Source organism: Paenibacillus sp. FSL R5-0908, assembly GCF_038006245.1.
Lineage (GTDB): Bacteria > Bacillota > Bacilli > Paenibacillales > Paenibacillaceae > Paenibacillus_AQ > Paenibacillus_AQ odorifer.
Genome location: NZ_JBBOUV010000001.1, coordinates 1,960,324 through 2,017,994, shown reverse-complemented (window position 1 = coordinate 2,017,994; position 57,671 = coordinate 1,960,324). Strand labels below are relative to the sequence as shown.

Below are 57,671 nucleotides of genomic sequence, written 5' to 3'. Positions count from 1 at the left end.
ATAGCAGGATCTTTTTGTGCCCAAACGTAATATCTAACTCCTTTATGCTCAAAAGTTGTTGCATCCAAGGCAAAAGATTCCCATTTTGTTTTTATTTGACCCTTTTCCACCCATTCACCCTCTAAAGGATTTACGGATGGGTTTTCTAATGCAAACATGCGATGATCAAATAAACCATCTTTCGTATCAGAGGTATGTGCAGCTGCATAATACACGTACCATTTTCCATCAATATAATGAATCTCTGGCGCCCAAATATTAGCACTCATCAAACCTGTTTCATGCTTAACCCAAATGGTCTTTCCTACAGCCTCAGCCAATCCTTGAATGGATTCAGAACGGCGAAGCTCAATTCTATCGAACTCTGGAACTGAAGCTATGAAATAGTAGTACCCGTCAGTATGTTTATAGATCCAAGGATCTGCTCGTTGCTCAACTAGTGGATTTTTTACATTAAATTCTCTCACAATGACAACTCCTATATTTATCTCTTTTTTTATATTTGCAGGTCACCAAAACACACCCTTCCTTATAAGAAGTCAAGGTGTATTTAAGTTTAAGTTCATTCGATCTAACCTTTGATACCCGAATTCAGGTTGATGGATTGAACGAAGTATTTTTGTGCAAAAACGAATAGCAGCAATGTTGGAATAATCGCCATGATTGCCGAGCCCATTAATTGTCCGATCATACGATAGTTTCCGTAGATGTCTTGCAATAAGAGCAAACCAGCGGTAATTGGCATTTTGTCTACATCTGTGTACACGATAACCGGCCAGAGGAAGTCATTCCACGATCCAGTAAAGGAGAACAGTCCGCAAACAATCAATATTGGTTTAACTAACGGCAATATAATTTGTGCGAAAATTCTAAAGTCACTTGCACCATCAACTTTAGCTGATTCATCTAATTCTTTTGGGATACCGTTCATAAACTGTCTGACCAAGAAGATATTACCCATACCCGCAAGACCAGGGATAATCATAGCCCAGGAAGTGTTCACCCAACCAAAGGAGTCAATGATTTTATACGAAGGAATCAAGTTAACAACGCCCGGGAAGAAGGAGATCCCCAGCAAAGTAAAGAACAATGTGTCTCTTCCTTTAAACTTAATACGGGTGTATCCAAAACCTGTAATCGAAATAACAATAACAACCAGAATGGTGTGAGATGTAGCAATAAACAATGAGTTACCTAACCAACGTAGAATTGGAGCTGTAGAGGTATTGTTTAGGATTGTAACGTAGTTCTCAAAGACCCACTCTTTAGGAAATAGTCTAAAGCCCGAGGATACTACTTCCGTTTGTGATCTAAATGAGGTGGAAATCCCGAATATAACAGGAATGATCCAAATCACACATAGGATACCTAGAAATATATAGGAAATATATTTTGAAATACTTACACTGGAGGAGCCTTTTATTTTGCCTGTTGTATTTACAACTGGATTTACTGCCTGGTTTGACATTTTAGTACACCTACCTTTTCCATTTCCTTGTTAGTCAATTAGTTTCTGCGAACCTATGAAGCATTTCGGTTCATTACAAAATATTGCAGCGCTGAGATCACCAAAATAACTAATCCCAGTAAAACTGCCATAGCTGATGCCATCCCGGCGATGGACTCACCGTTACCGAAAGCTAATTGACGAATATACATCATTAGAACGTGTGTACTTTGTCGAGGTCCGCCATCGGTCATCATTAACGGTTGGCCGAATACATTAAAGGCACCCGCAGTTGTCATAACAAAGGTATAAATTAATGGAAAACGAATAGATGGCAAGGTAATACTAGTGAATTTTTTAATAGAACCCGCACCATCGAGCTCAGCCGATTCATATAACTCTTGAGACACGCCACTTAAGGAAGCACGATAGATAATCATGTTGCCCCCAATACCACCCCATAAAGTAATTACAATGATAATAATCCACGCATAGGGTTGATTTGCAGGCCAAGCAATTTGTGATCCAAATAGATTACCAGTGATCCCAAGTTGCTTATTAAAGATCAAAAGCCAAATTAGTGCGGCTGCAGAAATTGAAATCAAGCCAGGAATATAAAGAATAGATTGAATTAAGCTCTTCATTTTAACTTTTTTATGTTCCAACGCCACCGCGACCATTAATGGAATAATAATCAGCAACGGAACAGACATAGCAACGAAAATCAATGTGTTTTTTAGGCCTCTGAAAAATTGAGTATGAAAGGTTGAACTGTTGTCAAAAAGAATAGCTTTATAGTTATCAAAGCCTACCCATACCGGATCACTCATTAAATTCCATTTTGTAAATGAAGCATAAATCCCATAAATCGTTGGCAATAAAATGAAGACAGCAAACAAAATAACATGCGGACCTACAAAGAAAGCAGGTGCCCAATTGATTTTCTTTTTCATAGGAATTCATTTCTCCTTTTGCACAAAGTAATGCACCATAACATGGCACATTACTTCGTACAATCTATTCTATTTTGCTTTATTTTGCTGCACTGCTGCTTTCCGCAATTTTATCTTCAACAAATTTTTGCATCGTTGCCAAAGTCTCATCAATATCAACGTTGCCACGCACGATATCCGCACAGTAAGTATCTACAGCTTCCGCAATGTATGGGTAGTATTCATAGGTGTAAATGTATAGGGATTCGATTTCTTTTTCATCAGATGTAAAGAAGGATTGCATAAAGTCTTTGTACTCAGGGCTTTGGTTAACTACGTTACTTGCTACGTTTTGTCCAGCTTTTGCCCATTCCATCGAATTCGTACGAACATATTCCAAGAAGTTAGCAATACCCACTTCTTTTTCATCTGTTCTCTTATCATTTTTCAACATAGCGAACAAGTGAGAAGAAGATCTGTTGGTGAATTTATCAGGAGTAGGAGAATAAACATTGGTCACGCCAAAGTTCAAGCCTTCAACCCCAGCATGTGCTGTAGAACTCCAAGTTCCGTCTGTCGAGAAAAGTACATTTTGAGATTGGAACATCAAGTAACCGTCTTCACCAAATGGAGTCATCAGGCCAGCATCGGCAATTTTCTTAACATTTTCAAACGCTTGTTTAAATACAGGGGTGTTAACAGCCGGTTTTCCATCGACTTGGATATCCCCGCCCAAATCTTGAATTTGAGCCAAGATAACCCAGCCCAGCAAGGCATCATTAACTACGTAATCGCCTTCATCCAATTTACCTTTTAAGGAAAGCATTTCATCAATAGTAACAACGTTATCATCCAAGAAGGATTCAGCGTTATATTTTTTCAGCAAATCTTTATTGTAATACATTACGTTACTATGAATATCAAGAGGAACTGTGTATTGAGTTCCATCGATATTACCAGTGTTCCAAGCTTGTGGTAAGTAATTTTCAGCTTTCAGTTCAGGTTGTGCTGGCAATACGGTATCTTGCATGGATTCCAGTACACCTTGTTTAACAAACCCAGGAACACGGTCAGCGTGGATAATTGCTAAATCAGGAACACCTTTGCTAGATGCCAAAACTGTAGAAATTTTTGTGTACATATCAGCCGTAATAACATGTTTTACTTTAATTTCGGGATTCGTTGCATTGTAGTTTTTAACAATTTGATCCATATAAGCACCGTCATCACCGGTCAGCGGTGTCCAGAACGTAATCGTCTTACTATCATCTTTACCACCGCATCCTGCCAAAACTGTCGATAATGTTAGAACCGTTGCTAATAAAACTCCAAATTTCTTTTTCATTACTCTCTCCCCCTGCAGCTGTAATGTTAAGATAACCATTCATGTTCACTTTCTTTGAAAACGATTAACTTGAGATTAGTATACATTCATTGTGAAAGCGTAGTCAATAACATTTAAATAAACTTAACAGAATTTTTTTTCGTTTAATTAACCTTTTGATTCATCTCTCGGAGATGAAAGCGATATTATATTTACTTCGGTTACCTTTCATGTTACTTTATATATAGATTAATAAACTTTACAGTATATGAAATAACTTTGAAAGAAGTGGGTAAAATGCAGTTGGAAATCGACAAATCCTCTCTTGTTGTTTACGAAGCTTTAGCGAGTGAAGTACGCATCAAAATTATTCAGTTGCTCTCCAAAAATAAGATGAACATCAAAGATTTGGCAGAAGAACTTAAAATAAGCAGTCCTATCGTTACCAAACACATTAAAAAACTAGAAGATGCAGGGCTCATAAAAACTGAAAAGGTGCCTGGTAAATCCGGAATGCAAAAAATCTCAATCCTTAGGGTGGATCATATTGAGATTAACTTCCCGAAAAAAATCTTTCACTCCTTTGCCTCCTACGAGACATCAGTGCCGATTGGTCATTATACCGATTATGATCTGAAACCTACTTGCGGACTTGCTACAGATAAGGAGTTTATCGGCAGAGTAGACGAACCTAAGTATTTCATGGATTCTAAAAGAGTGGACGCAGAGATTCTCTGGTTCACGCAAGGTTATGTGCAATATAATATCGCTAATTTCCTAAAAAAAGAGGAAACCCTACAGCAATTTGAGATTAGCTTAGAGCTTTCTTCCGAATTCCCCTTTGCTAATGACGTATGGCCTTCAGACATCACCTTTTCTTTGAATGGCTTGGAATTAGGGACTTGGACGAGCCCCGGAGATTTCGCTGATGCTAGAGGTAAATTCACACCGGAATGGTGGCCACACAATATCAATCAATACGGATTGCTAAAAACGATTAGAATTACAAACCACAATGGAACTTACATTGACGGTGACCCGCTGTCTCAGGTTTCGATAGAGGATTTAGATACGAATTGTGATCGTTGGACCTTTCGGATCGAAGTGAAGGAAGATGCAAAACACGTAGGAGGAGCAACGATTTTCGGAAAAAAATTCGGAAACCATGATCAAGATATCATTTTCAAATTGTACTATCTGTAAATTTTTCATTTATGATCTAAGCAAAACTGGTTTTTTTGCGGGGGTGAACAACTAATTAGCTATTCTTCCTTAGCTCCCCCCCACCTGTTATGCCCTATCCCCTCTCTTTATCTTGCTGATATATCCCGCCTAGTCATCCATTCACCACATTTCACTCTTACCCATTTCAGCAGTAATCACCAGTAGTTAAATCATGTGCCTCTATTTTGAATTTATAATTTATATAAATATAAAAAGATTCATAGATCATTAAATTTCTGTTTGACTATTTGCTGATATCATGCTTAAAATGAGAGCATTATAAAACGTTTTCCGTGTTATGGTTTAGTAATAGATAAATTAAAACCATTTTCATATTCGAAAGCGTTTTTTTAGTAGCTAATTATGTAAGCGTTTTACATTTTTTTCAGTAAAGAAGGGAGGAATTGGAAAAATACGCGTGTACAAGCTCTACATCACTAAAATCGGAGGATCATACATTTGAGAAAAACTACTGGTAAACTAACCGCTTCCCTGCTTGCACTCACTCTATTAGTGCCTGCTCCATTAATTTCTGCAGCTTCTGCAAGCGATTCCAAATCATTCGCATTATCCACTCAGCAACAAACCGCCGATTATTCCGGCCACTGGGCACAAAAAGATTTTCAAACCTGGGTAGAGAAGGGCTTGATTCAGGGTTACGGAAACGGAATATATAAGCCAAATCAAGAAATCAACCGTGCAGAGTGGGTTACTCTGGTTAATCGGGTCTTTAATTTGCAGGAAAAAGCCGAAATAGGCTTCACGGATGTTTCCACGACAGGTGGTTACTACAGCGATATCCAAAAAGCAACCGCTGCAGGATATGTAACAGGTTACAGCGATGGCACCTTCCGACCTGCACAGCAAGTAAGTCGGCAAGAAGCTGCAGTAATGTTATACAGACTGTTCCAACTCAACTCATCTGTTGGCACTTCTGCACCAAAGGATGCTGCTGATTTGCCAGAATGGAGCCAAGAAGCAGTATTGTCTTTACTTGGTGAAGGTTATCTGCAAGGCTACACTGACGGCAGCTTTAAAGGAACTCAGGCTGTAACAAGAGCGGAAGCACTGCGCATGATTGAGAAGCTTGGCGGAGAAATCACGCCTAAGAGCGGAAGCTATTCAGGGATTAACACTCGGAATATGGTTATCAGCAGCCCAGGCGTAGAGTTGAAAAACTCCACAATTTCAGGGAATCTCTACCTTACCGAAGGTATTGCTGAGGGCGATGTCACGCTGAATAATGTCACTGTTAAGGGAAAAGTATTCGTTTCTGGTGGCGGTGAGAACAGTGTCGTACTAAGCGACTCCAATGCTGCTGAAATGGTAGTAGATAAGCATAACGGCAAGCTGCGCGTCGTTACTAGAGGCACAAGTGCCGTACCAAACGTACGCGTACATTCCAGTGCAATACTAGAGGAAGATGCATTAACAGGGGCAGGTTTCAGCCGGGTTATTGTTGAGAATACGCTGCCTAAGGATTCCATCCTCAAGCTGAAAGGAAGCTTTGATTCCGTTGAGCTTCAAGCGTTGGGAGAGCCTACACTCCATCTGACAGCAGGCAGTATTGCTGAAGTTACACTGAAGCAAAAAGCCAAGCTGCGTGTAGAGGCAGGTACAGAAATCAAGAATTTAATCCTTGGTTTCAACGATATCCTAACCATTCAAGGCACGGGTAAGGTTATCTTTGATAGCAAGTACAGTCAGCTAATCCATTTTGAAACACCAACTCCAACGGCTACGGCAACCACTGGTACCGGTGGATCTAACGGCAGTTCTGTTGCTACTTCGGCTCCGGAAGTTACAGCTACTCCGGCTCCAACGGCTACACCAGATCCGACAGCTACACCAGATCCGACAGCTACACCAAATCCGACGGCTACACCTAGTCCGACGGCTACACCTAGTCCGACGGCTACACCTAGTCCGACGGCTACACCTAGTCCGACGGCTACACCTAGTCCGACGGCTACACCTAGTCCTGGAGCAACTGCACCAGCACTCACCAATGTCTCGGTACATGATCCATCTGTGGTTGTGGATAAAGGAACTTATTATGTATTCGGCTCCCATATCGATGCGGCCAAATCAGATGATCTGATGAACTGGACACAGTTCACTAATGGTTATACAACACCGGGCAACGTGATTTTTGGTGATCTGTCCAAGAATCTGGCAGAATCCTTCAAATGGGCTGGCGAGAACGATTCGGACAGTAAAGGCGGATTTTCCATCTGGGCACCGGACGTATTCTGGAATAACGATTATAAGAACGCTGATGGAACAACTGGCGCTTATATGATGTATTACAGCGCTTCTTCTACTTATATCCGTTCGGCGATTGGCTACGCCACTTCGCAAAATATCGAAGGGCCTTATACTTATGGAAATACCGTAATTTATTCCGGTTTCACCAAGGAAGAGGCTTATGACAGTGACAGTAAAGTAAATAAGAAATGGGACAATACAAATATCAAGGACCTTATCGACAATGGATCGCTGGAAGGTGTCAATCCAGATTGGTTTAATGCAGGTGGTTTGTATCAAAACAAAACCTATACAAATGCAATTGACCCAACTATTTTCTACGACAAAGACAACAAGCTTTGGATGACTTATGGTTCATGGTCAGGTGGTATATTCATTCTGGAGATTGACCCAGCGACAGGAGAACCTAAATATCCTGGCAAAGATGGAAAGACCGCTGATGGACGTCTTATCGACCGCTATTTCGGAACCCATATTTCTGGCGGAATGACCAAATCGGGTGAAGGTCCGTATATCGTTTACGACAAGGATACTGGTTACTACTTCTTGTATGTAACTTACGGTGGACTGGACTCCAAAGGCGGTTACAGCATGCGGCAGTTCCGTTCAACAAATCCGGACGGCCCTTATACGGATGCAGCAGGACAGAATGCTGTTCTAACTACCGATGGTGACAACACACCATATGGTAATAAGCTATTAGGAAACTTCATGTTTACAAATCAAAATGCAGACCCGAATTTCCAAACGTATGGTTATGTGTCCTCAGGACATAACTCGGTACAATATGATGATGAAACGGGTAAAATATTTAACTTCTTCCACACTCGTTTCCCACTCCGTGGTGAAACACATGAACTTCGTGTGCATCAAATGTTCACTAACGAAGATGGCTGGCCAGTAACTGCCGTACATCGTTACACGGGTGAAACTATTGGGGCTGTAGCACGGGATCATGTTGTCGGCTCTTATCAGTTCGTTAACCACGGCAAGGATGTTTCAGGCATTATCAAACCTACAGTAGATATCGAGCTAAAAAGTGACGGAACGATCGCTGGATCGTTAACCGGAACTTGGGAATTGAAGGATGAGTACTTCGCTCATTTGCTCATTAACGAAACGGAAAATGGAAACACCGTACAACATCTCTACAAAGGTGTATTTGTGAAGCAATGGGATTCCTCACGCCAACAGCATGTTATGACGTTCACCGCAATGTCAGATCAAGGGATCACTATCTGGGGCAGCCAGATGGAATCGATGAGCGCTGAGCAGATTTTGAACAATATTGCTGCAGGCTTGAGTATTGGTGACACAAGAAAAATATACGATGATATCACCCTTCCTACGGAAGGCTTGCGCGGAGCAGAAATTTCATGGTCCTCTTCCAATGAGGCTGTAATTGCTAACAATGGTAAGGTTACTCGTCCTGAACTTGGACTTGGAAACGCTACAGTTGAACTGACTGCTACAATTAAGCTAGGCGAAGTCGCAGTAACTAAAACCTTCACCGCCATTGTTATGGAAAAAAAGAGCACGCAACTGGAAGACGGCTTAGTAGCTGCCTTTGACTTTGATGGCGACCTTGCAGAAAATGGTGATCGCACAGCTGACGGCATAGTCACCGGAAATCTGATCAACAAGACGGATGGGAACATCACTTTTGAAGCAGGTAAAGACGGTCAGGCAGCCAAGTTTGATGGCAAATCCGGTGTTCGTCTACCTGACGGATTAATTCAAAGTAGCGCATACTCGGTAGGGATGTGGCTGAACCCATCCGAATTAAAAGCTTTTACTCCTGTATTCTTCGGTGCTAAAACCGAAACGAACTGGTTCAGTCTGCTGCCATATGGAAACGGTGGAGCAACCACCAGACTCTGGTTCGGTAGCGAGACTTGGCTAGATGCTGATACAGGCTTACAAATTCCAGTTAACCAGTGGACGCATGTCGCCTTCACTTACAATGCTGGAACAGTCAATATGTACGTAAATGGTCTATTGAAATCCTCTGGAAAAGGATTCACAGATATTTTTGATACAGAAAACGGTGTATTTGCTCTTGGTGTGAACTACTGGGATGCACCATACAAAGGTTTGGTTGATAAATTCCGCGTGTATGATAGAGCATTGTCTGCGGAAGCTGTTGGCTGGCTTGTAAATGGTGAGCCTGATACGAACATTAAAGTAAGTAATATTTCATTCAGTGAAGCTGTTAAATCAGTAGCTGTAGGAAATACTTTCACCCCTCAAGTAAGTGTGCTTCCGACCAATGCCGGAAATAAGGCGCTAACTTGGAGCTCTAGCGATTCCAGCGTAGTAGCTGTTGACGCAGCGAGCGGAATAGTAACAGCACTAACTGTCGGTGGCCAAGCTGTAATTACTGCAACAGCGACTGATGGAAGCGAAGTTTCAGCCAGCTACACAGTAAATGTAACTGATGGAAAAGTAGCTCATTATGCTTTTGATGGCGACCTGGATGACTCCTTCCAATTGAACGGAAAAGGCGAAGTTACAGGAGCAAAAGTAGATAGCCCAACAGTAGGCAATATCACATACGGTAACGGTGTCCTCGGTCAAGCTGCAATATTCAACGGTACCTCCGGTATCCGTTTGCCTGATGGATTAATTGACAGCAATACCTATACCGTATCTATGTGGCTAAACCCTGAACAACTTACAGATGCAACAACTACTTTCTTCGGCGCTGCCACTAAAAATAGCTGGATTAGCTTCGTTCCTCAGAACGGTGGCGGTAAAACGTTGTTATGGTCCGGAGAAGCTTGGTATGATGCTATTTCTGCCATGAAGATTCCAGTAAATACATGGACACATGTTGCGTTTACGGTCAGCAATGGTACCGTAAAAGTTTACCTCAACGGAGTAGAACAGTTCTCTGGTGAGGGCTTCCCGAATGTCTTTAAGAACAAAAACGGCGTTTTCGCTCTAGGCGTCAACTATTGGGATGCACCATTTAAGGGTATGATTGATGAACTGAAGATTTACAGCAGAGCACTCAAGTCAGATGAAGTACAGGCAGAGTATAGCTCGAACGTAGATTAAGCAAGATTTGATTTGAAAAGAGAGCGGAGCCACAGGCTCCGTTCTTTTTTTAAAGTCCCATATTGTAAAAAAAGTCTTTAACTAATATAATCATTAACTATACATCCGAAATAAACGTCGATTTTTATATTGTTATTAATAAATTTCTTAATCATTGGCGATTAGCCCATAAATTTTAATTGGAGGCCATTTATGAAACTTGACCTGTCGGAAGAATCCCTTCCCGTCTATGAAGCTTTAGCCAGCTCAGTACGCCTGCACATGTTGCGTTTGCTTGCCGAAAATCCTATGAATGTTAAGGAATTGGCCGCAGCAGTAAATTTGAGCAGCGCCATTATGACTATGCATGTGCGTAAGCTGGAAGCTGCCGGACTGATCCAGACGCATATGGCACCTGGTCGAAGTGGTCTGCAAAAGATCTGTACTCTAGCTGCTGAAGGAGCAGAAATCACCTTCCCAGGCAGACAAATCAATGAGCGCAAAAGTTATCGCAAGGAAATTCCGGTTGGACATTACTCCGACTTCCTAATCGAGCCAACCTGTGGTCTTGCAACTACTGAGAAAGTGATCGGCAGTTTTGATGATCCCCGCTATTTCTGGGATCTTGAGCGTATGAATGCGGGGATTCTTTGGTTCGGCAAAGGATTTATCGAATATAAAATCCCTAATTTCCTACTCTCCAGCCAGCATCCTGAGGAACTGATTATAACCATGGAAATTGCTTCCGAAGCACCTTCCATTAATAATAATTGGCCTTCGGATATCACATTCACTCTGAACGGAGTGAAGCTTGGATTCTGGACAAGTCCCGGTGACTACGGGGATAGCCGTGGTAAATATACACCAGCCTGGTGGCCAGCACTCACGAACCAATACGGCTTGCTCAAGCAGCTGCGCATTACAGCAAAAGGTACATTTATGGATGGTTTGAAGCTCTCAGAAGTTACCCTTGATCAAGTGAATATCCGTGACAAACAGTGGTCTTTCAAGCTTTCCGTAGATGAAGATGCCGAGCATATTGGCGGGATTACTCTTTTTGGCAAAGGTTTTGGAAATTATAATGAAGATCTAATCGTTGAGTTGTTCTATACGGATAACCAAGAATAAAGCCGCATTCCCCTCCCATTGGAGAGTCGAATGCGGCTCTTATTTTAGCTTAATTCTTTTCGATAAAGGGACCCCACAAGCCACCCCCGGGCAATGGACAACTACGTTCCTTAAGCTTGGCTACTACGGGGATGATGCAGCCGCAAGCGACGCAAGTTACCCCTTCGTGCAGCTTAGGGCAAGTCCCACAAAGGGCAACCCGTTCAGCATAAACTTCATCTGGAACACAAAACTCTGGCTTAAACATGGAAGAAGACAAGATACGATTAATCTGCGTTGGCGTAACTTTATAATCCTCTCTGCATCCCTTGCATGTTGATGTTGTTGACATGGTAACACCACCTTAAGCCTTCGGCGTAATCTCCAGCACAGTTACTGACATTGGAGGCAGTTCAACATTAAGAAGATCGCCCTCCAGAGTAAAGGCAGTGAAGGCTTGCGGCACTAGCGCCTCCGGTTGGCTGAAGGTATTGTGAGCATCAATTTTATCACCGGCAAGTGTTGTGCCTGTCACTTCAACCTTCTTCCCGGAAAGACCACGAAGCTCAAGTGGAACAGCAGCAGAAGCAGCATGGTTCAAGTTGCAAAGGCTGACATGGATGATTCCAGAAGCAGTTACGGAAGCCGAAGCAGATACTTCAGGAATCTCACGGCCTTCAAAGCTGTAAGTGCCACTTTCCAGTGCCAAATCCAGCAGCTCCGCATCCTGATGAACTTTAAACATATTGAACACATGATACGTAGGAGTCAGCACCATCTTTTCCCCTTCGGTCAATATAACTGCCTGAAGTACGTTAATCGTCTGCGCAATATTTGCCATCCGTACCCGGTCACTATGTTTATGGAAAATATTCAAGGTCACGCCTGCTACAAGAGCATCCCGAATAGAATTTTGTTGATACAGGAACCCTGGATTCGTTCCCGGCTCTACATCATACCAAGTTCCCCACTCATCTACGATAAGACCTACTCTTTTATCCGGATCATATTTATCCATAATAACGCCATGTCTGGTGATCAGCTCATCCATGCGAAGGGCTTTCTCTAATGTACTAAACCATTCACTCGTTTCAAAGCCTGTAGCTGCACCTTTATTCTCCCATGCTGGACCAGGAATTGTATAATAATGCAGAGTAATCGAGTCCATAAAGCGTGTTGCCTCACGCATCAGAACCTCCATCCAGTGATAATCATCCACGTTAGGACCACAAGCAATCCGGTGAATACGATTGTCCCCGTAATTACGTACATACGTCTGATATTGGCGATAAAGATCTGCATAATATTCTGGACGCATATTCCCGCCGCAGCCCCAGTTCTCATTCCCCACGCCAAAATAAGTCACAGCCCAAGGCTCTTGATGGCCATTCTGCTGGCGAAGCTCGGACATTGGAGATACGCCTCCAAAGGTTAAATACTCCACCCATTCGGACATCTCTTGAACGGTACCACTGCCCACATTACCGTTAATGTAAGGCTCACATTCCAGCATCTCACATAATTCCATGAATTCATGTGTACCAAAATGGTTGTTCTCAACCGTTCCGCCCCAGTGAGTGTTGATCATACGTTTACGACCTTCACGGGCTCCGATACCATCTTTCCAGTGATATTCATCCGCGAAACAGCCGCCTGGCCAGCGAAGTACAGGAATTTTAATTTCCTTAAGCGCTTTCACGACATCATTACGAATACCGTTGGTGTTAGGAATAGTTGAATCTTCTCCAACCCAAATCCCTTCATAAATACAACGGCCAAGATGCTCAGAAAAATGTCCGTAAATATTTCTGTTAATCGTCCCTTTGCGAATGTCAGTATTAAGGATCGCACGTTCTGCCATGGTTAAATACCGCCTCTCAACGTTTATATTTTTATTAACTAATTAATAATTATATAAACATTATAAGACGCTGCTTAGGTATCCGTCAATCTCCAATATGAACAAAAGCTATTCTTTATCAATAGGTTTTTTTATCCCGTCTTCATAATAGTCAAAAATGAGCTGCTGCTGCGTTCCTCTTACCCCGTAAAACACATCAGAAATTTGTTTTCCCTTACGTCTTAACTCGTTCTCCAGCCATTCTTGGGTTAGGCCATTATCCTTAAGATTATCTGCGAGCATTATTCCATCCATAATCAATTCAACGGGAAAGCTCTGAGGAACGGACAACAGCTTTAGATCTTTTCGGGTAACATATTGGTACTCTTGTTTCTTTAATACAGATACCATTCCGTTATCTTCCAGTACAGCGTATTCTACTACCTCTAGATTAAAAATTTCCTTTTCTCTCAAGGCTTGATCCAAAGAGTCCAACGAATACCTTACCTTTTTCATATTTTGCTCAAGAATTTTCCCATCCTCAATAAGTACAGTGGGTGAACCTGAAATCCAGCTTCTCATTTTACGACTTTTTAAAGCGATGATAGATAGTAAAAAAGAGGTAACGGTAACGACTATAAGCGCCAGGATCATGTAGGAAGAATGCAGCTGTTTATTAAACGCCAAGTTCGCGGCTATTGAGCCCAATATAATACCCGTCACGAAATCGTGGAAGGTCAAGTTAGATAACGTTTGTTTTCCCAATATTTTGGCGATCAGCAAAAGCATGATCATAGCAACAAAGGCCCGAAGCACAATGTCCATATACACCTGCATCTCTAATGCTCCCTTCCTATTCAATCCGCCATTATTCACAAACCGAGTAGAAATGAAACCTCAACGAAAGCTCTGCCCATCCAAACCTGCCGATTTCTCTAAACGTCAAAAGGGCTCTGGAATGGTTCTACTGAACCTTCCCAAAGCCCTGGCTTCAAATTCTTACTTTTCAGTCTTAATTGCTAAAAGATTGTATAGAACCATTGCACTCTCAGCTCGAGTTGCTGAGCCTCCCGGAGCGAATTGCTGGTCACTTCGACCCTGGATAAGTCCAAGGGCTTGGGCAGCAATGATCGATTCACGGGCCCATGAGGCAGCCGCATGCAAGTCACCGAATTGGATTACAGGCTTTGGTTCCACCTTTTTCCCGCTGACATATTCGTAGGCTCGCATCACCATGACCGCCATCTCTTGGCGGGATATAGGGGCTTCTGGAGCGAAGAGAGTCTCACTCACCCCATGGACTATCCCCGCTTCTACAGCCTGCGCTACTTCCTCCGCATACCACTCATCCGCAGATACATCCGCAAATGCTGTAGATGATTTCCCTTCAAGTCCCAGCAAGCGGATCAGCATAGCTGTAAATTCTGCACGGGTCACTGACCGGTTCGGCTCGAAATTCCGAAGTCCGACTCCTTGAATCAGATGTTTGGCCGATAGCTCTTGTACAACCGCCGCCGCCCAATGTCCAGAAGGAACATCGTCATACGATTTGTTGTATTCCAGCACGGCATATGTGCCTAAGTATTCGGTGCGTAAAGCCACCTTGCCCTTCAGCCAGGAACCGCCCGCATACTCTAAATTTCCGGAATCCGGAAAATAATAGCCGCCGAGCAAATTCCTTTTGGCCTCAGGGTAGGCATTAAGCTCTAATGTAACGGGCTCAACAAATTGGTGAAGTATGCTTCTTGTACCGTCACCAGCAACAATATACAGGTTAAAGAAAAGGAACTCTCCTGCCTGGTTTAGCACTGCACCAGATTTTTTCTCTGCGCTAGCTAGTATTCTCTGCGCCGCTTCCCCATTCACCTCAGAAGCCTCCAGAAAGATCTGGCTACCGGCCAATTGCTCCGCAGGAATCAAACCCCGTAATTGTTGAAGCACCGCTGCCGGAAGGGTCATATTAAAGTTAGAAGCCTCTACCCGAAGCGGCTTCTGTTTGAGCATGTCTGCTGCCATCCCCGGCAATACTAGCATTCTCAATTTACCCTCGTAGACAATGGCTGCCGAAAGATCGTTCAACGAAGCTGCGTTTAGTTGCAGCCGCCCCGCCGTTACCTCCGGTACGGAAGGCACTTGTGGTTGCGGACTCGGAACAGTTGAAGTATTGTCTTCCGCTTGTAGAATCTGAAGCGTCAGACTGCTCTGCCGTCCTCCGTAACTTGCAGTAATCACAGTCATGCCCGGATCAAGTGCTTGCAGCTGCCCCGTTGCCGTTACTGTGGCTACCTTCCTGTTACTGCTCTCGTAGATTACACCCACGGTTACCGTAAGGTGGCTATCATCACTATATACCGCCGTTGTGACCACCTTACCGCTCTGCCCTATTTCCAAGGATGTCGGACCGCTTAACGAAATAGAGACGAGCTCCGGCAGTTGTTCATACACCTTTAATAAATAGGAAGCGGTCATGTTGTCATATACGGATGATATAACCGAAACGCCCGGGCCTTTAGCTTCAATATAGCCATCTTTGCCTATACTTGCGACGTTAGGATCGCTGCTCTCATAGACTATACCTTCGGTTACTATATAACGGCTGCCATCGCTGTACACTACCGAAGTAACCGCCGTTCCGGTCTCCCCGACACCCAGGCCTTCCGGGCCGCTAATTGCCGTTGAGACTCTTTCTGTAGGCTCCATGACCGTCACCTGAAGCTGTCGGAACGGCTCTACATTGCCAGCCTTATCCACCGAACGATAATCGATCCCGAAGGTTCCGGGGTTCTCGATATATACGCTCTGAGTAACCGTATTCCATGCACCACCGTTGAGCCGGTATTCTGTCCGCTTGACTCCCCAGCCGACAGCTCCCCCATTGGATTGGTCGGTGACATCAAATATGATATTGACTTTGCCCTTATATGCGCCACCTTCTCCAGTTTCTCCAAGAATGGTAGCCTTCGTGACTGGAGGTGTTGTATCTTTCGGCAAAATTTCCAGATACGCGGCATATTTGCCATTCTCACTCTTACGGCTTCTTATGTCTGTGGCGAGATTATAGCCTACCTGCCTAAGAGCCAGACTTATCACCGGATCGGAAGGGAACTCCGTGCCAACCCATGAGGTGATATCGAACTGCCGCCACTGCTCCGGTCCGGAAAAAGTCTGCAGCGCAGCTTGAGTACCGATTTTTGGAGCATTATTGTAATTTAGCGTTGCCTCCGTCCAATCATCATCTTGCACTCCAAATACACCGATATCGGACAAAGTGCCTGCCCCGTCATTTGTCTTTCCGAACACATTCAGCTTCACAGAACCGACTTCGCCGACAAACGGACTCAGATCGAATTTTAGATAAACCCTTCTGTCTGTGTCCCCGCTGCCATTTCTGATTTGCAAGTAATTGACCGAACTATAATTGACTGCAGCTTTCGATCCTCCATTGACATACGCATCTTCAGAAACATACAGCTTCGTTATTGCCGCTTCGTCTGGTTCCGAATCGGAAGGCTCAGAAGGTTCGGCATTCGGATCAATTCTGAACTTGACAACATGGCTTTTTCCTTTGGACCCGCTTGTATGAATTGCGAGTTCAATCCTCGGCGAGGTCTGCATTACCGTTACGGTTGGATCTTTCATCAGTTCTTCCAGCGCGGTTCTGCCGACATCCACATTCACCACAGATTGAGACTGTGTCGGATCCGAAATGGCTATCGTCAGTTCATCTCCAGACTCCTTGATAATAATGGAGGCTGGATGATTGGCGCGCACGGATTCGATCATTCCCGGTACCCAGAAGTTCATAGCCGTAAGTCCCAGCTTCTGTTCCTTGACGGCTTGCACACTATCCGTGTTGGCTATAATTTCGATGTCAGGACTACTGCTATAGCGCGCTGTCGCCGTTTCATCCTGATTCGGCAGAAGCACATACGAATACGATTGATTCACCGGATTCGTTCCCTGAGCAATCGACAGGCTGGCATAATTTCTCGTAATCGGCTCCGTTGATCCCCCTTGATTAATATCCTTCCATGCGCCAGTCCGAGACTCACGCAGACCGTCAATCGTTGGGGCATCAGGGAAATAATAACCGATTCCCGAGCCGGGAACATTGCCTTCCAGATGTGCCCAATGCACCTGATTCATTGACTCAGACCAACCCAGCGCGGATGGCTTGGCCTCTCCGTTGACCGTAAGTACATTGTCTCCGCTCGCCTTGAGCTTACGGTTATCTACGATGGTCTCCACCTTGCGGTTATCTGTGCTTGTAATGCCTGCCCCAAGCGCTACGATTTCATCATCGAACATGAACCAGGACTTTTTACCGGACAATGTGCTGTTATCCGGATCCAGATCCATGCCGGCCGCTCCATAAAGGCCGTCTATGGATGATCCTCCCACCCATGTTTTAGATGTAGTCTTGGCTGCACCGCGACTTGCCCCATCCGATGTAACCCCAGGCAGACGATAAGCGTTCACAGTCGGCCAGAATGCATCTGCATATTGATCCAGATCCTGATTATACAGATAGGTCATGCCTTCGCCTGTATACCAGCCCTTCAGGTTCTCCGTCCCGGCTTCATAGTTGGCGATTCGGGCCGAAGACATGCTGAGCCCAAAGGCATATCCAGGCCGGTGATGGACAATCCGATCCATAGCTGCAAATTGCTTGTGCACAGTAAGGTCTCCCGATGGCTGCACCTCTGGATCATTCATAAGCGTCTGGAGCAGAACAATATCGGCTACTCTTAGACCGTCGTAATAACTTTCTACTACCGTATCGGCTTCGAACCAATACTTCACCATCGATTTAAATCGGGCCGCTTGCTCCGGTGGAGCGGAAGAAGCCAGCCGCAAAATATGCGACCAAGGCACGAGCTGCCGGTTTCCCCGGGCTATCGATCTACCGAACACCATATCCATCATTAATTTTCTGTAGACAAGAGGTTCATAAGAATCCGTTACCCAGTTATATACATTCTTCAAATTGGTATCAGTCAGCGGCCAAGAAGACCCTGTCAGCAAGGTCATCATCTTCATCATATCGCCAAGCAGTACAGCCCCGTAGCTGCCGGTATAAGCAATATTATTATGCTGGATAAAGGAGCCGTCCTCATAGAATCCATCTCCGCGGGTTACATAGGGTAATACCTGGCTAACGGCGTCCCGTCCCTGTTTGATCTTCCCGCTGTCACGATTGTGAATACCCCTCAGGACTACTGCCAGTGCTTTATCCAACCGATTCGCACCGGTTTCCATCAACGAGGGTTGATTGGTCCGTTTGGTTGGGTCCGGGCAGAATTTATCAATGGCTTTGGTATATTTGGTAATCTGATCGGCTGACAAATACTCGAACATTAAGGCCATCGTATCTCCCAATGCAAGCGGAATGCCGATCTCCCATTCGAACCAATTGCCTTTCTCTAGTTTGGTTTCGTTATACCAATTCGCGTATAGGAAATCTAAACCGTCCAGAATATCTGATTTCAACTGCATATTCTCGTACAATGGTGAGCCGGATGTCGAAAAGGCAATAGCCATATCCTTCAACCGGTTATAAGAGGCTGCCGTATCAAAAGCATCCGCTGTGCTGCCCGGCTTATCGCTCCATAAATAAGTACGGTTCATTTGCTTGTTCATCGTATCCCAGAATCCAGTTCGCTCCTGATTACTGATCTTATCGGATAAAGTCTTTATAGACTTGGCAATGTCCGGGTTATTCGGGTCGAAGGATTGCCCTCCGGTCAAATACTCCACCCATCTTCCACGAAGCTCGTCATATTCGTCTTTTGGAGTCTCACCTTCAGTAATATTAAATTTCAATACATGCGTTGCCCCTATAGAATTCTTCACATCCACCGTTATAACTGTATTTCCCGAAGCTTGCACTACATCCGTCTTGCTATCTTTGCTGAGCAGTGTCAACCCCGGTATATCCAGTTCCAGGGACAATAGGCTTTGCGACTGAGTAGGATCAGACACCGAAACGACAAGCTCCTGATCGATCTGCCGAATCATCACGGAAGCTGGATTGAGTGCCTTGATGGAATCTACCGTTCCTGGATTCCAGAAATTAGCGGCGGTTATGCCCAGCTTCTTCTCTCTGACCGCATGCACATCCTTGCTGTTGCTCAGCACTTCGATATCCGGGTTGCCACTATAGTCTTCAGTACCGGCAATGTCACGATTAGGCAACAGAACATAGGAGTATGAGCCATTCGTAGGCGTATCACCATGCTCAACTGCCAGGCTTAAATAGTTGCGCGTAATGGGAACATCGGATTGAGTGGTATTAATCTCTTTCCAACTGCCGGTTCTGGCTTCACGTTGCGCCAGTATACTTGGAGCTTCAGGAAAATAGTAGCCCACGTCGGAACCTGGCACATTACCCTCCAGATGGGCCCATTGAACGTTCTTTAACGTCGCTGACCATCCGGACTGTGACGGTTCTACAGCTCCGTTGATTAGAAGTTTGTTGTTTCCCACTTCGTTTAGCATCCGGTTATCGATAATCGTCTCAACAGACTGCGGGCCGGCAGTTGATTTGGAAATTCCCGAACCAAGTGCCACAATCTCATCATCGAACATAAACCAGGATTTCTTGCCTTGCAAATCGCTACCGGTCACTTGGGAGAGTGAGAAATCCATACCTGCTGCACCGTATAGGCCTTCCAGCGACGATCCACCCACCCAGGTTTTCGGATTCATGTAACTTTTCCATTCCACAGGCACCATTCCCTGCCCCGATCCATCCGTTGTCGTGCCAGACAAGCGGTAGGAATTGACGGTAGGCCAGAAGTCATTGCGGTATTGGGTCAGATCCTGATTGTATAAATAGGTCATCCCAATCCCCGTATACCATCCTTTCAGGTTCTCGTTGTTCCCTTTCTCAAACGCCGAGATGCGATTCGAGAACAGACTCAAGCTGAAGCCGTAACCTTCGCGTAGATGAACCACCCGGTCCATGCCGGCAAATACCTGATTCTTAATGAGAGCTCCTCTTGGATTGATCTTCCCGTCATTCATCAGCTTTTTCACAATCGTTATATCGGCAAGCGACAACCCTTCATAATAATTGCCGGATGTCATATTCGCTGAGATCCATTCTTTCGCCGCTTGCTTAATGGATACTGCAATATTCTCCGGAGCAGTTTCAGCCATCCGCAGCAAGGTGACAATTAACCCTCTTGCGCTGCCGCTTCCTTTTCTAGATATACCCCTGCCATTTACCGAATCCATAAATTGACCGTTGTAGATCACCGGCTCGTAAGTCTGAGCCACCCATTCGTAAATGTTCAGAACATTCGGGTCCGTTATTGGCCATGGAGAATCGGTCAGCAGATAAGACATATCCGCCGTCCCTTTGAGCCAGACCGAACCATATCCTCCCGTATAGGCAATATTATTATGCTGAACGAGGGAACCATCCTTATACACACCGTCACCATGGGTCGTGTACACATACTCGGAGCCAATGGAATCACGGCCCTGAATGATCTTTGCACTGTTGTTGCCAATCACGCCTCTTACCGTGACCACAAGCGCTTTATCTAGTAGATTTGCTCCCGTCATCTTCGTGCCCTTAACGCCAAGCACCGACCCTACTTTGGGGTCTGGACAGAAGGCATCAATAGCCGCAAGATACTGATTGATTTGCTGCGGCGTTAGATGGTCGTACATGAGCACCATAAGATCATTCACAATCTGCGGTGTGCCAATCTCCCAGTCCCACCAGTTTCCATAAGCGCTTTTGCTCGGATTATAGCGGTTTGTATACATCCAATTGATTGCGCTTACAATATCATTCGCCAAAGCGCTGTTGCCGTAAAGCTCCGATCCCTCCACAGAATAGGCCAATGCCATAGTCTTCAAGCGATTGTAAGTGCTTGTAATAAACTGCGAATCTGTAGTGCTCGCGGTATCACTCCACAAGGAGATGCGGCCGGAGGATTTATCCATACTCTCCCAAAGTGCAGCAGCCGATGCAGCCTGAGCGCTAATACTAGCAGCTATATCAGGATCACTCCCATCGTATTGACCACCACTTAATCGGTCGTACCATTTCAGCCTCAGTTTATTGTAGGCCTGTATCGTGTCGGGAGCTTCGACAGTAACCAGACATTCGGCAGCAAGGCTACCATCCGGTGTAGCGATCTTGATAATCGAAGAGCCGATCCCCGTACCCATTACATTACCAAGTGCGTCCACAGTCGCAGCTTCTGGATTGCTCGAAGTCCACACTACCGTTTTATCCACCGCCGTTATAGGGGATAACGTCGGTAGAAGTGCAACCGTGTCCCCTTTTACCATAGAAAAGGCCGTACGGTCTAGCGCAATTCCTGTAAGACCCGCATATTCCTCCAATGCGATATCATCTATCCATAGCTTTCCTTTTCCAGTCTCCAAAAAAGGCTCGATGACTAGCTTCGTCGCGTTAGCCGGCATAGTTAGAAGTACTTGCTGCATACTCCAGTCCTGTGTGCCTGTTATTTTGGGAGAGGAAGGTCCATCTCCCACTTTTGCAGTATTGTAATACTGTGTTCTAAAGTAGGCTCCCTGTCCAGTGACGTTGTCCGTCTTTAGCCAGACTTTAAGTCTGTAAGATTTACCGGGGATAACCGAAGTTACCCCCTGATTGATGGAAATCCTACTTGTGGCAAAGGCATCGAACAGCATGGACTGGGTTCCTTCATGCGCAGTGCCAGTGTCTATCTTAATATTCGCTGTTTTATTCGTGCCTTTCCCGCTACCTGTAGGGACCCATAAGCTCCAGCCCACCGGAGCAGCGTCTGTAACCCCTGTCCAGGTTGAGTCAAGGGCTGTCGTTGTATTCTCAAAGCTTCCGTTAAGCATAAGATTTGATGCAGCCGCAGATGCCCTGCTATGCGAGGGATAAAGAACTCCCCCACAGGAAGAAAAAAGATCAACAATGAGAACTAATACTAAAAATAGACTTGGTTTACGCATTTGTTCACCCCAATCTTAGAATTGGTTAAAGCTAAAGGCATCTACAAGTTATCATCCTGCACAAAATTCAACACGGCGTCATCGACGGCCGAAGTTCTTCCCAGATCAGGAAGGTTCACAAGCTCAATCTCGCAAGTCTCCGCACAACCATGCAGCTCCAAAAGAACAAGTTCATTGCTTCCCTTGCGCAGCAATGGGCCCGGGATATATAGGGCGCGTTGCGGCCCTGCGTTCCAGTAGCGGCCCAGATTAAAACCATTGATCCAGGCGACCCCTTTATTCCATCCATCGAATCGTAGAAAGGTATCGCCAATCTCCTCCGCCTCGAAGCTCCCCCGGTAGAATCCGGGCAGACCCGAAAGGGACGCAGCTTGCTGCTTCTCCACCGGGTGCTTCTTGTACGCTAGTGAAGCCAGCTGTTCCTGTTCCAACGGCAAAGTACGAATCGTCCAGTTATATTGCAGCTGGTTATCAATCCGAACCCCGTCCAGAATCCCTTTCGAATCGCGAATGAGCGGCCCGTAATTGATTCGTCCCATGTTCTCGACGAGGATATCCAGCTGTGCTCCCCCAGCGGGGATGGAAAGTTCCAGTGGCAGCGGATTCCAGCGCTCAATTACGCCAAGCACCTGTCCATCCAAGAAGACCTGTGCCCGATCGCGCACGCCCTCGATGTAGAGTTTCTGTTTAGAGCGTGGCCCTTTCACATAAGTGCTGTACAATATAAAACCATAGGATTGTCCGAGCTTCTCCATCGGCTGTACACACACGCTGTTCACCGTTTCTGATAACTTCTCCAGATTGGAAGCCGTGAATAGTTCCGCTCTTTCCGTCAAAGCGACTTTCCCGTAAGAAATCTTCGGAATCGGCTCAGGGAGTGGACAAGCCGGGGCAAATCCATGGTTGCTGAGTACCGACCGGACAGCTTCAAATTTCGCCGTCGTATCTCCCCATTCCGTGAGCGGGGCATCATAGTCATAGCTTGTAGTCGTTGGCTCGTAGGTGACGATATGATTCGCACCATTATAGAAACCAAAATTGGTTCCACCATGGAACATGTACATATTAAATGAGGAGCCCTGTGTCAGAATCTCATCCAGAACACCTGCTACATCCCCGGAATCGCGTACATGATGATCCTCCATCCAGTGATCAAACCAGCCGTTCCAGTATTCCATCACCATAAGCGGCTCTTCAGAGCGGTATTCCCGATATTTGCGGAAGGATTCCTCTGTACTGGAGCCGAAATTGACTGTCGCATGCACATCCTCCAGTGTTCCGCCGAGCAACATCTCATCGGTTGGCCCGTCGGAAGTAAAGAGCAGCACATCGATCCCTCTGCTGACCAGTCCATCACGCATATAGCCCAGGTAGCCACTGTCATTACCATAGCTGCCATATTCATTTTCTACCTGAACGGCCAGAATTGGTCCGCCATGTGTGGAGAGCAGCGGAACCAGCAGAGGAATTAGCTCATCGTAATAACGGTCTACCTTGCTTAAATAAAGAGGGTCACAGCAGCGAAGCTGGAGTTCCCCGTAAGCTAGCAACCAGCCCGGCAGGCCTCCGAACTCCCACTCCGCACAGATGAATGGACTCGGTCTGACAATAACATGAAGCCCAAGCTCCCCAGCCAGTTCGATAAAAGATACCACATCGGCCATGCCATCAAATACGAACTCCCCTTCTTTAGGTTCATGTATATTCCAGGCGATGTAGGTCTCCACGGTATTGAATCCGCAGGCTTTCAATTTCAGCAGCCGGTCTTTCCAATATTCAGGCACAACTCGAAAATAATGAATGGCTCCCGATACGATACGATAAGGCTGTCCGTCCAGCAAATAGTGTCCGTCGTTCCAGGTGAGCAGGCTCATTATCGACAACCTCCTTTATTAATATTTATTCTAACGATTCCCCGCAGTGGTAGACGGCAAGCCGTCTGATCTTGGGGCTTGCGGCAGCTTCTGACACCCGTAAGCGGATTTTCTCTGCGACAACCGGAGGGAAGGCGTCGATTTTCTTATGGCCAATCGCACTGCCACGCTTCAACTCCAGCCACGCTCCGTTGCTGTACGCTTCCAGCATATATCCTTCTACTCTTTCGCCGTAAGCGATATCCTCCATAATCTCAGCATGATCAATCACAGTAGCTGCTGGCAATTCCAGTTCAACAATATCTCCAGTACCTGCGGTTACCGCCAGAACCTTGTCAAATCTGCGTCTTATCTCCTTACCGAATTCCAGCAGCCGCTGCACATCAGCCTCCGGAAACAGCCCGCGGTTGTCAGGGGCTACATTGAGCAGCAAAGTTGCCCCATGTCCAACCGAACGGTAATAAATATCCATTAGCTGCTCCAGAGACAGCAGCAGATGCTCCTCCTCAGGATGCCAGAACCAGCGGTCTTTACGGATGGGCACATCGCATTCCGCAGGCACCCAGCTCGGCGTTCCGGGAAGCCAGTTCAATGAAGCTTCACTGAACATGCTACCCCGCGCAGAATTCGCAGTGTTCCAGCATGGATAAGGAGCAACGCCATCCTCATTGCCAACCCAGCGGATCGTGGGTGCCCCCATATTAAACACCATAGCGCCTGGCTGATGGCGCTTGATCAGATCCATAATCCGCTGCCAATCGTAATTGCGGCCCTCCGACCCTGCGCCGTCGAACCAAATTTCCGTAAGCGGACCATAGCCCGTAAGCAATTCCTGTAATTGCAGGGCATAGAAATCATCGTACGCTTGCGGATCTGCATAACAGGGCTCATGTCTGTCCCACGGAGACAAATAAATGCCGAAGCCAACTCCAAGTTCACGGCAAGCCTCCGCGCATTCCTTAACGACATCGCCGCGACCTTCTTTCCATGGGCTAGAAGCCACAGAATAAGTACTTGTCTCAGTCGGCCACAAGCAGAAGCCATCATGATGTTTAGCTGTCAGTATAAAATAACGGAATCCAGCTTCTTTGGCTGTACTAACCCATTGGTGGGCATCCAAATGAAGCGGATTGAAGACCGCAGGTGAATCATTGCCTTCTCCCCACTCCTGATCGCAAAACGTATTGATGCCAAAATGGCAAAACATCCCCAGCTCCAGGTCCTGCCACTCCAGCTGTTCCCTAGAAGGCAGCGCCAGTTGCTCTTCCGGCTTGTTCTGTGAAAATCTGCTTTCAATCATTTCTACACTCTCCCATATGTTTGTGTAGGCCCAATATATAAATAAGGCTTTGGAAAGCCAGTTGATGACCTTCCAAAGCCCCGTCCACAACTTGTGATACTTGCTTATTCCCTATTTATTTGATAACACCTTTTTCGTTGATAATTTTCGTTGCTTCATCAACCATCCATTGCTGCACCTTATCAATCGATTCATTTCCAAGCATAAATCTGCTGAAGCCGTCATCGATTATTTTGGTCAATTCGGACGTTGCCGTCGTCATCACCTGCGCACCATCAAGGAACTGGATTGCACTGTCAAAGAGTGTATATTTGAGTGATTCCATATCATACATATCCTCTTTGCCAGCTACCAGTTTGGTCAGCAAGGCTTCATTATCCGCTTTTTTATAACCGGAGAATTCCAGTCTGTTATCACTAACAGCCGTTGACATAAATCTCATCAGTTGGAAAGACGCCTCTTTGTTCTTCGAAGTAGCGCCCATCGCCAGCATATTGCCGCTGGTGAAGTATTTGCCCTCGTATTCTTTTGGTTCCGATCCTGCCGGAGGCACCGGCACCGGAGCAAAAGCTGTCTTGAAATCATGCGGATACTGCTCAGTATTGCCCGGATCAGCAATCGTCCAGTTACCAGCCAGAATCATAGCAGCTTCTTCATTAAAGAATTCCGTGCGGTAATTGAGCTTAGCCGCTAAAGCGTCTGCATAAGTTTTCGCAGATTTATCAGCAGACTCCATATCTTTGCGCAGCTGGAAGAAGTATTTATAGGTTGGATCCGCGAAAATGGTCGTCCCGTCACCATACACGAATGGATCTTTCATCATCGTTTGGGCCGGAGCGTTCATATACAACTCCCAGGTGTGGAAGTATGTGCCGTAACGTTTGTCTACGCCTTCACCTTTGGTCAGTTTTTTGGCATAGTCGCGGTAGTCATCCCATGTCCAGCCAAAAGTAGGTACAGGCAGCCCAGCTTCATCCAGTGCATCTTTGTTCAGCATTACATAGTTACTGCTCTTGGTATATTGCATCCCATAATAGTTGTTGTCTACCTTAGCATTCACATAATATTCATCCTCAGGAACGAGGTTATCCTTCTCATAGAATTCATTCAGCGGGGCAAGTGCTCCCCGGGTCGCCCGTTCAAGTACGCCTCCAAGGCTTGGTACCTGAACAACGTCAATCGCTTCGCCGGATGAAATCAGGAAGTCGAGTTTCTTCAGCATCTCCACAGAATCACCGGGAACGAGTGTCACATGCTCTACCTTGATATTTGGGTTCTGATCCATAAATTCCTGCAGCATGGCATCCGTGCCTGCTGATTGGGCTTCATTGTCCCAGTTGTAATATTTGATGGCGACTTGCTTGTCCACCTTGGTGTTCCCGGCATTCGTACTGGCTTCAGCACCGCCATTCTTCTCTGAATTTCCGGAACTTCCACAGGCGCTTAACGTTAAGGAAACCGCCAGCATGGAGCCTAGTACAACGGATAATCTTTTTTTGCCCTTTGTTTTCATTTTACTTCCCCCCGCACTGAAATTTAAGTATAGTGCCTTGTTCATTTCTTATTATAGGCACCCGCTGTACAAGCCAAGTGCACAATTTTGCTGTAGTAGGATCACATTTTTGACTTTTACCCTCTTTTACATACCCACAAGTCAGCCCTTTACGCCCCCCAAGGAGATTCCGTTAATGACTTGCTTTTGCAGGGCAATGAACACGATGACCAATGGGATGATCGCCGAAACGGCTGCCGTCATCATAATCGCATAGTTGTTCGAATAATCGTCCCGGAACAGTGTCATACCGAGTGGGATAGTGTACAGATTCTTGTTTAGCAAGAAGATCAGCGGATTCTGGTAGTCATTCCAGGTCCAGATAAATTTGATGATCGCCACAGTAGCGAGCACCGGCTTGCAGAGCGGAACAATGATAGACCAGAATATCCGCAAATGGCCTGCACCATCAATTCGCGCCGCTTCAATATATTCGTCGCTGATACCAATCATAAATTGCCGCAGCAAGAACGTGAAGTAGATGGAGAACATACTCATTAATACGATAGCAGCATGAGTATCATAGAGGCCGAACCAACGAATCAGCAGAAAACGCGGAATCAGCGTGGCCTGGTCAGGAATAATCATGAACGACAGCAGTGCCAGAAAGACCATATTCCGTCCTTTAAACTTGATTTTGGTCAAGGCGTACGCCGACATAGATGAGATGATCAGTGTGATGCAGGTTGTAATAATCGCAACTTTAAAGGAGTTTAAATAAAAATGGGAGAAAGGTACCCGTCCCATCCAAACCATCTTGAAATTATACGCTACATTGATCTTCTCGGGAATCCATTGGATCGGGAAGCGCATTACATCTTTTTCATATTTGAAGGCTGCGGAAATCATCCAGATCAGCGGAATAAGAAACACAATGGACAAAGCCCCCATGATGCAGGTTGTGATCACTCTGGACATATTTTTTCTAATCAGTTGCATGTTAATCTCCCCCCTTTATTCTTCATTTCTCATTTTCCAAGTGGCTGCGGTAATCAAGCCGATAACAGCGAATAGCAGCCAGGAAATTGCAGAAGCGTAGCCCATGTTGTAGTATTTGAACCCTTCCTCATAGATCCTGAATACAAGCACGGTAGAAGAATTATTCGGGCCACCCTCGGTCAAAAAGGCGATGATGTCGAACACCTTAAACGAGCCAATCAGCATGGTAATAAGCAGGAAAAATGTGGTCGGACGCAGCATCGGAACTGTGATGGCAAAGAATTTTTTCAGCGCGCTGGCGCCATCTATTTCGGCGGCTTCATAGATTTCATCGGAAATATTCGTCAAGCCAGCCATATAGATAATAATGGTGTAGCCAAGACTCGCCCAAGAACTGATAATGGCAATAGATAACAGTGAGGTCTTTGGATCAACTAGCCATTTCGGAGGGCTGGAAATTCCAAACTCCATCAGCAACTGATTGATCGGTCCAAGAGACGGATGGAACAATGCACTCCATACGGCAGCTATCGCAATAATCGAAGAAATATAAGGAATAAAGAAAGCCACTTTAAAATAATTTTTGAGGAACACACTGTTTTGAATCAATGCCGCGAGCACCAGCGCAATCGCAATCGGTATCGGCACGGTCATAATCATATAAAAAGCATTGTTCTTCAAAGCTTGAATGATACTCGGATCATGGAACATTTTGATATAGTTATCCAATCCGATGAACTCGATTCCTTTGACTCCCGACAATAGATCCCATTTCGAGAAGCTCAAATAAAGTGAGAATCCAAGCGCAAATACATTAAGAAAAAGCATCCCGACAATTTCCGGTGCCAAAAATAGCCACCCGGTTAAAGCCTCTTTCCGTTGCGGAGTCCAGAATTTCCGCTTCTCTTGCAGAATTTTTGGCACAGGTTGTTTTGCAGCCTCCACGTTGTATCACCTCGACAATTTGATTTGTCATTATAGTAATACATCCGCCTTCCGCAAGAAGGAGTGATTATGACCCGGAATGTGCAAGATTTTGACCTTTGTCCGCCGACAACAAAAAACCGCCCTAGAGGGGCGGCGGGTCTGTTCATATCGTTAACAATTGTGCTTCTCAGCGTACCGAATGTTTGGATTTATATTCGCTTGGCGTAGTTCCTACATATTTTTTGAACACTTTTGAAAAATAGGTTCTGTCCGAATATCCCAGGCCGACGGCCAACGACTCCAGGTTCTGGCTGGAGATTTTCAGCATTTTGGTAGCGACCTTCATCTTGTGCTGATGTACATAGTCCGTAAAGGTCAGGCCAGTCATGCGCTTGAAATAACGCGAAAAATAGCTTGGATCCAGAAACAGATAACGTGCCATATCAATTGAGGTGATATTATCGCCAAGATGCTGGTCGATATACTGCTGGATAAGCTGCAGCTTGGGCTCCTGCGGAGAAGCTCCTGCCACCTGCTGCTTGCTGCCTGTAATCTGTACAAGCTTTCTTTCCACCAGTTCCATCGTATCTTCAAGTGTGCGGGTCTGCACGAGATAGACGAACAGATCCTCATCGAACATCAGGCTCGTAAACATTAACTCGATGCCGCGGAGCATAAAGGATAAATCCCGGGCGAAATCGCCAGGATGAATAGACATAACTTTTGCAGTCCTAGCGATTTCCTGTAGAGTGCCACGGATGGCTTCAAGGTCTTTTTTAATCACGGCCCGTTCCATCTGCGGGATATAGCTGTCCAGAAATCCTTGGGGTGCAGGCTGGAAACGTGGAGAAGCGATTTGCAGAGTATCCAGAACCGTGTAATCCGCACTTGCATAGAACTCGCATTTGTCCTGAACAATCTGCCGATGGATCTGGCCGATCGCCTGTAGCTCCATTTTCTCTGTGACGGCAATAATGCCCGGTTGAATCTTTAGGAGATGGGAGCATTCGGAACACAGCCGCTGTAAATAATCATGAAAATGAAGACTGGCATTCTGCGCCAGATTCACACGGTAATTATATAAAATCACAATATTCTTTTGCTCCAAGAAAGGCGTAATCCCTTCACACGTTTCGGACAGTTCCAAGGCTATATTGTAAATAGCATATAAAATAAGTGGATACTCACTCTGCTTGTATCGCTTGTCGAAGCTGGAAAAATGAATACTAACCGTGCCCAGCATAAACCACGGATACGTCCAGGATATGCCGATTTGCGCCGCATAAGCCAGTGTGGTTTCAGGCGGAGCACCGCCAATCACCCTTTGCAGCAGGTTCTGCCGGAAGAGCTGGCTGTTGTAGCCTGTCTCCCCATGGCTGATCAACCCGATCTTCGACTTAAGCAAGTGTACGGACTTGGCAAGACTTTTCTCCAGTTGCTCTTCTGTAAGCTGGTCCTTGATTAAATAATCATCTACTTTCAGCTTTACCGCCTGCTGAGCATAATGGAAATCCTCATGACAGGTCAGGAAAATAATTCTGACCTCCGGCTTCATGCGGGTGAAACAATCGGCTAGCTCAATCCCGTTCTTTTGCGGCAAACCAATATCCGTGATCACAATGTCAGGCTGCACTTCCTCAAACATTAATAACGCCTTGGCACTGGAATAGGTGCTGCCGACAATCTGCAAGCTATGTGCCTCCCAGTCAATCATCTGCTGAAGCACTTTGAGCATAGGAACATCATCGTCTATGAGCATCACTTTATACATCATATCCCTCTCTCTCTGACAGATTAACCTGATGATTGCCTTGCGGCAAATACAGAGAAACGGACACCCCACCCTGCGGCAGATTATGCAGCGACAAGCGGGTATCCTGCCCATAGGTCAGCCTCAGCCTTTGAACTACGTTCATTAACCCGACTCTTTGATAAGCTTCATCCTGTTCATTGTCCTTATACAGTAACCTGCGGTTCAGGCCCGCCAGAACTTCAGCCCCTGCACCGCAGCCATTATCTTCAACTTCAATCATGATCCCATCAGGGACCGTTCGCGAGCGAACGACAATACGCGGTGCCGGGTGGTCAACCAATCCGTGGACGATTGCATTTTCTACAAGGGGCTGCAAAATTAGCTTAGGGACGATGAGCTTCTCTGTATCCTTTTCCAGATCGACCTCCAGTTCAAGAGGGATTTCGTTGCGGATCTTCATTATATCGATATAATGGCCAAGCAGTTTGCATTCTTCCCGCAAGGTAGCCGGTTCATTGACCTTCAAATAGGCCCGGAGCAGACTCATTAATGAATCGATGATCCCACTATGCAGCTTATCTTTGGACAAAATAAGACTACATTTAATCGAATTCAACGTGTTGATCAAAAAGTGGGGGCGAATCTGCATAAACAGCGCCTCCAGCTCCATCACCCGCTTCTGTTCCTGCTCCAGCTCGATGTCGTGAATCAGTCCTTGCAGCTGGTCCAGCATAGTATTCAACGTCTGCCCCAGCTCAGCGATTTCATCCTTGCCCTTGACCTCCAGCCTGACATCAAGATTCCCCATCCCGAACTGGCGCACAACGCGCTGCAGCTTCATGATCGGACTATGCAATCTTTTGGCAATCAGCATGGAGGTAGCCGAAAAGACAATAAATAAGAGGAGTACCAAGCCAATGCCACTATAAAATGTCCGCGAGATCTGGCCTGACCATTCTTTCTCCGAAGCTTCATAGATCAGCTGCCAATTGGATTTGTCGATAGCTCTGGCTGTACGAACGCTTCCTCTCGCTTCCTTGCCTTCTGGAGCCAATTCTGAGTTCCCAGCGATCAAGCCTCCTCCAGAATCAAACAACGCAACCTTGCCAAATTCGACAGGTCCGAGCAATTTATTGAAATAGGATTCAGGAATTGAGATAAGCAGCACGGACACCTGCCGTTTCTCCCGGCTGTCATAGATAACTCTGGCAATATAATAGCTGCTGCTTTTACCGGAACCGCTGTCAGCCATCCCAAGCCATTGCAAGGTCTCCGGTTCGTGAATATTGACACGGCTCATCAGCTTGTCCAGGTTGGCATTGATCACGGATAAATTCTCAGTCCCAGAGGAGATCACAAAGTGTTTCCGGTTGACCAAATACATGCGGATATTATTATTCAACGGCTTAGAGTTGATGAGCGAAAACACATCTTGAATTTGCGTAAAATGTACGTAATCCTTATAGCTATTCAGCCGCCCGGTATCCGCAAAAGACTTCAGATTAGCGCGGAAATTGGTATCGTTTACAATAAAATGGGAAGCGAACGTCACATCATCAATAGTTTTATTTAGTTCGTCAATCATAACGTTCAGAAAGTTATCGTTGCTGAGCTGCAGCTTCTCTACCATCGTATCCCGGATGAGCACGAAGGAAATGATCGATACTGCAATCAGCGGGATAAAAATCAGCAAAAGAAATGAAACCTGGATACGTCTATAGTAAGTGAATTTGAACATGTTTTCTCCGCGCCTCTCTCATGCTCTTTTCTTTTATTCTATCAGCCCGTTGTCCAGTATTCATACATTATCTGATTACCGTGACCTTCTTTTGACCGTCTGCAGAAACAATAAGCACTACTTCTCCAAAAATTTGTACGTCTTCCACTACATAGGAATCTAAATGACTGGATGGAATCTCGTGGCTGATCACGATAATATGCTCCTCATCCCTTTCGGGGAAGATGATGCGGCAGGCCTCAGCCTGTGCAGCAGCCACCAGTTCACCTGTATGGCGGTAAATCGGCACCTGTTCGACCAGCGGACAGAACAACTCACCCGCAGGCTGCGGGTACAGCACCTGCATGATCGAGACCGTTCCTTTCCCCTTTCGGGAGTACACAGCATACTGATTGGGTTCCAGCAGATTATATTCGCGGGAGATTACCCCAGCATCAACCCTGCCCTGAAGACCATCAACATGAACAGGAAGGATACAAAGATTGGCTTCCCGCTCATTTTTTGTACGGCATATTAGCGTTCCATCTTCCATCTGAACCGTTCCGGGTGCAAAATGAAAATGCTGGGAAAATGTATGCTCCTGCCGGGAACTGAAGCTGTCCACCAGAAACCAGTAAAAAGGCTTAATAAATAGGATCCGCCTTAACGGGTAGACCGGATCATCCCAATGACGGTAGCCGTCATGGCTGCCCTCTACATAATCAAAGTCCGGATGGCTGATCCATTGGCAGCCCGTTGGCTTCGCAATCTGAGAGAAGGACCAGGTATCCGTGACTTCGGTAAATCCAATTCCGTCGACAGTGGTCGTATTATGGGCAGCGCTTTCTTTTAGCGCTTTTCTAAGTGGTGTATGATCACTATAGTTGTATCTGCCAAGATCGGTAAGCAAATCCCGCCCATAAGCATACAGATCGAAATGTAGCAGATCCGCGTGCCCATGTCCACCCCCAAGCGGTCCGCAGTGAAAATATAGGTACAAATCCTGCTCGTCCCAGCCCGTTCGCATCACATAATGGCCGGAATGTGCATAGGCGTGTGACAAGTTTGGCGGTAGCTCCGCAGTCAGCCGCTCGTAGCCCTCAACTCCATTTATCCCAAACAACCAGGCATTGTCATAATCCATTTGATCGTATCCGCCAAAGCGGAGTACAGCATCCTGAAATAACCAGCCCGCATAAGTCAAAAGCGAACGGATATCGCTGTCATCACTATCGCCAAGCATCGGCTGCCGGTGATTCGGCTTGGCCCAATATAATGAAGCGACAGCCATTTGCTGAACCTTTTGCTGAAATTCTTCCTGAAGCTCCAGTCCGTTCAATCGGGCTAAGCGGATGCAGTCGAGAAAACATACCAAAACCTCATGGTGATAGGTGGGCGATTGCTCCCAGTGGATGCCGTCCGCCATGATCTGGATTCGAGCCGTCTCACCCAGTCTCTCCTTACTGAGCTGTCGCCAGTTATTGGCGCTAGTGAACTCAGGGAAGTAGAGCGCAGTTTGGAACAAACCACAAGTCTCTAACACCCCCCAGTTGCTGATCTTCTTCCAGCCCGTAAACGATAAAGCCAAATATTGGCCGTGTTCATGCAGAGATATCATCACTTTGGCCAGCAGCGTCGGTGTGAGCAGCGGACTATCCTGTATATAAGACAGCGCTTTAATCCAGTTAGCACAACGAAGGCCCGCTTCAATTGTGCGCCATGTCAGCGAATCATTCGTAGGCTTGTCTGGAACGGGGTTACGGTTTATCCAATCTTCAAGCTGGCAGCAAAATGCTCTCGCATAATCCTCTTTACCTGTTATCGCATACGCTTGTCCTAATGCCACCCAGTAGCGGTGGCGATTCAGCATATAAGCCCATTCTACATCCTTGTCCGGAACATGACGCCAGTCAATTTCTTCCTCAAAGGTAACCGGAATGCGGCTGCGCTCCATATCCCAGGGAAAACGAAAGAGAAACGTCTGCTCCACAACTTCATCCGCTGTCTTCATTACAGCTTCCAGCTCGTCTGCACAATAAAGCCGTACATAGTCAATAAGCTGCTGCTTCCGGTTATCCTCTATCCGCCAGCCCGGCATGCTCCGGCGGGTCAAATACCGATGCAATTCAGTCAGCGCATCGTCCTGCCGGGCTTGACTAAGCGCATTCTTCACTAGAGCTAAAGCGGGCAACTCAAGGTCGAGCAGCGCAAAGACGGCATGGGGGGAGATTTGTCTGATATCAGTGTTCATACCAGTACCCCTTGTTGCCTTTTTGCAGCCGCATCAATGCTTCAAGATAGAAATAATCTCCCCAGATCATGAAGTCATCTGGAGACAGATCGCCGCGCACATGGTAAGAACCATGCTTCAGCAGCCCCTCCGCCTCTTCGCCGAGCGTGGAATAGTTCTGCACAAGCGAAGTCATCGACTGCATTAATCCCTGCTGAAAATAAGCCCGCTCCGGATCCTCCCCATCCATTAGCTCCAGCAGTTCCTGAAGTCCGGCTGCTACTATTGCTGAGGCCGAGCTATCCCGGTAAGTATCCGGAGATACCGGAGCATTAAAATCCCAGTAAGCGACATGATCCTGCGGCAAATGCTCCAGAAAATAGCTGGCCATCCGCTTGGACGTTTCCAAATACAACGGATCTTTGGTATAGCGGTAGGATAACGCAAAACCGTAAACACCCCAAGCCTGCCCGCGCGTCCAAGTCGACCCGTTAGTATAACCCTGGTGTGTGGCGCCGCCAATTGGCTCTCCGGTCTTCGGGTCGAAGAAAAACGTATGGTAAGAGCTGTCATCTCCCCGGACCAGATACCGTCTCGTTTTCTCTGCCTGCATAACCGCCACCTCCCGGTATACGAAATCACCGGTCTGTTCTTCTGCCCAATACAAAAGGGGAAGATTTAACAGACAATCAATAATGATGCGCCCGCCTTCCTGAGCATCCCCCTCCGGCCCCCAAGCCTGAATATAACCGCCAGCTGTACGCCAGCGCTTCAGCAGCAGGTCTGCCGCCTGCAACGTCAGTTGACGCGCTGATTCATCTTTATCTATAATCCACTGGGCTTTAGAGGATAACGAATACAGGAAGCCAATGTCGTGATGATCAAGCACGGTCTTTGCCGCGAAACGGCGGCGAAAATCTTCTACGGTATGGGATGCCGCAATACGGAAGCTGTCATCCCGCGTATATTCATAACACAACCACAACATGCCGCTCCAAAATCCGTTAGTCCAGTCGTCGTTGTTATTGAGCTGATAAGTTCCATTCCTGCTGACATGAGGGAAACTGCCCCCGAACCGGTCTATGTTCTTACGTACCTTCTCTATCGCATCTTCAATCGCACTGCTCCACATAAGTTCCTTGCTCCCTTCAGGCTCTTCGTTTCTTACGTTTCATGATAAGGAGAGTGAACAGGATCTAATAGGGGCGATTTTTGCTTTGATGTGCATTATTTTGACTTTTGAATGACGTGAAGTACTGTAAGTTTACTTTCCAATCATAGGCATCAAATCAATATAGTAACAAAAGGTATAACTGTTTATGGGAAAATACGTTAAAATCAGAGAGTGGCTTACATCTTTCATTCTTTTTTAGAAACGGAGTGTCCTATTAATGAAAAAGCTAGGTGCATTATTTTTATCCATTTTCATGGTTATGTCTGTCTTTACCACTGCGCATGCTGCTGAAAAGCCTGTCGGTGTATGGATTGATGGAACCGAAGTAAAGTTAGGCAATTCTAACCCTGTTGTAGAAAAAGGAACAACCCTAGTTCCTATGCGTCCCCTGCTAGAGAAGCTTAATGTAAATATTAATTGGAATAAAAAAACCCAAACCGTAACAGGGACCAAAAATGGACTGGCCCTCTCACTGACCATTGGCAGCACAACCGCAACGGTAAACGGGGAGAAGAAAAAACTAGAGGTGGCTCCTAAAACCATCAACAATGTCACCTATGTTCCTGTCCGCTTTATAGGAGAAACGATCGGCTATAAGGTGGAGTGGAGTCCAGCGCTGCGCACCATCACTTTTGTGGCCAATACTCAAGCTGCCGGCAGCACCGGATTCTTATGGAAAGTGGAGAACAACGGCAACACCGTCTATCTGCTTGGTTCTATCCATGTGGCTAACGACAAAATGTACCCGCTGCGTCCGGAGATTGAAGCTGCCTTTGAAGCCTCGCAATATTTAGGTGTCGAAGTAGATATCTCTAAGATTGATCAAGCTGAGATCCAAAAGTTTATTTTGGAAAAAGGCTCTTATACAGATGGAACCAAGCTCAAGGATCATGTATCCGCAGATACCTATAACAAAGTGACTCAGCTGCTAAAAGCAAATGGTCTGGCGGAAAATGCATTCGATTCCTTCAAACCGTGGGTCGTTACCCAAGGTGTCTCAAGTCTACAGATGCAAGTTACAAGTTATACGGCGGATACCGGCATTGATTTATATTTTTTACAAAAAGCAGGCAAGCTGAACAAACCTATTATTGAACTGGAAAACACACAATTGCAGTTGAATATGTTCGACCAGTTCTCAGATGGATTGCAAGAAAAGCTTCTTGTCGACACACTCGGCAGCCTCAATCAAACGGACAATACTTCCACAGCAGCTTCACTGGATGCACTATCCCAAATGTGGATGCAAGGTGATGAGCAGTCGCTCGTAGCGATGACAAAAGCGGTCGCGCAAGAACCAGAGTATTATAAGGGTCTGGTTTCAGATCGTAACGTCAACATGGTGAAGCATGTAAAAGAATATTTGAATAGTGATAAAAAAGCGACTTACCTTGTCGTCGTTGGCGCGCTGCATATGCTCGGTGACGATGGTATCGTGACCCAATTGCAAAAAGATGGCTTTAACGTCGTCAAACAATAATTGTTTTAGCTAAAATAAACAAGGCTGTCTCTTAGTCATCTACGATGATTTTGAAGACAGCCTTTTATTTTCACTTTTTTTAGCTCAATCTAAAAGTAGAAGTTGGCTTAACGTGCGGACAGCGCGGAGGGCCTTCCGGGATTCTGGAGAAACGCACCCTCCGAACTCATAGCCGTTTGTTCATAAACGGGCTACTTCAATTTTATTAACTGATCTACCTTAACTGGAAGTCCAGTAGCTATTGAACGATTTGCCGCAATCCCGGTCATAATAGACAACGCCCCGTCCACATGGGAAGCCGCACGATTAAAGCGATCCTCTAGCGGACGTTCAAAAATATCACGCAGCATCACAGGATCTCCGCCCCCGTGCCCCCCAACTCCTTCTTCTATCTCCACTTCGTAAGGCGCTGCGAAATGAGGGAAGACCGTGATCCGCTTGTCTTTTAACGCCCCTTCATCTTCCTTGTTTCCTCCGGCATTTACATAAGACTGTTCGACGACCTTTACTTCCATCCGCCCCTTCGTTCCATTAAATACTACAATGAAGCCCTCCCAAGGCAGATAAGCATTAAGTGAATAATTCATAATCGTCTTATTTTTGTATTTGACCATAACCGCCATCGTATCCTCAATGCTGATATTATCACCGAACACACTTTGGTCTCGCAGGTAACCATCCTCATGCTCCGTATCCAGATACATCTGCTTTAACTGCTCGTTGTCTTTAAGATGCAGGGCAAACGGATCATTTTCTGCCGCGCTACTTCCATGAGCACGCTGATAAAACTCAGTCACCCCGCGCTTCTCCGCGTTTTCTCTGCCATAAAATCTTAGATCGCCCATCGCATAAATCGTATCCGGGCGCGAACCCAGCCAGAAATTCATCAAATCGAAATGATGTGTGGATTTATGAACCAAGAGACCTCCGCTGTTCCGTTTATCACGGTGCCATCTGCGGAAGTAATCCGCCCCATGCTGCGTATTCAGCAGCCACTCGAAGTTGACGGAAAGCACTTCTCCAATCGCGCCGTCCATAATGAGTTCACGGATTTTGGTGTTGTGTGGTGCATAGCGGTAATTGAAGGTCACACGCAGCTTTTTCCCAGTCCGCTCAATCGCTTCAAGAATTTCCTGACATTTCTCTTCATCCACTGTCATCGGTTTCTCCGAAATAACATCGCAGCCAAGATCCATCGCCCGGATAATGTAACGATGATGCGTGCGGTCAATACTCGTGACAATTACCGTGTCAGGTTGGGTTTCCTCAATCATACGGTCAAACTCATGAGCTTTATAGGTAGGAACCGCTTGATATTTATATTTTTCCTCCAGCAAACGGTTCGCATAATCCATTCTTGCTCCATTCACATCACAAAAGGCTACAATTTCAGAGGTTTCACGATAATTCGTGGTAATCTCACCATAAAAAAACTCCGCTCGGCCGCCGGTTCCTACGAAAGCATATTTCTTGTTGGACATCAGGATCACTCCATCACTTATTGATTTAAAAGCGTTTTCTTCTTATAGTGTATAGTATAAAATACATCTGAATCTAAGCGATTCTTAGCAGAAACAATAAAATCTTTGCATATATTATCTTCATTATCTGAAAGGAGCAGATTTAGCATGGAACAGGAGCCTCAGCCTCCTTTTATGATTGAGCAAATAAAAAGAGCCGGTCCATTCAGCATGGATTCCGACCATTATCACGATACTTATGAAATCTATTATTTACTCGCCGGGGAACGCAGTTATTACATTAACAATCTGATCTACACCTTGCGTAAAGGTGATCTGATTTTTATTAACAAGAACGAGCTCCATCGTACCACCTCTAAAGGCTCTGCAAGCCATGAACGGATCTTAATTAACTTTGAGGAAAGCTTTCTGCAAAAGACATTGGCGCACTTCGAGCTGCATTTTCCATTTATGGCTACACAAAGCTTGCTTTTGCGGCCCGGAGTACATGAACAGGGGGCCATTGAATATCTACTTTTCAGCATGCTAAAAGAACAAACAGAACCACGGACACAGCAAATCCCCTATCTTCAGACGCTACTCATCCAACTATTTATTGAAATGAACAGAATACAGGAAATAAGCCGTGAGCCCATTGCCCCTGAGAGCAGTGAGAAGCAGCTAAAAGTCTACGAAATTATCGATTTTTTACAAGCACATTATGCTGAAAAGCTTACATTGGAGCGGCTATCTGAAACTTTTTTCATCAGCAGCACCTATCTCTGCCGTGTGTTCAAGCAAACGACTGGCTTCACTATCGTAGAATATCTAAACTACATTCGGATCAAGGAAGCCCAACGTCTCTTGCAGAGCACCAACGCTAAAGTTACGAACATCGCCGAGGATACCGGCTTTGACAGCATCGCCCACTTCGGGCGTGTGTTTAAGCAAATCGTTAAACGCTCGCCTTTGCAATATCGCAAGCAAAACCGCTGATCCACAGTTAGAAATCACAACCGATTCTCTATGTAGCCGCTCCGTCGATCAAAAGTACCTTATGTGAACTGTCATGGGCATACGGGGCATCGGGGGCATCAGGAGCGCCGGGAGCATCGGGAGCATCGGGAGCACCGGGAGCATCTGAGCAACAACAATACCCCGTCACTAGATTATCTTTTCGCGCGAACAAAGTTCATGAGGCTATCGGACCCAGTGGACCTTATTCGCAGCATAATCGCTATTTTGGGATTTTATCGGACCCCATAGTCGCTATTGGCATAAAAAGTTACCTATATTGAGCGTTTTCGAGGGAATAACGTCACTGGAGTCCGGAAATGGCCTCAAAAGGCGATTAATCTGCAAATAACGTCATCTGAGTCCGCATAACTTTGTCTAGCAGGAGTAATCGGCGTTTTCAAGGGGGGCCGGGGGTTTAAGCAGCACTGTAACGCATAACAAGAGCAGCGATCCCCACTAATGGAGAATCGCTGCTCCGCTGGCATTTTGTGATTAATACGGTCGTTTCATTCCTCATCATGCCATTCATTTTGCTTCGTTATGTGATTTCATTTCCAAATCTCGTACGAGCCTGTGAACCTCAATTCCGGCCAGCAGCACGATGCCAATCCCATGTGTATCGTTTAATTGCCAGGTCAATTCATCTTTATAATACAGTTTGTTAAACGAATAACCCGAACCGCGGCAGACACCGTAAACATTGCCTTGTTTGTCAATACAATGACGGGTTAAGCCGCTCCAGCCGTGGAGTGCAGAGGTTACGTATGACTCTGGTTCCAGCAGCCAACCGCAGCGGACGCCTCTAGCAAAAGCATAAATAAACATAGAGGTACAAGAAGCCTCTGCATAGGACTCAGGATCTGTTAACACTTGATGCCATAAGCCATGCTCATCTTGCAGCTTAAGATAGCCTTTACTAAGCTCACGGAAATAATCAAGCAAATCAGCCCGCAACGGATGTTGCTCAGGCATAACTTCAAGCAGCTCAGTCAGCGAAAAAATCACCCAACCATTACCTCTGCCCCAAGGCACACCATTGGGTTTATTAAACTTATAATCATATACATGATGCATAATGCCAAGCTCCGGCTGGAACAGCCGCTCCTTGTAATGTAAAAACTGCGCCGCCGCATCATCAAGATAAGCAGCATTTCCGGTCAATTCATAATATTTGCTTAGAAATGGCGTGCTCATATACAGATCATCACACCACATCGTCTGCTGCATGAAATCAACTGTGCCACTGGTCCGATACAGAGCTCCGTCAGGCAGCCTGCTCTGCACTTTAGTAATGTAATTGGCAATTTCAGCAGCAGCTTCCGTTGCACCCTGTAGTGGACGAAGCTTATTTGCTTCCAGCATCGTTGCCCCGAAGGATCCGCAGTCGTCCAGCGAATCCATCAGCGCCAGCTGATGATTGATGCCTGGAGCGCCATAACGTCCAAGGTCCCATAAGGCATATTCATGCAGCCCTGTACATTGCTCAATATGGTGTTGTGCATATTCGGCATAATGGGAAGCCTTAAGCTCTACTCCTGTTCTTAGCAATCCGTACAGGGTTACGCCTAGAGGGTAATTCCAGCGCCCAAACATAACATTCTCCAAATAAGGCCTAACCCAGCTATTCGGTTGGTCCACCCGCCAAAAGGTTACTTCATCCGCTTCCCCAAATAAAGTATCCATAGAGGTCAGTTCTAAGACTTTCGGCGCTGTCCCCGGGGTGAATAGTCCAAGGTACAACCAAGGATCAATTAATCCTTCGACTGAATAAGGTTGCACGAGACTACTCTGAACACCACCAGACCGTACGTCCAGTTCAAATCCCCAGTTTTCCTCTCCGCAGACGGACTCCACGACGAGATCATGTAGTCCATAACCAAGCTCCAGATGGATATCAAGCATGCCTGTCACGTTCTGGTGCTCAGCTACAAGTTCCCCATTCACATAGATAGAGAATTCAACCATTCCACGATAGCTACCTTGCAGACGAATGTCGTCTTTCTGTAGGCTGTTAACTTCCAGCTTACACCAAGCAAACGCCTTGGCTCCCAGCTTTTCCCCAAATATACGTGAACAGTTGCCAGATGCCTGTTCCTGTGGCGACCATTGCTGTATCGGAAACCAAGCGCAGCGAGCAGTCATTTGCTCTTCAGTGAATTCAGCCTTCAGCCAAGCTGCCCAAGACGTCTGCTGGGGTCCACTATATATCCAACCTTCACAACCGCTTAACTGCGCCGTTGGAGTAAGAAAGTGTACCGGTGCACCTTTGACACTGCCCGTTCCAAAAACCCCTCCGCAACCTGTACCTGTTGCAACATACTCCAGTACAAGATGGTTCCAGCCTTTATCCATGCCCGCCCGAAAAAACGTCCTCCGGTCCGGAAACACATCATCATTTAGATTGGAGCTAAACACCAGACGTCCATTTATGTAAACCTTAACTGGACTGTAGCAACTAACTGAGAAAGGGGCTTCTACCTCATTGTCACTCCACAGCTTTCCCCATACATATACGAATTGTCCCACCTCTAGCTCCGGCAGTCGTTCTTCCAGATTCATATCGTAACGGCAGTCGCGGAGCCGGTTGAAACCACTCTGTGAATGTACCCGGTAAACCGGAGGCTGCGGGGGATAGGCACCGATAAAACGGCTGGCCACAGTGGCCAGTACATTTTCGATTTTGCCCCCATTAGATTTGGCAATACAATCAGGATCAGGAAAGTATTCTGGAATATAAGTACTCACTAAGCGTATCCTCCTTCACACCGTTATTTCTCCACCAGGATACAGCGTCGAGCTGTACAATCTTTTAGGGTGAGGTAACGATTTCTCAGAGGCACAGGTACTAATATCTATCCTCTCGCTTGAATATACCGTTGCTGACTCATCATTATAAATTACAACCTGTTCCCTGCCACATCCCAGAAGATCGCCGTGAACGGCATAACCTTCCTCCTTGAATTCAGCTACAACCCTCATATGTCCATCGTACAAAGCAGGATATACCCCGCCTCCCCGGCGGTACGCGAGAATATAATCCGGAGAACCCTCTTGCCAGTTGCTCACGGCTTCCACTATAGTCAGCCAACCGTCGGTTGTACGTTCTTCTTTCCACAGTTCCTTGCCATTACAGTCTAGAAGAAACAACGCATCCTTGCCCTTCAGCCCTTTGCCGTCATCTTCGCGGATCATTCGGTCCAGACCGGCAACCTGAAGGCCAGGCAGTTCAGGCCGGAATCGGCCTAACGCCAGATGCTGTGACTCTATGGAACCGTCATAACGCCAAAGCTCTTGCCCGTCCCGGTCATACATCACCGTTACGCTTCCGCCGACAACCAGTTCAGGATAACCATCTCCATTCACATCGCCAACCCAAATACAGTCCGCGTGGTCATCCAGATCGTGGCAGCTCCATAATAAATCACCTTTAGAATCAAGCAGATCATAACCTGCCATCACTTGATCCTGTCCATTTCCATGAAGATCGTGAACCCACGGATAATGTCCTACATTGCCTGTATGCGTCCATAATAAATTGAAATCCTTATCCAAGGCCCACAGTTGATGATAACGGTCCTTCAGAATGATGTTGGAAGCATGTTCTTGCCCTGTTAGATTGGCGATGATAATACAATCATGTGCATGTTCAGCAGGTAAGTCGTATATCGACTTAACCGTTCCTGTTGAACCTTCAAGAATATGAAACCGTCCATCCATTACACATAATACTTCCAGCGCCCCATCACCATCTATATCATAAATTTGCGCTGGATAGTCCGAGCCTTGGCTGCCAGCGTCAGGATCAGGTGTGCCCACCTGCCACAGCAGCTTGCCATCCATATCAAAAGCGGTCAGGCATTGCACCTGATGGGGAATATAACGAACATCCTGGCGATTATCCGGCTGAACCAGCAGCATTTCCGCACGTCCATCCCCATTCAGATCGCCAATAAGCATTTTGCAGCGTGGACCGGCAGCGGAAATATCTACTTTTGCCAGCTGATAGACTAATTGTGTGTCCTTCGTTTTCATTAGAATCCTCCTGTCTTCTCTCTTCGATTAGATCTCAGGGAAACGGACGGTTTGTCCGCCTGCTACTTCTATAATCATACCGTCGATTTCCAGCCAGACAGATACCGCTCCCGGATTATATACAAAATCCCGAGCAGCGGAGATAATAAGGGCTTCACAAGCCTTCATATAATGAACGAGTTCAATATTTGTCGCGTACCAGATTTCCTCTAGTCCTCCCACTGCTTCACAGAAGCTTTCCATCAGCTCCCAGTTATTATCGTTATCAAATTCATAACTATGACCCCACACATACATCAGATATAAATACTGCCGTTTATGCAGTTTCACGAACTGCTCCGCATGCTCCAGCAAACGATCATTATGATGGCAAGTCCCCCGCCATTCCAGCCAATCCTCCGGCAGCCCAAAGCCGCCGCCAGTGGTCTGCACCACACGGGCATATTCCATGCCTAAATGAGGCAAAAGCTTCTTTATCTCCTTGTTAAAGGAACCGTTAGGATAAGACATTCCCCGTATCGGCACCTGGAGCAGTGTCTCAAAATACTTTCGATCCTCCATAATCTCATGGATGATTTGCTCCTGCGGACAACGGGCCAGCGTCGGATGGTGTTGCGTATGGACAGATACCTCATGTCCCTGGTACAGCTCAGTTATTTCATCTGCCGTAATACGATCACCTTTACCCAGCAGGCCAGAATTGAGATGAAATGTTCCTCTAATCCCATGGCGGTTAAATAGTCCTACCAATCTTTCGTCAGCCCGTCTGCCGTCATCATAGCTCATTGTAAGCGCCTTATGTCTGCCCTCAGGGTAACAATAATAAATAATAGACATCCATCTGAAGCCTCCTTCGCATTACTGTCCAAAAACCGTCAGATTCGAGTATTCAGCAATCAGGGGTGCCATCTGTCGGAACCCAATTTTCCCGCCTGTCAGTAGCGGCCCATAGGTTTCACCATCATCTATCCATGTAAAAATCGGCAGTTCATTGATTGCAAAAAACAGCATAGGGCCACGTTTCACCACTAACATCCGGTAGGGCTCAGTCATGTCGCTGACGTCCGGAAGCGGATCGGCTGCCTGCGTAACCAGATGAAAACCATAACTTTTGCGCAAATTACAGGTATGAAATTCACGTTCTTCTACCCAACGCCTGCGAAAATACGAGATATGATACGTGTCTATCTGCCCGTGATGGTATTGATCATATTCACCCGTACGGCGAGCAAGCGTGGAATCAAATAAATCCTTCCCACCCTCTCCTTTGGCCGCTACAAACAAAATCGCCAACCCCGGCTCACGCAATGGCCGGAAATTCCAAGATACGGCGAGGTCTGCCGGGAACTCTTCTGGACACCAGAGAACGACATTTGCTTGTTGTCCGGCCTCGGCATGGATAGTACTCTCTAGTCTCATTCGTTGCAAAGGGAAGGAAACCGCTCCCTCTCCCTCCATTTGGAATCCAGCGATATCACTAGTTGAAGCGAGGGGATTATGGTAGATTGGTTTCCATGCTTCAGGGATCAAACCACCTATACCCGTGTCCTGCATCGGCCTAGCCATAAATCATTCCTCCCCACAATGAAGCCTTTAATTCGCGCGTTCCACTAAAGCACTACCGATTAATTCCAAGGCAATAATCGTATTTAAAGACCACTGCGAGGCTTCATTTGTATTCATCCAATCGATCTCATTTAACTCAGTCATATAAGTGACCCGATCAGCTTCCTCCTGTAGATTCACACAACCAAACGGATTCTCCAGCAGAATCGACCAGCACCGCTCTGCCGTCGCTGGATCCTTGCGGTAATATGCTCCATATGCCGCAATGGCTACGCTGAGTACAGGATGCTCAAAACGGAGTTTTCCTGAAATCAACCCTCCTGTAAATGCGTCCTTCTCTTCTTGTGGCAAATTATAAAATACACCGAACTCAGCCAGCATATCTTCCCAGTCCGGGTCCTCCAGCATTGCCGCCAGCTCGAACCACACCTGCGGACCTCCCATACTAATCGCTAAATGACGCCCCCAGTTATCGTCGCCCATTCCTGACAATAGGCCAGTTGCCGGATCATAACCATATGTGGGACCAGATAATAGCCATAAATTTGCCCTTTTGATGCAATTCATGCCTGTTATAATCTTGTCACGATAAGCGGTATCCTCGAACCGCTCCCAGCGGGTCATCCAATTAGAGCTAAAGGCTGCCCAGTCCGGACCCACCCTAACATGAGTCGGGAATTCATCCTTCGGAAAATACGCCCGCATCGGGTCCAGAGTAACTGTTGAATAATCAGCATCCTTTACACTGTCCATAATATCGCCGACCCGCTCGTCTCCGGTCAGATAATAATAGTAGCGATGCAGACCCGCCATGGCGATACGAGCCTCTTTGCAGCCGCAGCCCCAGTGGATGACATTATGCCGCGAGCCCAGTCCGGCGTATTCGCCAAAATGATATACATCTACCTCACTCGTATGCCTGGTCATAGCTTCAGCCATTCGGAACACATCCGCTCTCCCGGACCGGAGAAACGTTACCCACAACCACATATTTGGCACCAGCTCGGAATTCTGCCAGGCGCAGCCACCGAGATCATAGTTCCATACATGTCTGACCGGATCGTAGCTGTGCATGAAATCTCCGTAGTCCCAAAAACCGTACCATTTGCGCTGCTCGATCTCTTCCTTGTAAAAGGAGATGATCCCGTCCAGCCGCTCTTCCAGATACGCCTTGGCTGGCGTGCTCCGATCAGGCAAACTCCAGAAACCAAAAGCACCCGCTTCATGATAATAAGTTGGTTCGCAAACCAGCAATGAAGGTTCATCAGCTTCTGCCTGCATCCGCTGCAACAATTCAGGCCCGGGAGTCTGTGCCGTACACCAGAATGTTAGCTCGCTAGTATTAGCGATACCAAATGGAGTGGCCCGTAATTCTTCTGCACCTTCATACGAGGATTCCACATGCGTTTTCGTATCATAATGCCGTAAGTCCATAGCTGCCGCATCAGGTGACCAGAACCAGACAGTAAGAGCTGCCGCGTCTGTGGCAGTGGAACCAATCTCCATTCCTGCCGGATGCTTACGCCAGAAATTCTTCATCCCGACGGCTAGCCCTCCGCCCTCTGCCCCAACATAACCAAGCCCACCTGCCCGGCGGCCTTCTGCTGCCTTGATCCAAGCGCACCCATCCTCTGTCCGCTTCCAGATCCCATAATGCTCGGAAGAATCTTGAACCAGCCGAAAGCTGCCCCAAGTCGCGGAGTCATCCAATAAACTAAGAAAATAGGCATCCTCTTCTGGATCAAATTTCACAGCACATCCTGCTACCTGATCGACGAATAAATCACGGTACTTACCTTTGGTTCGCCGTGTATGCAACGTCTTAGGAGACTCGCTAAACAAGCCGCTATCTCCGGCAAAACGAACATGGCGGTTGTGTAGCGGTCCACGCAGCGGCACTGTGAATTCTATTCCTAATCCTTTAATAAAATCCTGCTGCGGATTACCGTCATAATGAAACGTATGAACTAATCGAATAGATTCCAGCCCAGCATAAAAATATAAACGTAACGTATAGGGAAGCCACTCACGAGCACTGTGCGAAGCTTGGTGGAGTCCCTCTAGCTTCACTACTGCGCGAACGGGTCCGTCTTGTTCAAGGATGGCACTTAACGTTCGTCCTGCGAATCGCTCCTCACGTATGCTCAGGGTGCCAGCACCCTCATCCCTCTGTTCACGTATACATACAAGCTCGCCACTACTGCATACTTCGGTTCCTTCCGTGTCCGCCGGATTTCTGCGCACAATACTGCGGATAAGACCCTTCCCCTGCTTGTTAACCGTGCAAATAATAACACCTGTATCTATAATGAAAGCTTCCTCTGTTTCCTGCACAGTTAGTCGCTCAGTCACTTCCGTAGCTGAAGTCGCTTGATTTATTGTCATTGTCGCTAAGGAATCCTGCTGAATATCCGAATTTTTGTTTACTACTGAGTGCGTGGACCATTTGATGCTCCCGTCTGGCCAAAAAGCTGCTGGCCAGCTTTGCAGCGGCATATGCTTTTCGTTCTTCGGCATACTTAAGCAGAGATTCTTTAACGATTCCCTGTCGAGCGCTCCTTTTTTCCAAGGAACCCCCCAGGTAACACCCACATCAATAGCGGGCTTGTTTAGCCAATGCAGGCTAATCGGCAGAGCCGTAGGCACAACAACCATCTCCTTCATACGTTCTTCGCCGCACGTCCTCTTTACTTTTAAAGAGCTTCATTATTATGGCTTAGCTCTCTATAGCGGCTTGGAGTTATTCCCTCTTGTTTCTTAAAAATCCGGTTAAAATAGCTATGCTGATAACCCACCTGTTCAGCTACATCGTTAATTCGCAGTGAGGTATCACGCAGCAGCTCCTTGGCTTTATCAAGCCGTAATTCGGTCAGATAATCGATGAAATTTTTCCCGGTGACCCGTTTGAATGATTTACTCAGTAAAAATGGGCTGATCCCTGTATAATCCGCACATCCATCCAGCGAAATATTATCCATATAATGCTCATTGATATACATCATGGCATGCTCAATCGTCCGTTTGATTCCGGCATCCGAACGCTCACTCAGCTCCGTCAGATACGGTGCGACTACTTTTTCCTGAAACCAGGCAAGGATAAGCTTCGGCTCATGAATTTGCGACAGTGCCGCGTACAGATTAGCCCCTTTGAACAGTTGGTTTGGATGAATGCCTGAGACCATAATGGCATGCTGAATACTGCCTAACAAATGAAGCATGCCCTGCTGCACATCAATCACTTTTGCCCCATTGGCACACAGTGCCTCCAGAAATTCCTCCAACAGCCGGTAAGCCTCTTCCGCTTCTCCTGTGCGCAGGGCCTGAATCATTCCGCGCTCCAAAGTGAACGAATATTGCGGTTCAGGCGTACTTTGCCCCTCACGATCCAGTAGCTCCATATTAATAATCTGGTTCTCACCACCAAACTGGCGATAACTAGCGGCTTGCTTCGCAGCCTCGAACGCTAGCGGAATACCGGATATCCTTCCAACCGGTGCACTAAACGCCACTGTTACCCTCATTTTTAACATGCGATTAATCGTTCCTGTCAGTTCTTCGCTAAAGGCTTGCACCGCTTCCAGCGATGGATTCGCAACGGGTTCGATAAGAAGTAATCCTGCCGTGAGATCATGGAAATTGATAATATCAGCCTGGTTGAAGTGCTCGGCAGACAATTCTCCGATAATATTGACGGCGGCGAATGATACAAGACTTTCATCACCGTTGCGGAACTTCCCCTCCTGGCTGGAGATGCCTGTAAGCTGAATATAAAGAATAATATAATGACAATCCTCTACTTCCCACTTAAAACGCCGCATCCGGCTTTGCAGATCCTGCTCAGAATAAGAATATAAATACCCCTGAAACAGCTGATGCAGGAAGCTTTCCTTCACATGTGGAAGCTGCTCGGAAAGAGTGTACTTCAGAGCATGGCTCTCCCCGTGCAAGTTCTGCCAATGCCGTTCAATCAGAATGAACTCATCCTCCCTACTCGCAGCCGCTGCTTGGTCAGGCAACAAAGTCTGCAGCAACCGTCCTATCGGTGAATAGATTTTACGGGAAGCAAACCAAGACAGAATCGCCGCCAGCAGCAAAGCACTAAAGCTAACTAAAAATATCAGTCTTGAAATGAAGACGACAGGTGAAGTTATGCTGGTTATCGGTGAAGCGGACACATAGAGCCAATCTGCGGAGAGTCGGGAAAACTCACCATAAGTCACTGCATATGTAGCCTTACCCCAGTCGAAGAGAAAAGAGGACTCAAGATTTGACTCCTGATTCGCGCCCCGTTTCACAATCTCATTATGCAATGCGGTTAGTAAGGGAGAATCCTCGGCACTGTCTCCAGCAGATACGTACAAATCCCCCGTCGTCTGCAGCAAAAATGTCTCGCCGCTATTATAAGGTGTCATAGTTCGTAGCATCGCAGCTACTTTCTCCGTATCCATGCGGAGCAAAAGAGCCCCAAAGGGCTTCAAGCTTCCGCCCGGAATATGATGGACAAGCGTTAATTCTTTGACATTTGGTTTATTGGGATCGAATGCCCACTGCGTCCAATAGGTGCTTTGTTCAGTTTCAATTAATCTGTCATATTGACCAGATATCGCGTTGGAGTCAATCGTGCCATATTCGGGATTAAATAGTAATGGATGATCTCCCGATAGATAGAGTTCAACGTTACTCGTCATCGTGTTTGAGCCCTGCATCACTACGAGTGTCTTCGTAATATCCCAAGCCCGCTCATGATCCTGAATAAAATCAACGCCATTCAAGCTGTAATCAAACTTGGGATCAAAAGCCCAATGTGCCAGCATCAGCTCCAGATTGGACAGCTGATCATCAATATTAGCCGCCCGCTGTTCAATCTGCCTGTTATGCATCTGCAACAGCTCGCTCTCCAGACGTCCCCCTGCCATCCAGTAGACAAGCGCACCAATAATAAACCCCGGAATAGATGACACCACCAGCATAATGATCAGGTTTTTCCGATAATACCGGCCTTTACAGCCTGACCAGCCTTTTGTATAACGCTTCCATTTCGCCACATTTCTCATCACTATGCTCTCACCAGCCGAATCAGATAAATTTGAAGTGCAATCGAACCACATTCGTTTTGCTCCTCAGATCCTTTCCAGCCGGATAAAAGCACTAGGAAGGATCTAGTGGTCAGCCTTAGCGTATAATTCGTTCATTTCCTTTACTAAATCATCTCCACCTGTTTTTCTCCATACGTCAAATGCTGATTTCAATTCAGCTTCATCAATTTGTCCAACAATATACTTTATGCGTGCATCATTAATTACATTGTCGAGTTGAGCACCCTTTTGCGAATATACTGTGGAAATAAAGGCCTCTGCCGGATTAACCACGATCGAAGCTTCATTTGCCTTTTGAACTTCAGTTTGTTTAAGACGCAGCGGTGTTTGTGCTACAGTCTTGGACTTATCCTCAGGAATATAGGCCAATATTTGATTTAGGCCTTCCACTTCTGACTCCACAAGTACAGTGTCTTTGGAGCGTTCAATAAAACCATCCACCATCGTGTAGTGAGTACCTTCCAAACCAAAACCTAACATCGTTTGTAATTCCGGATTATTGATTTGATCTAGAAAAGCCAGTACCCGTTTCAGTTCTTCTTCGCTCTTCACAGATGATTTTGGAATAGCCAGCATACCCGAGAAACCAGAGGTCGGCAATGTGTGTAGCTTGCCATCCGTACCTGTTACGCCCCCGCTTACATCTACATAATGTTTATCCGGTTCGTCTTTGCCTTCTTTTTCTAGCGCAGCATGAATTTTATCATCCACCCGGGCGCCTGTATCGACCACATCGACGATTACTCCTGCCTTATTGTTCACGATCGGATCTGTCCATTTGGCACTGTCCATCACAGCGAAGTCGGAGTTGATCAATTTCTCATCATACAGCTTCTTCATGAACTTAAGCGCTTCCAAATATTCCGGATATTCATGCTCAGGCACCAGCTTGCCATCTTGCACGCCCCATTTATTCGGTGTTCCAAACCATAACTTAATGGTATCAAAACCGCTGGCCCATTGGCCGCTCCATTTGACCAGCACCATGCCATAAGTATCCTCTTTACCATTGCCGTCTGGATCTTTTTCCTTGAACGCTTTCAGCATATTGTAGAAATCATCTACTGTCTGCGGTGTTTGCAGCCCCACCTTCTCTAACCAATCCTTACGGAAAACCATACCGTTACGGCCGAGTACACGCCCCCGATAGATTCCGTAATTCTTCCCATCAATAGCCGAGTTTTTCAGAATAACCGGGTTCGCTTGGCTTAAATTCGGATAATCCTTAAGATAAGGCCCTACTTCCCAGAATGCACCCGATTTGGCAGCGTTCACAAAACTAGAAGCCTTAACATCCCCCACGTAGATAATAGTCGGCAGCTTCCCAGAAGCTAGCGTAATATTAAATTTATCTGCATAAGATGCGTTCGGGACCCACTCAAAGTGGATTTTTGTGTGGGTCTGCTTCTCCAGTTCAGCAGCAACCGGACTGCCATCCTTCGGATAATTTGTTTTGAATATCGGCAGCATGAGGGTCAGATCCAGCGGGGACTCGCTTTTCTCTTCTCCAGTATTACTACTCCCCTCACTTTTGCTGTTAGAACCAGCAGATTCATTACCTGAGCAACCTGCAACAACAGTGGTAACCATCATAGCCACAAGTAAAAGTAACAACCAGCGCTTCTTTTTTACCGAACGATTAGCTTCCATTATTATACCTCCAAATTGGAATAAGTTAAGTTTGCTATCCTTTAACAGAACCCAGCATCACCCCTTTAGCGAAATGTTTTTGCAGAAATGGGTACACACATAAAATTGGCAGAGTACCTACTACAATAACCGCCATTTTAATCGACTGCTCCGGTGGCTGCACGAAGCTCGGATCCATAGAACTCATATCGCCAGCCGCAGATTGGGATAACATTACGATCTGTCGCAGCATCACCTGCAGAGGCCATTTTGTCGGATCCGTAATGTAGAGCAGTGCCGAGAAGAAATTGTTCCAATGTCCCACAGCATAGAACAACGTAAATGTAGCGAGAACCGGTTTGGATAAAGGAAGGACAATCTTCCACAACAAGCCCAGCTCAGAACAACCATCAATACGCGCCGCTTCTTCCATTTCTATAGGCAGCTCCTGAAAAAAGTTTTTGACAATAATCAGGTTAAAGGCGCTAATTGCTCCCGGTAAAATAAGAGAATTGAGCGTATCCAGCAGATGCAGCTCCCGAATGACGAGATAGGTTGGAATCATTCCTCCACCGAACAGCATCGTAAAAATAACTAGGTTGAGTACCAAATTACGGCCCATCAGATATCGTTTTGCCATCGGATAAGCCATAGTTACCGTGAAGAATAAATTAACGACAGTTCCGATTACCGTAACATAAATAGAAACCCCTATACTGCGCATAATCGTATCTGTTGAAAAGATAAATCGGTAGGCGTCAAATGAAATCGTGGTCGGGATCAGGAATACAGCACGTTTAGTAATTTCCGCATCTGTAGCGAAGGAGCCCGAAACCACAAAGAGGAAAGGGAGAATTGCTACGATTCCGATAATCCCTAAAAATATATAATTGAATATATCAAATGCAGTTCCACCCGTACTCTTGTATTGTTTGGCCACGGCAAGCTTCTCCCTTCTCAATAAAGTCCAGATTCACCAAATTTTTTGGCGATCCAATTCGTTCCGAGCACAAGCGTCACACCGATTATTGATTTGAATAATCCAACAGCCGTGCTGTAACTAAAAGCTCCCTGGGTAATCCCCAGTGCGTATACATAGGTATCGAACACCTCACCTACTTCACGATTAAGAGCATTCATCATTAAATAAATTTGTTCAAAACCGTTATCCAAAATCGTTCCCATCCGAAGAATAAGTAAAATAACAATTGTACTGCGGATAGCAGGCAACGTAATATGCCAAATCTGCCGCCACCGGTTCGCACCGTCTACTACCGCAGCCTCATATTGCTCCACGTCTACACCGGCCAGCGCTGCCAGGAATATAATCGTCCCCCAGCCGCACTCCTTCCAGATCGTCTGGAGAATAATCAATGGACGGAACCAATCGGGATTAGCTAGAAAATCAATTTTCCTGCCTGTAAACGTATACAAAAACTCATTTACAGTCCCGCCTTCCGTAGTTAGAAATACATAGCTCATACTGGCCACAATGACCATGGATATAAAGTGCGGAACATAAATCATCGTTTGTATCGTCTTTTTATAGAAGGAAAGCCGTATTTCATTTAGAAGCAGTGCCAGAATAATCGGCGCCGGAAAAAAGAAAATCAAATTATAAAACGATAACAATAACGTATTGCGCAGCAGCATAAAGAAATCGGGATTCTGGAAAAAAACACGAAAATGCTCAAAACCTACCCATTCACTTTTCTGAAAACCAAGAAACGGCTGGTAATTCTTAAAAGCTAACAGCACGCCCCACATCGGAACATATTTGAAAACAAGAAAATAAAGGACTCCAGGGAGCAGCAGAATATATAACCATTTATCACGTTTAAAACGTTTCCATCTTCTTACCCGGATATTTCGATAGGTCTGCGGTTTTGGCTGTTGTTCTGCAGTTCCCGGAACTGTTACGTGCTTCATCCTGTTCACCTCCATTTGTCATGTACAGCTCGCGATTACTGTAGCCATGGATTACTGCAATCACCCTTACTGCGACTCCTATTATGCTGCTAGTGATTTTTTCCAGCAATCGGACTTTTTTGAACGCTCTATATAAGCTAAAAATCCCATTTTATCTAAAAAGTCCAAACCGCGCAAAAGTTTACTATTGTCCGTAAGACATTAAGCACCTATGATTCCAAGTGATGATTTCCAGCAAATGTTTGCCTTAAAGGAGGAACTGAATTGAAGAACAAGCTATACTACGGTGCTGCTTGGTATCCCGAGCTATGGAGTGAAGAGGTGCTTGAGCAGGACATCCTTCTAATGAAAGAAACGGGGATTAATATCGTACGAATCGGAGAATTCATTTGGTCTGCCTTGGAGCCAGAAGAAGATAAGATTGATATTGGTCCCGTCGCGAAATATATCGAAAGGTTACATAGAAACGGAATTGACACAGTAATGTGTACGCCGACACCTACACCCCCCATCTGGCTTACTCATGGACATCCTGAGCGCTGTTATGTGGATGAAAGCGGAACGGTAATGGGACATGGAGCACGGCAGCATATCTGTACGAACAATCCTTATTTTCGTAAGCGGGCTGCCATCATTACGGAGCATATTGCCAAGGAGACCGGAGCACTTCCGGGGTTAACCGCCTGGCAGCTCGATAACGAATTCAAAGCGCATGTGGCGGAGTGTATGTGTGAAACCTGTAAAGGCTTATGGCATATCTGGTTGCAGCAGCGCTATAGCTCCATTGAAAGGTTGAATGAGGCATGGGGAACAGCCGTCTGGAGCCAAACTTATCAACGTTTTGATCAGGTGCCACAGCCAGGGCCCGCACCTTTCCTCCACAATTCATCCCTGCGGACGATGTACCGCTTATTTTCAATGGAAAAGATCGCTGAATTCGCCGATGAGCAGGCTGATATTATCCGCCGCCACTCCACTGCGCCAATTACCCACAACAGCAGTGTCGCTTTTCATCTAGATAATGAGCGGCTATTTCAAAATCTCGACTTTGCTGCCTACGACACCTATGCCTCACAGGAAAATATGCATGCTTATCTGCTTAACTGTGATCTGTGGCGAAATTTCAAGCCGGGAAAAGATTTCTGGATAATGGAGACCGGACCCTCGTTTGCCGCATCTCTAGTGAGTTTTGGTGTGCCACATCCGAACGGATATCTGAAAGCAGAAGCAGTTGCCGCCTATGCGCTGGGTGCAGGTGCATTTTGCTATTGGCTCTGGCGCCAGCATACTTCCGGAAGTGAACAAACGCATAGCTCGATCCTTAGTGCCTGGGGAGAACCCGCTCTAGGGTACGTTAATGTGCTGGAGGCCAATCAAGCACGGCAAGAAATTGAACAAATTATGCTCTCCACCCGGCCCCTTCGGGCAGATGTTGCGATTACCTATTCGGACAGAACCAAAGCTTATCTCGCAACTGAACCTCATCGGAAGCTAAATTATCGTAGTCTGCTGGGCGATTTCTACAAAAGAATTCTTCATATGGGCATTCACAGGGATCTGCTGCCAGAAGGCGGAGACTTAACGGGATACAAGCTGTTATTCACTCCATTCGTACATTATTTGTCCCCCGAGTATGTGCAAAGTGCCCTGGACTTCACAGCAGCTGGCGGGATTTGGATTGTCGGTCCTCTTACCGGAGGACGAACGAAGGAGCATACCCTTCACACGAATGCCGGACTTGGGGAATTGGAACGGTTAGCAGGCGTCAAAACTAAGTTTACCTATCCGCTGGAATCAACAGGCACGATTGGACACGCTTTTGGTCTATCTGCTCCCTTGTCCTTGTGGAGTTCTGTTTTTGAACCTGTTTCAGAGTCCGTTTCCAGTATCGGAATGATTACGGAGGGGGTGACGCCGGGGTTGTCCTTCCTGACGGAGCAGCCTTACGGACAAGGCACTATTGTTATGCTGGGTTCAATGCCTGCCGGTGAAGAAGGCAACCTAATGTTATGTAAACTCATTGATCATTATGCAGAACGTGCTGGTGTTACCCTACGCAGTGATGTCACTAAGGGAACCCTTGTCTGCCCTAGAAGCGATGACCAAGCTGCCGAAGTCTGGACCCTTGTAAATATGGATGGACACGGGGGAAGTCTCACACTCCTGCGGGACGGACATGATGTTCTCTCAGGCAAATCCGTGGCCAACGGTCCCCTCTCCCTTGGTGCATATGAGTACCGAGTAATCCGGTTATAAATACTTATCCTTGCAGCATAAAAAGCCGCTAACTCCTTGGTCACCCAAGCGGTTAGCGGCTTCGTTTCCGTTATTTTAACTTTTAATAACGCCTTTTTTAAGAATAACGTTCCCATACAACGCTTCTTCACCAGTAACTATAACTGCATAACTTTGCTTAGAACGGTTATAGAAATCAAAACGTTCCTCATGTTTAATCGTGGCTTCAGCATCATGTTTGGCGATGATTGTCTCATATGTGGACCAGATAACCGGCACAGTTGGATCTCCTGCAACTACTGCCATAAAAGCCACCTGTTGCTCTGCGTAATGATCCAGAGGTAACAACTCTAAGATGGCATCCAGCAGTTCGGGAATACCGATGCCATCATATCTCAGTACCCTCGGATTCAACGAATGTCCGGGATAATTCGCATCAGCCAATACAAGCTCATCCCCATGACCCATTTCCATCAGAATGCGTACCAGCTCCGGAGAGAGCAGCTTAGGAATTCCTTTTAACATAAGGCACCTCTTTACTTCCCATAAAATGATCGCAACGCTACCAGCTCATCAATCCGATGCTGCGGCAATTCTCTCTCCCCGCCAATCATCCGGGTAATGAAGGTGAGCTTGGCGGTATACTCAAGCCGCTCCATGTTCAAGTACGCTTCCATAACATCTTCTCCCCATGTAAGGGCTCCATGATTCTCGAGCAGGACCGCAGTTTTTTTGCCCAAGAAAGGCATCAGTGAATCTGGAATTTCTTCCGTCGATGGTGTTCCATATTCCGCCAACGGAATATCTCCGATCATAATCACCGACTCTGGCATCATCATCTTGTCGAGCGCCTCACCTTTTATGGCAAATGCAGTAGCATACGGGGGATGTGCATGGACCACACCCTTCATCTCTGGCAGCTCATTATAAATTCTTAGATGCATTTTCGCTTCCGTTGAGGGTCTGTAGCCTTCAGCTGCTTCAAGGACTTCACCTTGCAGATTCACTTTTACAAGCATGTGAGGCTCTAAATATCCCTTACTCACCGCTCTGGGGGTAGTCAGAATTACATTCTCTGATAAGCGAGCAGAAATATTCCCATCATTAGCCGCGATAAAATCTTTATTAAACAGGTTTCTCCCGATATCACAAATCTGCAAACGTAATTTTTGTTCCAAGGTATCCATAGGGTTTCTCTCCTCGTATCCTATTTTTCACAAACCTTCACCAAAGAAGGCTGATATGTCTTAAAGGCAAAAGATCTTTCCACTACCTGCTTGCCCTCGCAGATTTCCAGTTCCCCTAGGGCAGCCAGTTGAATAATTATATTGCCAATTGCACTGGCTTCCACAGGCCCTGCTACAACTTTTCTCCCCGTAATATTAGCGGTAAGCTGACAGAGCAATTCATTCTGAATCCCACCACCGACCATATGAATGATATTGATTTTTTTGCCGGTGATCTCTTCCATTTCGTCAATCGTATGGCGATAGGACTCTGCTAAGCTCTCAAGTATGACGCGTATAATCTCAGCTTTCGTATAAGGGGCTTGCTGGCCTGTTCGTTCGCAATATTCTCTAATCCGCTGGGTCATCACGCCGGGTGTACTAAAC

General features: G+C 46.3%; 36 protein-coding genes (2 of these 36 only partly in view). 6 read left to right on the top strand and 30 right to left on the bottom strand.

Annotated features, from left to right (window positions below):
* The 4 genes from MKZ09_RS08845 to MKZ09_RS08830 all read right to left on the bottom strand — a co-directional run.
* Nucleotides 1-467, bottom strand: the 5' portion of a protein-coding gene (locus MKZ09_RS08845; protein ID WP_172628793.1) for a glycoside hydrolase family 43 protein. It extends 493 nt beyond the left edge of the window; only the first 467 of its 960 coding nucleotides appear in the window; it begins with the start codon at nucleotides 465-467; the stop codon falls past the left edge of the window.
* A gap of 104 nt (nucleotides 468-571) precedes the next feature.
* A complete protein-coding gene (locus MKZ09_RS08840; RefSeq protein WP_036675639.1) occupies nucleotides 572-1,468 on the bottom strand; it encodes a carbohydrate ABC transporter permease in 897 nt (298 codons plus the stop codon).
* A 53-nt stretch (nucleotides 1,469-1,521) separates the two neighbouring features.
* Complete coding sequence (locus tag MKZ09_RS08835) at nucleotides 1,522-2,400, bottom strand: carbohydrate ABC transporter permease (RefSeq protein WP_076138280.1); 879 nt, start codon at nucleotides 2,398-2,400, stop codon at nucleotides 1,522-1,524.
* Nucleotides 2,401-2,479: 79 nt separating this feature from the next.
* Complete coding sequence (locus MKZ09_RS08830; RefSeq protein ID WP_076205327.1) at nucleotides 2,480-3,724, bottom strand: extracellular solute-binding protein; 1,245 nt, start codon at nucleotides 3,722-3,724, stop codon at nucleotides 2,480-2,482.
* Nucleotides 3,725-4,000: 276 nt separating this feature from the next.
* On the opposite strand from MKZ09_RS08830, the gene MKZ09_RS08825 reads away from it, so the two are divergent.
* The 3 genes from MKZ09_RS08825 (at nucleotide 4,001) to MKZ09_RS08815 (ending at nucleotide 11,362) form a co-directional block, all read left to right on the top strand.
* The gene (locus MKZ09_RS08825; RefSeq protein WP_076126270.1) at nucleotides 4,001-4,906 is read left to right on the top strand and encodes an ArsR/SmtB family transcription factor; all 906 of its coding nucleotides are present in this window, start codon (nucleotides 4,001-4,003) and stop codon (nucleotides 4,904-4,906) included.
* Between the two features lie 480 nt (nucleotides 4,907-5,386).
* The gene (locus tag MKZ09_RS08820; RefSeq protein ID WP_341040793.1) at nucleotides 5,387-10,255 is read left to right on the top strand and encodes a LamG-like jellyroll fold domain-containing protein; all 4,869 of its coding nucleotides are present in this window, start codon (nucleotides 5,387-5,389) and stop codon (nucleotides 10,253-10,255) included.
* Nucleotides 10,256-10,447: 192 nt separating this feature from the next.
* Entirely contained in the window at nucleotides 10,448-11,362 is a 915-nt protein-coding gene (locus tag MKZ09_RS08815; RefSeq protein WP_076100540.1) for an ArsR/SmtB family transcription factor, read from the top strand.
* Between the two features lie 49 nt (nucleotides 11,363-11,411).
* Here the strand turns inward: MKZ09_RS08815 and MKZ09_RS08810 are convergent, their stop codons facing one another.
* The 13 genes from MKZ09_RS08810 to MKZ09_RS08750 form a co-directional block, all read right to left on the bottom strand.
* Complete coding sequence (locus MKZ09_RS08810) at nucleotides 11,412-11,693, bottom strand: DUF6171 family protein (RefSeq protein ID WP_076100542.1); 282 nt, start codon at nucleotides 11,691-11,693, stop codon at nucleotides 11,412-11,414.
* Between the two features lie 12 nt (nucleotides 11,694-11,705).
* On the bottom strand, nucleotides 11,706-13,202 hold the full coding sequence (locus tag MKZ09_RS08805) for an alpha-N-arabinofuranosidase (protein ID WP_076205351.1): 1,497 nt from the start codon (nucleotides 13,200-13,202) through the stop codon (nucleotides 11,706-11,708).
* A gap of 108 nt (nucleotides 13,203-13,310) precedes the next feature.
* Nucleotides 13,311-14,018 carry a DUF421 domain-containing protein gene (locus tag MKZ09_RS08800; protein WP_076126261.1) on the bottom strand — a complete coding sequence of 236 codons (708 nt, stop codon included), beginning with the start codon at nucleotides 14,016-14,018 and terminating at the stop codon, nucleotides 13,311-13,313.
* Between the two features lie 162 nt (nucleotides 14,019-14,180).
* Nucleotides 14,181-22,148 carry a polysaccharide lyase family 8 super-sandwich domain-containing protein gene (locus tag MKZ09_RS08795; RefSeq protein WP_076205354.1) on the bottom strand — a complete coding sequence of 2,656 codons (7,968 nt, stop codon included), beginning with the start codon at nucleotides 22,146-22,148 and terminating at the stop codon, nucleotides 14,181-14,183.
* 41 nt (nucleotides 22,149-22,189) lie between these two features.
* Nucleotides 22,190-24,022, bottom strand: a complete 1,833-nt coding sequence (locus MKZ09_RS08790; RefSeq protein ID WP_076205358.1) for a glycoside hydrolase family 35 protein — start codon at nucleotides 24,020-24,022, stop codon at nucleotides 22,190-22,192.
* Between the two features lie 25 nt (nucleotides 24,023-24,047).
* Complete coding sequence (locus tag MKZ09_RS08785) at nucleotides 24,048-25,322, bottom strand: alpha-L-fucosidase (protein WP_076205361.1); 1,275 nt, start codon at nucleotides 25,320-25,322, stop codon at nucleotides 24,048-24,050.
* Between the two features lie 115 nt (nucleotides 25,323-25,437).
* A complete protein-coding gene (locus MKZ09_RS08780; RefSeq protein WP_076205365.1) occupies nucleotides 25,438-26,835 on the bottom strand; it encodes an ABC transporter substrate-binding protein in 1,398 nt (465 codons plus the stop codon).
* Between the two features lie 141 nt (nucleotides 26,836-26,976).
* Nucleotides 26,977-27,813 carry a carbohydrate ABC transporter permease gene (locus MKZ09_RS08775; protein WP_036675652.1) on the bottom strand — a complete coding sequence of 279 codons (837 nt, stop codon included), beginning with the start codon at nucleotides 27,811-27,813 and terminating at the stop codon, nucleotides 26,977-26,979.
* Nucleotides 27,814-27,828: 15 nt separating this feature from the next.
* Nucleotides 27,829-28,758 carry a carbohydrate ABC transporter permease gene (locus MKZ09_RS08770; RefSeq protein ID WP_051490863.1) on the bottom strand — a complete coding sequence of 310 codons (930 nt, stop codon included), beginning with the start codon at nucleotides 28,756-28,758 and terminating at the stop codon, nucleotides 27,829-27,831.
* Between the two features lie 169 nt (nucleotides 28,759-28,927).
* Nucleotides 28,928-30,514, bottom strand: coding sequence for a response regulator transcription factor (locus MKZ09_RS08765; RefSeq protein ID WP_081394283.1), 1,587 nt, complete (start codon nucleotides 30,512-30,514; stop codon nucleotides 28,928-28,930).
* Nucleotides 30,504-32,231, bottom strand: coding sequence for a sensor histidine kinase (locus MKZ09_RS08760; protein WP_076205368.1), 1,728 nt, complete (start codon nucleotides 32,229-32,231; stop codon nucleotides 30,504-30,506). Before MKZ09_RS08760 ends, MKZ09_RS08765 begins: the two co-directional genes overlap by 11 nt.
* A gap of 67 nt (nucleotides 32,232-32,298) precedes the next feature.
* A complete protein-coding gene (locus tag MKZ09_RS08755) occupies nucleotides 32,299-34,461 on the bottom strand; it encodes an alginate lyase family protein (RefSeq protein ID WP_076205371.1) in 2,163 nt (720 codons plus the stop codon).
* Complete coding sequence (locus MKZ09_RS08750; protein ID WP_076205374.1) at nucleotides 34,451-35,572, bottom strand: glycoside hydrolase family 88 protein; 1,122 nt, start codon at nucleotides 35,570-35,572, stop codon at nucleotides 34,451-34,453. Before MKZ09_RS08750 ends, MKZ09_RS08755 begins: the two co-directional genes overlap by 11 nt.
* A gap of 259 nt (nucleotides 35,573-35,831) precedes the next feature.
* Between MKZ09_RS08750 and MKZ09_RS08745 the strand changes: the two genes are divergently transcribed.
* On the top strand, nucleotides 35,832-37,094 hold the full coding sequence (locus MKZ09_RS08745) for a TraB/GumN family protein (protein WP_076138295.1): 1,263 nt from the start codon (nucleotides 35,832-35,834) through the stop codon (nucleotides 37,092-37,094).
* A 191-nt stretch (nucleotides 37,095-37,285) separates the two neighbouring features.
* On the opposite strand, the gene MKZ09_RS08740 is transcribed toward MKZ09_RS08745, so the two are convergent.
* Nucleotides 37,286-38,575 (bottom strand): Gfo/Idh/MocA family oxidoreductase, encoded by a 1,290-nt coding sequence (locus MKZ09_RS08740; protein WP_076205376.1) that lies wholly within the window; start codon nucleotides 38,573-38,575, stop codon nucleotides 37,286-37,288.
* Between the two features lie 147 nt (nucleotides 38,576-38,722).
* Between MKZ09_RS08740 and MKZ09_RS08735 the strand changes: the two genes are divergently transcribed.
* On the top strand, nucleotides 38,723-39,550 hold the full coding sequence (locus tag MKZ09_RS08735; RefSeq protein WP_038569483.1) for an AraC family transcriptional regulator: 828 nt from the start codon (nucleotides 38,723-38,725) through the stop codon (nucleotides 39,548-39,550).
* Nucleotides 39,551-40,096: 546 nt separating this feature from the next.
* On the opposite strand, the gene MKZ09_RS08730 is transcribed toward MKZ09_RS08735, so the two are convergent.
* From MKZ09_RS08730 to MKZ09_RS08690, 9 genes are read right to left on the bottom strand one after another with little or no spacing between them, the layout of a single operon-like run.
* Complete coding sequence (locus MKZ09_RS08730) at nucleotides 40,097-42,316, bottom strand: glycoside hydrolase family 88/105 protein (RefSeq protein ID WP_179089567.1); 2,220 nt, start codon at nucleotides 42,314-42,316, stop codon at nucleotides 40,097-40,099.
* Between the two features lie 15 nt (nucleotides 42,317-42,331).
* Nucleotides 42,332-43,603 carry an FG-GAP repeat protein gene (locus MKZ09_RS08725; RefSeq protein WP_076205378.1) on the bottom strand — a complete coding sequence of 424 codons (1,272 nt, stop codon included), beginning with the start codon at nucleotides 43,601-43,603 and terminating at the stop codon, nucleotides 42,332-42,334.
* A gap of 27 nt (nucleotides 43,604-43,630) precedes the next feature.
* A complete protein-coding gene (locus MKZ09_RS08720) occupies nucleotides 43,631-44,440 on the bottom strand; it encodes a polysaccharide deacetylase family protein (RefSeq protein ID WP_076205380.1) in 810 nt (269 codons plus the stop codon).
* 21 nt (nucleotides 44,441-44,461) lie between these two features.
* Nucleotides 44,462-45,169, bottom strand: coding sequence for a DUF1961 family protein (locus tag MKZ09_RS08715; RefSeq protein WP_232061204.1), 708 nt, complete (start codon nucleotides 45,167-45,169; stop codon nucleotides 44,462-44,464).
* Nucleotides 45,170-45,196: 27 nt separating this feature from the next.
* Nucleotides 45,197-47,833, bottom strand: a complete 2,637-nt coding sequence (locus MKZ09_RS08710; protein ID WP_256719217.1) for an exo-rhamnogalacturonan lyase family protein — start codon at nucleotides 47,831-47,833, stop codon at nucleotides 45,197-45,199.
* A 29-nt stretch (nucleotides 47,834-47,862) separates the two neighbouring features.
* A complete protein-coding gene (locus tag MKZ09_RS08705; protein WP_081389161.1) occupies nucleotides 47,863-50,277 on the bottom strand; it encodes a helix-turn-helix domain-containing protein in 2,415 nt (804 codons plus the stop codon).
* Between the two features lie 51 nt (nucleotides 50,278-50,328).
* Nucleotides 50,329-51,915, bottom strand: a complete 1,587-nt coding sequence (locus tag MKZ09_RS08700; protein WP_076138302.1) for an extracellular solute-binding protein — start codon at nucleotides 51,913-51,915, stop codon at nucleotides 50,329-50,331.
* Between the two features lie 34 nt (nucleotides 51,916-51,949).
* A complete protein-coding gene (locus MKZ09_RS08695; protein ID WP_076130713.1) occupies nucleotides 51,950-52,834 on the bottom strand; it encodes a carbohydrate ABC transporter permease in 885 nt (294 codons plus the stop codon).
* 17 nt (nucleotides 52,835-52,851) lie between these two features.
* Entirely contained in the window at nucleotides 52,852-53,823 is a 972-nt protein-coding gene (locus MKZ09_RS08690; protein ID WP_036675672.1) for an ABC transporter permease, read from the bottom strand.
* 264 nt (nucleotides 53,824-54,087) lie between these two features.
* Between MKZ09_RS08690 and MKZ09_RS08685 the strand changes: the two genes are divergently transcribed.
* A complete protein-coding gene (locus MKZ09_RS08685) occupies nucleotides 54,088-56,079 on the top strand; it encodes a beta-galactosidase (protein ID WP_076205383.1) in 1,992 nt (663 codons plus the stop codon).
* Between the two features lie 75 nt (nucleotides 56,080-56,154).
* Here the strand turns inward: MKZ09_RS08685 and fucU are convergent, their stop codons facing one another.
* The 3 genes in view from fucU to MKZ09_RS08670 are tightly spaced (at most 20 nt apart) and all read right to left on the bottom strand, a layout consistent with a single transcriptional unit that may run on beyond the window.
* Complete coding sequence (gene fucU, locus MKZ09_RS08680; protein WP_076138304.1) at nucleotides 56,155-56,583, bottom strand: L-fucose mutarotase; 429 nt, start codon at nucleotides 56,581-56,583, stop codon at nucleotides 56,155-56,157.
* Nucleotides 56,584-56,594: 11 nt separating this feature from the next.
* Nucleotides 56,595-57,245 carry a class II aldolase/adducin family protein gene (locus tag MKZ09_RS08675; RefSeq protein WP_038569477.1) on the bottom strand — a complete coding sequence of 217 codons (651 nt, stop codon included), beginning with the start codon at nucleotides 57,243-57,245 and terminating at the stop codon, nucleotides 56,595-56,597.
* Nucleotides 57,246-57,265: 20 nt separating this feature from the next.
* On the bottom strand, nucleotides 57,266-57,671 hold the end of the coding sequence (locus tag MKZ09_RS08670; protein WP_076138305.1) for a rhamnulokinase. Its footprint extends 1,040 nt past the window's final position; the window shows 406 of its 1,446 coding nt (coding positions 1,041-1,446); its start codon lies beyond the right edge, outside the window; its stop codon occupies nucleotides 57,266-57,268.

Bases quoted from the DNA above. Each gene is read 5' to 3' on its own strand.
- MKZ09_RS08765 (WP_081394283.1), bottom strand. From the start codon at position 30,514: ATGATGTATAAAGTGATGCTCATAGACGATGATGTTCCTATGCTCAAA.
- fucU (WP_076138304.1), bottom strand. From the start codon at position 56,583: ATGTTAAAAGGAATTCCTAAGCTGCTCTCTCCGGAGCTGGTACGCATT.
- MKZ09_RS08750 (WP_076205374.1), bottom strand. From the start codon at position 35,572: ATGTGGAGCAGTGCGATTGAAGATGCGATAGAGAAGGTACGTAAGAAC.
- MKZ09_RS08805 (WP_076205351.1), bottom strand. From the start codon at position 13,202: ATGGCAGAACGTGCGATCCTTAATACTGACATTCGCAAAGGGACGATT.
- MKZ09_RS08710 (WP_256719217.1), bottom strand. From the start codon at position 47,833: ATGAAGGAGATGGTTGTTGTGCCTACGGCTCTGCCGATTAGCCTGCAT.
- MKZ09_RS08785 (WP_076205361.1), bottom strand. From the start codon at position 25,322: ATGATTGAAAGCAGATTTTCACAGAACAAGCCGGAAGAGCAACTGGCG.
- MKZ09_RS08800 (WP_076126261.1), bottom strand. From the start codon at position 14,018: ATGCAGGTGTATATGGACATTGTGCTTCGGGCCTTTGTTGCTATGATC.
- MKZ09_RS08815 (WP_076100540.1), top strand. From the start codon at position 10,448: ATGAAACTTGACCTGTCGGAAGAATCCCTTCCCGTCTATGAAGCTTTA.
- MKZ09_RS08725 (WP_076205378.1), bottom strand. From the start codon at position 43,603: ATGAAAACGAAGGACACACAATTAGTCTATCAGCTGGCAAAAGTAGAT.
- MKZ09_RS08690 (WP_036675672.1), bottom strand. From the start codon at position 53,823: ATGAAGCACGTAACAGTTCCGGGAACTGCAGAACAACAGCCAAAACCG.
- MKZ09_RS08795 (WP_076205354.1), bottom strand. From the start codon at position 22,148: ATGCGTAAACCAAGTCTATTTTTAGTATTAGTTCTCATTGTTGATCTT.
- MKZ09_RS08825 (WP_076126270.1), top strand. From the start codon at position 4,001: ATGCAGTTGGAAATCGACAAATCCTCTCTTGTTGTTTACGAAGCTTTA.
- MKZ09_RS08775 (WP_036675652.1), bottom strand. From the start codon at position 27,813: ATGCAACTGATTAGAAAAAATATGTCCAGAGTGATCACAACCTGCATC.
- MKZ09_RS08740 (WP_076205376.1), bottom strand. From the start codon at position 38,575: ATGTCCAACAAGAAATATGCTTTCGTAGGAACCGGCGGCCGAGCGGAG.
- MKZ09_RS08760 (WP_076205368.1), bottom strand. From the start codon at position 32,231: ATGTTCAAATTCACTTACTATAGACGTATCCAGGTTTCATTTCTTTTG.
- MKZ09_RS08780 (WP_076205365.1), bottom strand. From the start codon at position 26,835: ATGAAAACAAAGGGCAAAAAAAGATTATCCGTTGTACTAGGCTCCATG.
- MKZ09_RS08735 (WP_038569483.1), top strand. From the start codon at position 38,723: ATGGAACAGGAGCCTCAGCCTCCTTTTATGATTGAGCAAATAAAAAGA.
- MKZ09_RS08720 (WP_076205380.1), bottom strand. From the start codon at position 44,440: ATGTCTATTATTTATTATTGTTACCCTGAGGGCAGACATAAGGCGCTT.
- MKZ09_RS08810 (WP_076100542.1), bottom strand. From the start codon at position 11,693: ATGTCAACAACATCAACATGCAAGGGATGCAGAGAGGATTATAAAGTT.
- MKZ09_RS08715 (WP_232061204.1), bottom strand. From the start codon at position 45,169: ATGGCTAGGCCGATGCAGGACACGGGTATAGGTGGTTTGATCCCTGAA.
- MKZ09_RS08745 (WP_076138295.1), top strand. From the start codon at position 35,832: ATGAAAAAGCTAGGTGCATTATTTTTATCCATTTTCATGGTTATGTCT.
- MKZ09_RS08700 (WP_076138302.1), bottom strand. From the start codon at position 51,915: ATGGAAGCTAATCGTTCGGTAAAAAAGAAGCGCTGGTTGTTACTTTTA.
- MKZ09_RS08835 (WP_076138280.1), bottom strand. From the start codon at position 2,400: ATGAAAAAGAAAATCAATTGGGCACCTGCTTTCTTTGTAGGTCCGCAT.
- MKZ09_RS08755 (WP_076205371.1), bottom strand. From the start codon at position 34,461: ATGAACACTGATATCAGACAAATCTCCCCCCATGCCGTCTTTGCGCTG.
- MKZ09_RS08840 (WP_036675639.1), bottom strand. From the start codon at position 1,468: ATGTCAAACCAGGCAGTAAATCCAGTTGTAAATACAACAGGCAAAATA.
- MKZ09_RS08790 (WP_076205358.1), bottom strand. From the start codon at position 24,022: ATGAGCCTGCTCACCTGGAACGACGGACACTATTTGCTGGACGGACAG.
- MKZ09_RS08830 (WP_076205327.1), bottom strand. From the start codon at position 3,724: ATGAAAAAGAAATTTGGAGTTTTATTAGCAACGGTTCTAACATTATCG.
- MKZ09_RS08675 (WP_038569477.1), bottom strand. From the start codon at position 57,245: ATGGATACCTTGGAACAAAAATTACGTTTGCAGATTTGTGATATCGGG.
- MKZ09_RS08705 (WP_081389161.1), bottom strand. From the start codon at position 50,277: ATGTGGTTCGATTGCACTTCAAATTTATCTGATTCGGCTGGTGAGAGC.